This window comes from Butyricicoccus porcorum, assembly GCF_002157465.1.
Taxonomy (GTDB): domain Bacteria; phylum Bacillota; class Clostridia; order Oscillospirales; family Butyricicoccaceae; genus Butyricicoccus_A; species Butyricicoccus_A porcorum.
Window position 1 is genome coordinate 225,996 of sequence record NZ_NHOC01000004.1, and the last position, 55,213, is coordinate 281,208.

The 55,213-nt window shown below is 52.2% G+C and carries 63 protein-coding genes and 2 pseudogenes (1 of these 65 running past the window's edge); 22 read left to right on the forward strand and 43 right to left on the reverse strand.

Going from position 1 to position 55,213, the window contains the following annotated elements:
- Positions 1–13, forward strand: partial view of a D-alanyl-D-alanine carboxypeptidase family protein gene (locus CBW42_RS05485; protein ID WP_165761073.1) — the 3' portion only. The gene continues 1,583 nt to the left of window position 1, outside the view; only the last 13 of its 1,596 coding nucleotides appear in the window; its start codon lies off the left edge, out of view; the stop codon is at positions 11–13.
- Between the two features lie 87 nt (positions 14–100).
- On the opposite strand, the pseudogene CBW42_RS14960 reads toward CBW42_RS05485, so the two are convergent.
- The 4 genes and pseudogenes from CBW42_RS14960 to CBW42_RS14450 form a co-directional block, all read right to left on the reverse strand.
- Positions 101–421: pseudogene (locus CBW42_RS14960) on the reverse strand (YmaF family protein); the annotation flags it as partial.
- A 305-nt stretch (positions 422–726) separates the two neighbouring features.
- On the reverse strand, positions 727–1,383 hold the full coding sequence (locus CBW42_RS05495) for a transmembrane-type terpene cyclase (protein WP_133058268.1): 657 nt from the start codon (positions 1,381–1,383) through the stop codon (positions 727–729).
- Positions 1,384–1,404: 21 nt separating this feature from the next.
- Positions 1,405–2,262, reverse strand: a complete 858-nt coding sequence (locus CBW42_RS05500) for a hypothetical protein (protein ID WP_087018551.1) — start codon at positions 2,260–2,262, stop codon at positions 1,405–1,407.
- Positions 2,183–2,482: a hypothetical protein gene (locus CBW42_RS14450; RefSeq protein ID WP_133058269.1), complete on the reverse strand. Its 300-nt coding sequence runs from the start codon at positions 2,480–2,482 to the stop codon at positions 2,183–2,185. Before CBW42_RS14450 ends, CBW42_RS05500 begins: the two co-directional genes overlap by 80 nt.
- Positions 2,483–2,603: 121 nt before the next feature.
- On the opposite strand from CBW42_RS14450, the gene CBW42_RS05505 reads away from it, so the two are divergent.
- Complete coding sequence (locus CBW42_RS05505) at positions 2,604–3,194, forward strand: TetR/AcrR family transcriptional regulator (protein WP_165761074.1); 591 nt, start codon at positions 2,604–2,606, stop codon at positions 3,192–3,194.
- A 68-nt stretch (positions 3,195–3,262) separates the two neighbouring features.
- On the opposite strand, the gene CBW42_RS05510 is transcribed toward CBW42_RS05505, so the two are convergent.
- The 4 genes from CBW42_RS05510 to fba all read right to left on the reverse strand — a co-directional run bounded on the left by CBW42_RS05510 (position 3,263) and on the right by fba (position 8,615).
- Positions 3,263–3,991, reverse strand: a complete 729-nt coding sequence (locus tag CBW42_RS05510; RefSeq protein ID WP_087018555.1) for an amino acid ABC transporter ATP-binding protein — start codon at positions 3,989–3,991, stop codon at positions 3,263–3,265.
- Positions 3,978–6,200: an ABC transporter permease subunit gene (locus CBW42_RS15240; protein ID WP_087018557.1), complete on the reverse strand. Its 2,223-nt coding sequence runs from the start codon at positions 6,198–6,200 to the stop codon at positions 3,978–3,980. The genes CBW42_RS05510 and CBW42_RS15240 overlap by 14 nt, the downstream gene beginning before the upstream one ends.
- A 95-nt stretch (positions 6,201–6,295) precedes the next feature.
- Complete coding sequence (locus CBW42_RS05520; protein ID WP_087018559.1) at positions 6,296–7,363, reverse strand: branched-chain amino acid aminotransferase; 1,068 nt, start codon at positions 7,361–7,363, stop codon at positions 6,296–6,298.
- Positions 7,364–7,646: 283 nt separating this feature from the next.
- Positions 7,647–8,615, reverse strand: coding sequence for a class II fructose-1,6-bisphosphate aldolase (fba, locus tag CBW42_RS05525; RefSeq protein WP_087018561.1), 969 nt, complete (start codon positions 8,613–8,615; stop codon positions 7,647–7,649).
- A gap of 296 nt (positions 8,616–8,911) precedes the next feature.
- On the opposite strand from fba, the gene CBW42_RS05530 reads away from it, so the two are divergent.
- The 6 genes from CBW42_RS05530 to CBW42_RS05545 all read left to right on the forward strand — a co-directional run bounded on the left by CBW42_RS05530 (position 8,912) and on the right by CBW42_RS05545 (position 13,034).
- Positions 8,912–10,147, forward strand: a complete 1,236-nt coding sequence (locus CBW42_RS05530) for a 6-phosphofructokinase (RefSeq protein ID WP_087018563.1) — start codon at positions 8,912–8,914, stop codon at positions 10,145–10,147.
- 163 nt (positions 10,148–10,310) lie between these two features.
- Positions 10,311–10,760, forward strand: a complete 450-nt coding sequence (locus tag CBW42_RS05535; protein WP_087018565.1) for a LytTR family DNA-binding domain-containing protein — start codon at positions 10,311–10,313, stop codon at positions 10,758–10,760.
- A 3-nt stretch (positions 10,761–10,763) separates the two neighbouring features.
- Entirely contained in the window at positions 10,764–11,165 is a 402-nt protein-coding gene (locus CBW42_RS05540; RefSeq protein WP_087018567.1) for a DUF3021 family protein, read from the forward strand.
- A 60-nt stretch (positions 11,166–11,225) separates the two neighbouring features.
- Entirely contained in the window at positions 11,226–11,372 is a 147-nt protein-coding gene (locus CBW42_RS14975) for a hypothetical protein (protein ID WP_242969803.1), read from the forward strand.
- Positions 11,373–11,386: 14 nt separating this feature from the next.
- Positions 11,387–11,473, forward strand: coding sequence for a stage V sporulation protein SpoVM (gene spoVM, locus CBW42_RS15340; RefSeq protein WP_108721046.1), 87 nt, complete (start codon positions 11,387–11,389; stop codon positions 11,471–11,473).
- Between the two features lie 175 nt (positions 11,474–11,648).
- Complete coding sequence (locus CBW42_RS05545; protein WP_087018569.1) at positions 11,649–13,034, forward strand: MATE family efflux transporter; 1,386 nt, start codon at positions 11,649–11,651, stop codon at positions 13,032–13,034.
- 51 nt (positions 13,035–13,085) lie between these two features.
- On the opposite strand, the gene CBW42_RS05550 is transcribed toward CBW42_RS05545, so the two are convergent.
- Positions 13,086–13,784, reverse strand: a complete 699-nt coding sequence (locus tag CBW42_RS05550; RefSeq protein WP_087018571.1) for an HAD family hydrolase — start codon at positions 13,782–13,784, stop codon at positions 13,086–13,088.
- A gap of 124 nt (positions 13,785–13,908) precedes the next feature.
- On the opposite strand from CBW42_RS05550, the gene CBW42_RS05555 reads away from it, so the two are divergent.
- The 3 genes from CBW42_RS05555 to CBW42_RS05565 all read left to right on the forward strand — a co-directional run bounded on the left by CBW42_RS05555 (position 13,909) and on the right by CBW42_RS05565 (position 18,313).
- Positions 13,909–15,399 carry a DUF3794 and LysM peptidoglycan-binding domain-containing protein gene (locus tag CBW42_RS05555; RefSeq protein ID WP_087018573.1) on the forward strand — a complete coding sequence of 497 codons (1,491 nt, stop codon included), beginning with the start codon at positions 13,909–13,911 and terminating at the stop codon, positions 15,397–15,399.
- 24 nt (positions 15,400–15,423) lie between these two features.
- Positions 15,424–16,902 (forward strand): stage IV sporulation protein A, encoded by a 1,479-nt coding sequence (spoIVA, locus tag CBW42_RS05560; RefSeq protein WP_087018574.1) that lies wholly within the window; start codon positions 15,424–15,426, stop codon positions 16,900–16,902.
- A 205-nt stretch (positions 16,903–17,107) separates the two neighbouring features.
- Positions 17,108–18,313 (forward strand): cofactor-independent phosphoglycerate mutase, encoded by a 1,206-nt coding sequence (locus CBW42_RS05565; protein ID WP_087018576.1) that lies wholly within the window; start codon positions 17,108–17,110, stop codon positions 18,311–18,313.
- Positions 18,314–18,413: 100 nt separating this feature from the next.
- On the opposite strand, the gene tagD is transcribed toward CBW42_RS05565, so the two are convergent.
- The 5 genes from tagD to CBW42_RS05590 all read right to left on the reverse strand — a co-directional run bounded on the left by tagD (position 18,414) and on the right by CBW42_RS05590 (position 21,239).
- Positions 18,414–18,812 (reverse strand): glycerol-3-phosphate cytidylyltransferase, encoded by a 399-nt coding sequence (tagD, locus tag CBW42_RS05570; RefSeq protein WP_087018578.1) that lies wholly within the window; start codon positions 18,810–18,812, stop codon positions 18,414–18,416.
- 162 nt (positions 18,813–18,974) lie between these two features.
- Positions 18,975–19,745 carry a cysteine peptidase family C39 domain-containing protein gene (locus tag CBW42_RS05575; RefSeq protein WP_087018580.1) on the reverse strand — a complete coding sequence of 257 codons (771 nt, stop codon included), beginning with the start codon at positions 19,743–19,745 and terminating at the stop codon, positions 18,975–18,977.
- Entirely contained in the window at positions 19,742–20,032 is a 291-nt protein-coding gene (locus CBW42_RS05580; protein ID WP_087018582.1) for a phage holin, read from the reverse strand. The genes CBW42_RS05575 and CBW42_RS05580 overlap by 4 nt, the downstream gene beginning before the upstream one ends.
- 12 nt (positions 20,033–20,044) lie before the next feature.
- On the reverse strand, positions 20,045–20,317 hold the full coding sequence (locus CBW42_RS05585; RefSeq protein WP_087018584.1) for a hypothetical protein: 273 nt from the start codon (positions 20,315–20,317) through the stop codon (positions 20,045–20,047).
- 118 nt (positions 20,318–20,435) lie between these two features.
- Positions 20,436–21,239, reverse strand: a complete 804-nt coding sequence (locus CBW42_RS05590; RefSeq protein WP_087018586.1) for an amidohydrolase family protein — start codon at positions 21,237–21,239, stop codon at positions 20,436–20,438.
- Between the two features lie 206 nt (positions 21,240–21,445).
- On the opposite strand from CBW42_RS05590, the gene CBW42_RS05595 reads away from it, so the two are divergent.
- Entirely contained in the window at positions 21,446–22,144 is a 699-nt protein-coding gene (locus CBW42_RS05595) for a Crp/Fnr family transcriptional regulator (RefSeq protein ID WP_087018588.1), read from the forward strand.
- A gap of 532 nt (positions 22,145–22,676) precedes the next feature.
- Here CBW42_RS05595 and CBW42_RS05600 read toward each other — a convergent pair.
- Positions 22,677–22,880, reverse strand: a complete 204-nt coding sequence (locus CBW42_RS05600; RefSeq protein WP_087018589.1) for a helix-turn-helix transcriptional regulator — start codon at positions 22,878–22,880, stop codon at positions 22,677–22,679.
- 229 nt (positions 22,881–23,109) lie between these two features.
- Positions 23,110–23,652 (reverse strand): hydrolase, encoded by a 543-nt coding sequence (locus CBW42_RS05605; RefSeq protein WP_087018590.1) that lies wholly within the window; start codon positions 23,650–23,652, stop codon positions 23,110–23,112.
- Positions 23,653–23,946: 294 nt separating this feature from the next.
- Here CBW42_RS05605 and CBW42_RS05610 point away from each other — a divergent pair, with 294 nt between their 5' ends.
- A complete protein-coding gene (locus CBW42_RS05610; RefSeq protein WP_165761075.1) occupies positions 23,947–24,393 on the forward strand; it encodes a MarR family winged helix-turn-helix transcriptional regulator in 447 nt (148 codons plus the stop codon).
- Between the two features lie 41 nt (positions 24,394–24,434).
- On the opposite strand, the gene CBW42_RS05615 is transcribed toward CBW42_RS05610, so the two are convergent.
- Positions 24,435–25,169, reverse strand: a complete 735-nt coding sequence (locus CBW42_RS05615) for a polysaccharide deacetylase family protein (protein WP_242969804.1) — start codon at positions 25,167–25,169, stop codon at positions 24,435–24,437.
- A 527-nt stretch (positions 25,170–25,696) separates the two neighbouring features.
- On the opposite strand from CBW42_RS05615, the gene CBW42_RS05620 reads away from it, so the two are divergent.
- The 4 genes from CBW42_RS05620 to CBW42_RS05635 all read left to right on the forward strand — a co-directional run bounded on the left by CBW42_RS05620 (position 25,697) and on the right by CBW42_RS05635 (position 30,939).
- Positions 25,697–27,433: a solute:sodium symporter family transporter gene (locus CBW42_RS05620; RefSeq protein WP_087018596.1), complete on the forward strand. Its 1,737-nt coding sequence runs from the start codon at positions 25,697–25,699 to the stop codon at positions 27,431–27,433.
- Positions 27,434–27,596: 163 nt separating this feature from the next.
- The gene (locus CBW42_RS05625) at positions 27,597–28,622 is read left to right on the forward strand and encodes a LacI family DNA-binding transcriptional regulator (protein WP_087018598.1); all 1,026 of its coding nucleotides are present in this window, start codon (positions 27,597–27,599) and stop codon (positions 28,620–28,622) included.
- 363 nt (positions 28,623–28,985) lie between these two features.
- Positions 28,986–30,002 carry a Gfo/Idh/MocA family protein gene (locus CBW42_RS05630; protein WP_087018600.1) on the forward strand — a complete coding sequence of 339 codons (1,017 nt, stop codon included), beginning with the start codon at positions 28,986–28,988 and terminating at the stop codon, positions 30,000–30,002.
- 46 nt (positions 30,003–30,048) lie between these two features.
- A complete protein-coding gene (locus CBW42_RS05635) occupies positions 30,049–30,939 on the forward strand; it encodes a sugar phosphate isomerase/epimerase family protein (protein ID WP_087018602.1) in 891 nt (296 codons plus the stop codon).
- Between the two features lie 137 nt (positions 30,940–31,076).
- On the opposite strand, the gene CBW42_RS05640 is transcribed toward CBW42_RS05635, so the two are convergent.
- The 8 genes from CBW42_RS05640 to CBW42_RS05675 all read right to left on the reverse strand — a co-directional run bounded on the left by CBW42_RS05640 (position 31,077) and on the right by CBW42_RS05675 (position 36,224).
- Positions 31,077–31,292, reverse strand: coding sequence for a hypothetical protein (locus tag CBW42_RS05640; protein WP_087018604.1), 216 nt, complete (start codon positions 31,290–31,292; stop codon positions 31,077–31,079).
- A 72-nt stretch (positions 31,293–31,364) separates the two neighbouring features.
- The gene (locus CBW42_RS05645) at positions 31,365–31,616 is read right to left on the reverse strand and encodes a hypothetical protein (protein ID WP_087018606.1); all 252 of its coding nucleotides are present in this window, start codon (positions 31,614–31,616) and stop codon (positions 31,365–31,367) included.
- Complete coding sequence (locus CBW42_RS05650) at positions 31,613–32,062, reverse strand: GatB/YqeY domain-containing protein (protein WP_087018608.1); 450 nt, start codon at positions 32,060–32,062, stop codon at positions 31,613–31,615. The genes CBW42_RS05645 and CBW42_RS05650 overlap by 4 nt, the downstream gene beginning before the upstream one ends.
- A 70-nt stretch (positions 32,063–32,132) precedes the next feature.
- Positions 32,133–32,837, reverse strand: coding sequence for an RNA polymerase sigma factor (locus tag CBW42_RS05655; protein WP_087018611.1), 705 nt, complete (start codon positions 32,835–32,837; stop codon positions 32,133–32,135).
- A gap of 187 nt (positions 32,838–33,024) precedes the next feature.
- Entirely contained in the window at positions 33,025–33,564 is a 540-nt protein-coding gene (locus CBW42_RS05660; protein ID WP_087018613.1) for a CD1247 N-terminal domain-containing protein, read from the reverse strand.
- Positions 33,565–33,629: 65 nt separating this feature from the next.
- Positions 33,630–34,190: an elongation factor P gene (gene efp / locus CBW42_RS05665; RefSeq protein WP_087018614.1), complete on the reverse strand. Its 561-nt coding sequence runs from the start codon at positions 34,188–34,190 to the stop codon at positions 33,630–33,632.
- 87 nt (positions 34,191–34,277) lie between these two features.
- Entirely contained in the window at positions 34,278–35,339 is a 1,062-nt protein-coding gene (locus CBW42_RS05670; RefSeq protein ID WP_087018616.1) for a M24 family metallopeptidase, read from the reverse strand.
- Between the two features lie 3 nt (positions 35,340–35,342).
- Positions 35,343–36,224 (reverse strand): TIM barrel protein, encoded by an 882-nt coding sequence (locus tag CBW42_RS05675; RefSeq protein WP_087018618.1) that lies wholly within the window; start codon positions 36,222–36,224, stop codon positions 35,343–35,345.
- Positions 36,225–36,330: 106 nt separating this feature from the next.
- On the opposite strand from CBW42_RS05675, the gene CBW42_RS05680 reads away from it, so the two are divergent.
- Positions 36,331–37,101, forward strand: coding sequence for a glycoside hydrolase family 18 protein (locus CBW42_RS05680; RefSeq protein ID WP_087018621.1), 771 nt, complete (start codon positions 36,331–36,333; stop codon positions 37,099–37,101).
- Positions 37,102–37,137: 36 nt separating this feature from the next.
- On the opposite strand, the gene CBW42_RS05685 is transcribed toward CBW42_RS05680, so the two are convergent.
- The 10 genes from CBW42_RS05685 to polA form a co-directional block, all read right to left on the reverse strand.
- A complete protein-coding gene (locus tag CBW42_RS05685) occupies positions 37,138–37,644 on the reverse strand; it encodes a hypothetical protein (RefSeq protein ID WP_087018623.1) in 507 nt (168 codons plus the stop codon).
- A 246-nt stretch (positions 37,645–37,890) separates the two neighbouring features.
- Positions 37,891–38,205, reverse strand: coding sequence for a DUF2614 family zinc ribbon-containing protein (locus CBW42_RS05690; RefSeq protein WP_087018625.1), 315 nt, complete (start codon positions 38,203–38,205; stop codon positions 37,891–37,893).
- A 98-nt stretch (positions 38,206–38,303) separates the two neighbouring features.
- Entirely contained in the window at positions 38,304–38,447 is a 144-nt protein-coding gene (locus tag CBW42_RS14635; protein WP_165761076.1) for a hypothetical protein, read from the reverse strand.
- Positions 38,448–38,583: 136 nt separating this feature from the next.
- On the reverse strand, positions 38,584–39,237 hold the full coding sequence (locus tag CBW42_RS05695) for a redox-sensing transcriptional repressor Rex (RefSeq protein WP_087018627.1): 654 nt from the start codon (positions 39,235–39,237) through the stop codon (positions 38,584–38,586).
- Positions 39,238–39,265: 28 nt separating this feature from the next.
- A complete protein-coding gene (locus CBW42_RS05700) occupies positions 39,266–40,474 on the reverse strand; it encodes an NADP-dependent isocitrate dehydrogenase (protein WP_087018629.1) in 1,209 nt (402 codons plus the stop codon).
- Between the two features lie 320 nt (positions 40,475–40,794).
- Positions 40,795–41,847 carry a tRNA (adenosine(37)-N6)-threonylcarbamoyltransferase complex transferase subunit TsaD gene (gene tsaD, locus CBW42_RS05705; protein ID WP_087018631.1) on the reverse strand — a complete coding sequence of 351 codons (1,053 nt, stop codon included), beginning with the start codon at positions 41,845–41,847 and terminating at the stop codon, positions 40,795–40,797.
- Between the two features lie 16 nt (positions 41,848–41,863).
- Positions 41,864–42,190, reverse strand: a complete 327-nt coding sequence (locus CBW42_RS05710; protein ID WP_242969805.1) for a hypothetical protein — start codon at positions 42,188–42,190, stop codon at positions 41,864–41,866.
- A gap of 2 nt (positions 42,191–42,192) precedes the next feature.
- Entirely contained in the window at positions 42,193–42,642 is a 450-nt protein-coding gene (rimI, locus tag CBW42_RS05715; RefSeq protein ID WP_087018633.1) for a ribosomal protein S18-alanine N-acetyltransferase, read from the reverse strand.
- A complete protein-coding gene (locus CBW42_RS05720) occupies positions 42,639–43,010 on the reverse strand; it encodes an arsenate reductase/protein-tyrosine-phosphatase family protein (protein ID WP_165761077.1) in 372 nt (123 codons plus the stop codon). The genes rimI and CBW42_RS05720 overlap by 4 nt, the downstream gene beginning before the upstream one ends.
- Positions 43,011–43,012: 2 nt before the next feature.
- Entirely contained in the window at positions 43,013–45,646 is a 2,634-nt protein-coding gene (polA, locus tag CBW42_RS05725; RefSeq protein WP_087018636.1) for a DNA polymerase I, read from the reverse strand.
- A 238-nt stretch (positions 45,647–45,884) separates the two neighbouring features.
- Here polA and CBW42_RS05730 point away from each other — a divergent pair, with 238 nt between their 5' ends.
- Positions 45,885–47,771: an LTA synthase family protein gene (locus tag CBW42_RS05730; RefSeq protein WP_087018638.1), complete on the forward strand. Its 1,887-nt coding sequence runs from the start codon at positions 45,885–45,887 to the stop codon at positions 47,769–47,771.
- Positions 47,772–47,881: 110 nt separating this feature from the next.
- Here the strand turns inward: CBW42_RS05730 and spo0A are convergent, their stop codons facing one another.
- A complete protein-coding gene (spo0A, locus tag CBW42_RS05735) occupies positions 47,882–48,658 on the reverse strand; it encodes a sporulation transcription factor Spo0A (RefSeq protein ID WP_087018640.1) in 777 nt (258 codons plus the stop codon).
- Positions 48,659–48,982: 324 nt separating this feature from the next.
- Between spo0A and CBW42_RS05740 the strand changes: the two genes are divergently transcribed.
- Positions 48,983–49,495, forward strand: coding sequence for a type I restriction endonuclease subunit R, EcoR124 family (locus tag CBW42_RS05740; protein ID WP_407922953.1), 513 nt, complete (start codon positions 48,983–48,985; stop codon positions 49,493–49,495).
- Positions 49,496–49,591: 96 nt separating this feature from the next.
- Entirely contained in the window at positions 49,592–49,990 is a 399-nt protein-coding gene (locus CBW42_RS05745; protein WP_087018644.1) for a hypothetical protein, read from the forward strand.
- 84 nt (positions 49,991–50,074) lie between these two features.
- Here the strand turns inward: CBW42_RS05745 and CBW42_RS15345 are convergent, their stop codons facing one another.
- The 5 genes and pseudogenes from CBW42_RS15345 to spoIVB form a co-directional block, all read right to left on the reverse strand.
- Entirely contained in the window at positions 50,075–50,308 is a 234-nt protein-coding gene (locus CBW42_RS15345) for a SpoIVB peptidase S55 domain-containing protein (protein WP_108721047.1), read from the reverse strand.
- Positions 50,309–50,364: 56 nt separating this feature from the next.
- Positions 50,365–50,895, reverse strand: a complete 531-nt coding sequence (locus CBW42_RS05750) for a GNAT family N-acetyltransferase (protein ID WP_087018646.1) — start codon at positions 50,893–50,895, stop codon at positions 50,365–50,367.
- 135 nt (positions 50,896–51,030) lie between these two features.
- Positions 51,031–51,147: pseudogene (locus tag CBW42_RS05755) on the reverse strand (SpoIVB peptidase S55 domain-containing protein); the annotation flags it as partial.
- Between the two features lie 109 nt (positions 51,148–51,256).
- Positions 51,257–51,532: a cupin domain-containing protein gene (locus CBW42_RS05760; protein WP_242969806.1), complete on the reverse strand. Its 276-nt coding sequence runs from the start codon at positions 51,530–51,532 to the stop codon at positions 51,257–51,259.
- 139 nt (positions 51,533–51,671) lie between these two features.
- Positions 51,672–52,679: a SpoIVB peptidase gene (spoIVB, locus tag CBW42_RS05765; protein WP_087018650.1), complete on the reverse strand. Its 1,008-nt coding sequence runs from the start codon at positions 52,677–52,679 to the stop codon at positions 51,672–51,674.
- Positions 52,680–52,924: 245 nt separating this feature from the next.
- Here spoIVB and CBW42_RS05770 point away from each other — a divergent pair, with 245 nt between their 5' ends.
- Entirely contained in the window at positions 52,925–53,332 is a 408-nt protein-coding gene (locus tag CBW42_RS05770; RefSeq protein WP_108721048.1) for an SLOG family protein, read from the forward strand.
- 134 nt (positions 53,333–53,466) lie between these two features.
- Here the strand turns inward: CBW42_RS05770 and CBW42_RS14640 are convergent, their stop codons facing one another.
- Both CBW42_RS14640 and CBW42_RS05775 read right to left on the reverse strand, forming a co-directional pair.
- On the reverse strand, positions 53,467–53,610 hold the full coding sequence (locus tag CBW42_RS14640; RefSeq protein ID WP_165761079.1) for a hypothetical protein: 144 nt from the start codon (positions 53,608–53,610) through the stop codon (positions 53,467–53,469).
- A gap of 780 nt (positions 53,611–54,390) precedes the next feature.
- Positions 54,391–54,615 carry a hypothetical protein gene (locus CBW42_RS05775; RefSeq protein WP_087018652.1) on the reverse strand — a complete coding sequence of 75 codons (225 nt, stop codon included), beginning with the start codon at positions 54,613–54,615 and terminating at the stop codon, positions 54,391–54,393.
- Positions 54,616–55,213 lie beyond the last annotated feature (598 nt).

The following is a 55,213-nucleotide window of genomic DNA, read 5'->3' on the forward strand; positions in this document are numbered from 1 at the left end:
AAACCGCAGATAATGTACAACAGTCCGGCTTTGCCCGGACTGTTTTTATATTGCAAGACAGAAACAGGCAGCCCGCAGGCTGCCTGTCATACTGTCGCGTTTATTTGTCAATCGGCGAATCGATGAGCGACGCAACACGGAAGCAATGTCTGTGTCCGTCTTCCTCTTCGGTTCTTGCTTCGGCAAAATGGACATGACGGCCGCCGCCGACAAAGACAGCGCCGCCGGTGCGGCCCTTGAACTCGTGGAAATGTCCATCAGCAAAGTCCGTGTGGAAGCAAATTTCATGCACATGGTCATTGCCGCCGATCGGGATGGCTTCACCACTTACGGTCGCAAAGCGATGGTTGTGGGCGTCATTGCAGCAGCCAAAGATCTGCGTGCTGCCCTGAACTTCATGAACATGTTTCTGTCTGCGTCTGCGGTCACGGTCACAGTCGCGATCCCGATCACGCTTCCGATCACAATCGCAGTCGCGGTCACGATCTCGGTCACGGTCACAATCACAGTCGCGATCACGGTCACGGTCACGATCGCGGTCGCACGGTTTCTGCTCCTGACACTCCGGCCCGCCGGCGCGTGCCATAATGGTCTCGAAATCCATAAGAATGCTCTCCTGTCTGCATAATCTGGGGGGCGCGTTTGCCGTCCCTGTATCATTCTATGCCTGTTTCCGCCCCATCGTGACACGGGGAAAGGGCGCAGCCGGTGGGCTGCGCCCTTACTTTATGCACACGCATTGCTCTCTGCGGTGCTCTGTTCTTTTTTCTTTACGCCATGCAGGCAGAAAATATAGATCACATCGAAGACAAAGCAGATCACACCAGTGACCAAAATAAAGCGGTTGCCCTCTATTGTGCCATAAATTGTCGGCGTCAGCGTGCCGATGCATTTGCTCACGGCAATCGTCATGGTCTGGCCTCTGGACGATTTGCGGCGGTTCAGCATGTACAAATAAGCCACACTCATGGCGATGTTCTGCAAATATGCGGAATATTTCTCACCCGCTACATCCCCAAACTCGGCAATAAAAAGCAGTTGCAGCACAATGCAGCAGGCCAGCACCAGCACCGGCCATGGGATAAACGACTTTTTCCCCAGCTCACCCTGCGCTTCTTCCCTGCCATATTTGAAGTATGTAATGACAATGAAAATATCCAGCAAAAACCAAACTGTATTTGCGATGGCCTGCGCACTGACTGTTGCGCGAACAAACAGATCCGTATAGGCATATATGCCCTCCCACGCGATGTTCAGTCCGAGGGCAAACAGCGGCATGCAGTAAGTTTTCTGTTTGAAGCCGGTGCGGATGGAATCCACATATACCAGCGACCAGCATACACCGCTGGCGACAATCAGCAAATTTATTATCAGTGATCTCATGATTTTCCCATCTTTCCGGAATCAGACCTGCGCATCCAGACCAAAATACATCAGCTCCCACAGAGCCGGCGCATCCACATGCTCTACAACTGCTCCGTTTTCCAGCCGTTCCACAACAGCAGTCCCAGAAAACCGGGTATAGGTGGGATCCAAACCCTGCTGCATCATGGCGACACGGACAGCCTCCTGCTTAATCATGACATCCTGCTCCAGCATCTCCTCCATCCGGTAAGTAATGCGGTAATGCTGCCTGCCGTCGTCATAGTCATAGATCAGTGTTTTGAAATAGTGCTTGCCGGTCACCTCATCAAAAGCAAGGTCTGTTTCCTCATATACAGGCTGCACATTGGTATCACTGATGATCTCCCCGCCTTTCGCCAGCATGAACACTGGAGTATGCGCATAGCCGTACTGCGGGCCCGCAGTGATATAGCTGCTGATAATCTGATAATCACCGACCTTGCAACGCCCCCAATACCAATGGTGCATCAGGACAAACATGCCGATATTTCCCCAGTTGTGGTCATGATAACCGGTGCCTGTGTAGCTTTCCTCATTTCCATCCCGGACAATGGAAACCTGTACGCTGCCCTCCGGCACGGCGGGAATCCATGCGAAATAATCCGACTCGCCGAAGAAAATATGGCCGGTACCGGTGCGCCATGCAGGTACGTTGCCATGCAGCTTTACATCGGCGCGTACCTGTTCGGATTCGTAGTGAATCTGATAGTCGTGCAGATCGCCCTCAAACAGGCACTGACCGATTCGGACACAGCAGTGATCTTTGGCAAAGCTGAAATCACCCTCTGCCGGGTCGAGGCGATCCCTGATTTCCGTGCCATCGGGCAGCGTAAGATTCAGCGTGGCATAGGGGGGCAAACCCGCCGTTCTGGTTGTCCATCGGCGATATCGTATAAAAGACGATAACCAGATTTCCGCCGCCCTCCAGCTTGGAATCAAAATACCACCATTCGTATTCCCCCTGTGCACCACTGGTGCGCAGGCTATCCTCCCATACTTCGGGAGTTCCAGGCTTCATACCCAGCATTTTGTACTGCTCCGGCTGCGCATGCAGCTCTACGGGAATCGTGTTGTTCATAAAATTCGCTCCTTTCTCCGTCGCCTTGACATATGTCAAAGATTATGATAGCATTTTATTCGCAAGTTAGATATTTGTCAACGTTTTGAGCGCAACTTATACATTGGGAGGTGCAATGTCCATGTATCAGGGAAACAACCCCACCGCGCTGCAATCCCAGCACTGGATTGCAGACAGTCTCCTCATGCTGATGCAGGAGAAGCCGTATGCGCAGATCACCATTCAAAACATCTGCAAGCGCGCGGATCTGTCGCGCCAGACCTTTTACAACATGTTTGACTCCAAGGAGGAGGTGCTGCGCTTCTGCCTGCGCGAGCAATATGAGCAGCAGCTGCATCGCTTCAGCAGCAAGCCGATGATTTCTCTGCACGAGACGGTGGAGGTTTTTGCCAGCGTACTGGACGGAAACCGGACTTTATTGCAATCCATGCTGGACAATCAGCTGGGTGGCATCATTGCGGATGAAATCGCCAAATGCGTATCGCTGTTTGCAGATCGGTTTGTCAGCCACAAAGACCAAAACCTGCCTTACAGCGAAGCGCTGCTCAGCGGCGCGTTGGCACATCTGCTGCTGTGCTGGTTCCAGCAGCAACATCCCATTTCGATTCAGGCACTTACAGAGCTGCTCTCTGCGTTTCTGTCAGGACAGCTGTATCTTTTTGAACCCGATCAGAACGATCCGGTGCCTTCCGGCAGTGAACCGCGGAGATAACAGACAAATATTTGCACGCGAAAAGGGCGCAGCCGACTGGCTGCGCCCTTCTGTTTGTATCCAAGAATTTACTTGTTGGAAACTGCGCTGAGGAATGCTTTGGTGCGCTCCTGCTGCGGGTTATCGAAGATTTGCTCCGGCGTGCCTTCCTCGGTGATAACACCATCCGACATAAACAGCACACGGTCCGCTACGTCGCGGGCAAAGCCCATCTCATGTGTCACGACAACCATCGTCATGCCGTCCTTTGCGAGCGCCTTCATAACATCCAGAACCTCACCGACCATTTCCGGGTCGAGTGCACTGGTTGGCTCGTCGAACAGGATGGCCTTCGGGTTCATCGCCAGCGAACGCGCAATGGCGACACGCTGCTTCTGGCCGCCGGACAGCTGTGCCGGATAAACATCCGCCTTCTCAGCCAGGCCGACGCGCGTGAGCAGCTCCATCGCCTTTTTCTCGGCCTCTGCTTCGCTCATCAGCTTCTGCTTGACCGGTGCAAGCGTCAGATTCTGCATAACCGTCAGATGGTTAAACAGATTGAAATGCTGGAACACCATGCTCAGCTTCTGGCGGATTTTATTGATATCATTGGAACGATCCGTGACATCCTGGCCGTCGAAAATAATCTGGCCGCCTGTCGGCTCTTCCAGACGGTTGAGGCAGCGCAGGAAGGTACTCTTGCCCGAACCGGACGGGCCAATGACAACAACGCATTCACCCGGCTTGATGTGACAGTCAATTTTTTTGAGAACCTGCAAATCGCCAAAGCTCTTCTTTAAATCCTTAACGATTATCACTTTGACGCAGCCTCCTTTCAATGACAGCGAGAATCTTGGTCATAATCTTGACGATGATATAATATACAATTGCAACTGCAATCAGCGGCAGGAATGCCTGATAGGTGCGCGATACAATGAAGTCGCCCGCCTTGGTCAGGTCAACAATTGCGACATAACCGACAATAGAGGTCTCCTTGACCAGCGTAATCATTTCATTTCCGAGTGCCGGAATGACGTTCTTGATTGCCTGCGGCAGGATAATATAACGCATGGTTTCGCCATAGGTGAAGCCGAGCGAACGGCCACCTTCCATCTGTCCAACATCCACGGCAAGAATACCGGCACGAATATTCTCCGCGACATAAGCACCGCTGTTGATGCCAAACGACAGGATCGCCGCGACATAGGCATGCTGACTGCGGAAAATAACCATGAACATAATCAGCAGCTGAACCATGGCCGGTGTGCCGCGGATAATGTCGATGTAGGCGCCCGCAATGCGGGACCATACGGTCTTGCGCTTTTTGCGCGTTTCCGTCAGTTTCATCAGTGCGAGGATAAAGCCGAGCGCAATGCCCAGAATACCGGCACAGATCGAAATGCCGATCGTCACGCCGAGGCCCTTGGCCATCAGCTGATAGCCATTGGTGTCGACAAATACATACTTGAGGTTATTCAGAAATTCCTGAATCACATTGTCGGAGGTTTCTTTTTCGGTTCCCGTGTTGCCCTCAATGTACTCGGCAACCAGCTTGTCAAACGTGCCGTCTTCCTTGATTTTTGCCAGGCCGCTGTTGATCTTTTCCAACAGCTCCGTGTCTCCCTTGCTGACGGCGATTGCGTATTCCTCGGTAGACGTGTCGTCCTCAATCAGCTTGAGCTTGTCGCTGTTGCTGGCAACGAAATTTTCCGCCGGGTTCTTGTCGATGACAACCGCATCGACGCCGCCGTTGTTCAACGAAACAATGGCGTCTGTGCCCTTCTTAAAGCGCTTGACCTCCGTGTTTTCGTCGGTGATAACGTCATTATCCTCGCCCGGTGTGCACAGCAGGTCACCGGTCGTGCCTTCCTGAACCGCAATCTTTTTGCCGTTCAGATCTGCCAGACTCTTGATGCCGCTGTCCTTTGCAACAACGATGCACTGTGTTGCGGTGTAGTAGCTGTCAGAGAAATCGACCGACTGCTTGCGTTCATCCGTCACGGTCATGCCTGCAATGACCGCATCCAGACTGCCTGTGGACAGCGATGCAATCAGCGACTTGAATTCCATATTGGTGATCTTGACATCAAAGCCCTCGGCCTCACCAATTGCCTTGATGACTGCCATGTCAAAGCCGTCCGGTTCGCCGTCATCGCCGATATATTCAAACGGCGGGAATTCTGCGTTGGTACCGACATTGACAACCTGCTTTTCACCGTCATCCGCAGGCGTTTCCTCTTCGGTTTCGCCGCCGATGTATTCCGCTACCAGCTTGTCAAATGTGCCGTCTTCCTTGATCTTCTTCAGGCCGCTGTTGATCTTTTCCAACAGCTCAGAATTGCCCTTGCCGACAGCGATGGCATATTCCTCTGTAGAGGTCTCATCCTCGATCAGCTTGAGCTTGCCTTCGTTGTTGGCAACAAAGGTTTCTGCCGGGTTTTTGTCAATGACAACTGCATCGACGCCGCCATTGTTCAGCGTGACAACAGCATCCGTGCCCTTCTTAAAACGCTTGACCTCCGTGCTTGCGTCCGTGATAACATCGTTGTCCTCTGCCGGCGTGCACAGCAGGTCACCGGTTGTGCCTTCCTGAACCGCAATCTTCTTGCCATTCAGGTCTGCCAGACTCTTGATGTCGCTGTCTGCCGGAACGACTATACACTGCTTCGCGGTGTAATAGCTGTCGGAAAAGTCCACTGACTGCTTGCGCTCGTCCGTGACTGTCATGCCCGCAATGACCGCATCCAGACTTCCCGTGGACAGCGACGCAATCAGTGACTTGAATTCCATATTGGTGATCTTAACTTCAAAGCCCTCGGCTTCACCGATCGCTTTGATGACCGCCATATCGAATCCATCCGGTTGGCCGTCGTTGCCGATGTACTCAAACGGCGGGAATTCTGCGTTGGTGCCGACGGTGATGACGTCTGTTGCCTGCGCCGGCTTGGTAACGGGAAAGAACATACCGCCCAATACTGCCAGACAGGCCAGACACATCGCCAGCACACGTTTTGTGCTCTTTTTCATGTGTTTGTCCCTTCTTTCAATTTTTTTACAAAAAAGAGGATGAGGCCTACGAAAGACACTCGCGGTCTCATCCTCTATTTTACAGATGAATCAGTTTATTCAACCGGAACAGTCCAGCCCATCTCATCCTTCAGAGTGCCCCACTGAATACCGGTCAATGTATCGTACAGCTTGTGCGTTACCGGGCCGATCTCACCGTTGTTGATGTAAGCGACCTGATCCTCAAAGCGCAGCTCGCCAACCGGGGAGATGACCGCAGCCGTACCGGTGCCGAATACTTCTTCCAGCTTGCCTTCTTCGGAAGCCTTCATGACGTCTGCAATCGGCAGACGCTCTTCGGAAACGGTGTAGCCCCAATGCTTGAGCAGGTCGATGCAGGAACGGCGGGTGACGCCCGGCAGAACGGTGCCGACACACGGAGCGGTGTAAATCGTGCCGTCGATCTTGAAGAAGCAGTTCATGGAGCCAACTTCCTCGACATACTTATGCTCTACGCCGTCCAGCCACAGAGTCTGCTCATAGCCGAGGTCATGTGCCTTGACCTGAGAGATCAGGGATGCCGCATAGTTGCCGCCGCACTTGGTAAAGCCAGTGCCGCCCGGGCATGCACGGGTGTATTCGTCCTCGACGAAGATCTTAACCGGATTGATGCCGGTAGAATAATATGCACCAACCGGGGAGCAGATGATAATGAACTGATGCGTCTTGGAGGTGCGGACACCCAGATGCGGCTCCGTTGCGATGACAAACGGACGGATATACAGCGAGGTACCCGGCTCGGACGGAACCCAATCCTCCTCGACCTTGACCAGCGTCTTGACTGCCTGGACGAAGTCCTCGACCGGCAGGGTCGGCAGGCACATACGCTTGTTGGTGTTAATCATGCGTTCTGCGTTGCAGTCCGGGCGGAACAGCTGGACGCTGCCATCCGGCTTGCGGTACGCCTTCAGACCCTCGAACGACTCCATTGCGTAATGGAGAACCATGGCAGCCGGATCAATGGAAAGCGGCTGATACGGCACAATGCGCGCGTCATGCCAGCCGATGCCCTCCGTGTGGTCGATAACCAGCATATTATCGGTGTAGAAAACGCCGAAGCCCAGATGTTTGGAATCCGGTTTAGCCTTCTTTTCTGTTGCCGGAGTAATCTTAATGTTAAGCATGTTATATTTCACTCTTTTCCCGCCATACAGCGAATTTCATTAAAATAATATGTATAAGAGTATTTTATATAACTTGCCTGCACATTGCAAGAGCCTTGCGGGATTTTTTTGCCGGGAACGCAATTTTTTGACTGATTTGCTGTTGCCATCCTGCATTTTCGCATGATTCTATGCATTTTTTCTTCTGCATGGGCTGAATGATTCGTTTTTTGGAGCACCGGCATAAAAAAGAACCGCATCCGAACGGATGCGGTTCCTGTTGGTTTCAAAAAGGAAAGATCGATTAAGCCTTGCCGTCGCAGCCCAGAACGTTGACGATCTTATGAGCAACCATGTCCTTAACAGCCTGGCGAGCCGGCTTCAGGTACTGGCGCGGATCGAAGTGATCCGGATGCTCTGCGAAGTGCTTGCGGATCGAAGCGGTGATAGCCAGACGGATATCAGAGTCGATGTTGATCTTGCAGACTGCCAGCTTAGCAGCTTCACGCAGCTGCTCTTCCGGAATGCCGATTGCATCCGGCATAGCGCCGCCGTAGGTGTTGACCAGCTTTACGAACTCCTGCGGAACGGAAGAAGAACCGTGCAGAACGATCGGGAAGCCCGGCAGACGCTTGATGCACTCTTCCAGAACGTCGAAGCGCAGCGGAGGCGGAACGAGAACGCCGTCCTCATTGCGGGTGCACTGAGCCGGAGTGAACTTGTAAGCGCCGTGGGAGGTGCCGATTGCGATCGCCAGGGAGTCACAGCCGGTGCGGGAAACGAATTCCTCAACCTCTTCCGGATGGGTGTAGCTTTCCTGACCAGCTTCAACAACGACCTCATCCTCAACGCCAGCCAGGGTGCCCAGTTCAGCCTCGACAACAACGCCGTGGTCATGTGCGTACTCTACGACCTTCTTGGTCAGAGCAATGTTCTCCTCGAACGGCTTGGAGGAAGCGTCGATCATAACGGAGGTAAAGCCGCCGTCGATGCAGGACTTACAAACCTCGAAGGAATCGCCGTGGTCCAGATGCAGAGCGATCGGGATATTCGGGTTCTCGATAACAGCAGCCTCAACCATCTTTACCAGATAGGTGTGGTTAGCGTAAGCGCGAGCGCCCTTGGAAACCTGCAGAATAACCGGAGCATTCAGCTCGCCAGCAGCCTCAGTGATGCCCTGGACGATTTCCATGTTGTTTACATTGAAAGCGCCGACAGCGTAGCCGCCGTCATAAGCCTTCTTGAACATTTCAGTAGTAGTTACGAGTGGCATTATTCATCTTCCTTTCAGAATTTAATCCGCACACATCCTGTTTACAGGCATGCGGGTCCCGTATGTGATTATTTTACCAGTCTTTCGGTATAAAATCAAGTCGATTATGTAATTTCCGCAAATTTTATCCAGCTTCCGTCCACAATTTGTGCATTTGGAAAAAGAATTGATTTTCTGTCAAAAATATGGTATATTCAATTTAACATCGGAAAGTGCGGCATAATGAAACGTTTTTGGTAACTATTTTCTGTTTCCGCCGCACATCTTTCGTCACATTATTAGGAGGTTTTTTGATTATGAGTGAGCTGAAGGGCGCAATGATCATCGGTCAGTCCGGTGGTCCTACTTCTGTCATCAATGCCAGCGCATATGGCGCAATCAAGGCTGGTCTGGATTCTGATTCCATCACCACCGTTTATGGCGCTGCAAACGGTATCGTCGGCGTTCTGAACGATAAGCTGTATGTTATGGATAAGGAAGATCCGGCTGAGCTGGAGCTTCTGAAGTACACCCCGTCTTCCGCACTGGGCTCCTGCCGTTACAAGATCGCTGATCCGGATGTCGATGACACCGATTACAAGCGCATCCTGGAAATCTTCAAGAAGTACGACGTCCGTTACTTCTTCTACAACGGCGGCAACGACTCCATGGATACCTGCAACAAGATTTCCAAGTATATGAAGAAGGTCGGCTATGACTGCCGCGTCATGGGCATCCCGAAGACCATCGACAACGACCTGTTCGGCACCGACCATTGCCCGGGCTTCGCTTCCGCTGCGAAGTACATCGCAACTTCCATCACCGAAGTTTACCAGGATTCCCACGTATATGACAAGGGCCAGGTTTCCATCATCGAGATCATGGGCCGTCATGCTGGCTGGCTCGCCGGCGCTGCTTCCCTGGCTGCTGTAACCGGTTACGCTGCTGATCTGGTTTACCTGCCGGAGGTTGACTTCAACATGGACGAGTTCCTGGAAGACGTTTCCGCTCTGTGGGAGAAGAACCACAACGTAATCGTTGCCGTTTCCGAGGGTATTCATTACGCTGACGGCTCCTTCGTATCCGAAGCAAAGACCTCCGCTACCGACGGCTTCGGCCATGCGCAGCTGGGCGGCCTTGCTGCTATGCTGGCGGATGTTGTCAAGGAAAAGCTGGGCGTCAAGGTTCGCGGCATCGAGCTGTCCCTGCTTCAGCGCTGCGCTGCTCACTGCGCTTCCCAGACCGACATCGACGAATCCTTCCTCGCTGGCCAGACCGCGGTTAACTCCGCTGTTGCAGGCGAGACCGACAAGATGGTTGCATTCGAGTGCTCCCGTGAGGGCGGCTACTCCTGCACCACCAAGCTGCTGAACCTCTCCGACGTAGCAAACTACGAGAAGAAGGTTCCGGTTGAGTGGATCAACGAGCGTGGCAACAACGTATCTCAGGCGTTCATCGACTACGCTCTGCCGCTGATTCAGGGCGAGACCAAGATGCCGAAGGAAAACGGCCTGCCGCGTTTCGCAAAGCTGGCTAAGATTGTCGCTGAGTAATCAGGATATTCCTTTTTGTATACCGGCGGATGTCATCCGACATCCGCCGGTTTTTCATGCTCCTTTTTCAACCGGTCACCGCATGCAGTAAACCGCTTATCCGAAACCACGCGACAGCGCCGCGCCCGTCTGCTATACTGTTTTCAGAAGGAGGGGATCTCTCATGAAGCTGACACTTGAACCGCAGGAAACCACCGAACTGGAGGTCATCATCCGCGGCGATCTGAACGATCCGCAGGTCTCGCAGATCATCGCCGCACTGAATGCCGTGCGCGCCATCTCCCGCCTGTTCCTGTACCGCGAAGGCAAAGCGTATCTGTGCCCCGTTGACGATATCCTGTATTTTGAAGCATCGGGCGGAAAAATTTTCGCCCACACTGCACGCGACATGCTGGAAACACAGTACAAGCTATATGAGCTGGCAGACATGCTGCGCGGCAGCGGATTTATCCAAATCAACAAAAGCGTGATCGTCAATGCGCACCGCGTGCTGTCGGTTGAGCCGGAATTTTCCGGCAACTACACAGCCGTGCTGAAAGACCATAACATCCGTCTTACCATTTCCCGCAAGTATTTTAAGGCTTTCCGCGATTATGTAATAAAGGAGCTGTGACCTATGAAATCAAACAATCTCTTCAATGTCCTGATGTATACCGCAGTCGGCATTGCCATCGGTGCTGTCGTCTGTACGCTCTCCCTTCTGGCCGTTCACGGCATGACTGATGTGCTCCGCGAGCTGACTGTCTGGCTGATCGCTTCCGCTGTCCTCGGCCTGGTCTCAATGGTATATGAGAGCGAACATTTCACCGACCTGACTGCGACGCTGATTCATGCGCCGGTCACGCTGGCAGTCGCGCTGATTGCCGGCTGGATTCTGGATTACGGTGACGGTTCCATACTGCTGCTGCTCACGCGCATGGTGCCCGCCATCATCGTGCTTTACGCACTGATCCATCTGTTCCTGTTTGTTATGCGCCGCTGTATCGTGCGTGTACTCAACAGCCATCTGAAAAAATAATTTTTGCGGACAGACACCACGCTGCCTCTCCCTGCCTATACTGCATGCAGGGGTGAGGCAATGGCTTGCTGCTGGAAAACCTTCGGGCTGACGGCGGCGGCGTTCGGGCTCGGCTTGCTGCTCGCCACGCTGCTCCCGCCCTGTATTCTCGTTCCGGTTGCGTCGATCCTGCTGATCGCGGTCGGCGTTGTCATCCATCTGCGCTGAAAGGAGTCCGCTTTATGAAAATCGTCGTTATCCGAAGTCCCAGGCTGCTCGCCGGTATCCTCCGCGGTATCTTCGGCATCAAAAAGGCTCCAACCGCGTGATAGGCAGCAATTTTCACAATTTTCGACGCCACATATGGCAGTTTTTTGTCTTGACTTTTCTCCGCTCTGTTTGCTACAATAGGCTCACCGAGTAGCGAAGAGCGTAAATCCAGGCATGCTGGATTTACGCTCTTTTTTGCTGTTCTGAATCTTTCGTTTTTCAGTGAGGTTTTATATGCAACAGGATCAGACTATGAACAAGATGGGCACGGCGAAAATCAACCGTCTGATGCTCACGATGGGTCTGCCCATCATCCTTTCCATGATGCTCCAGGCATTGTACAACATTGTCGACAGCGCGTTTGTTTCCAATATGGCAGCAGGTGGCGAAACCGCGCTGACCGCGCTGACTCTTGCCTTCCCGGTACAGGTGCTGATGGTCGCAGTCGGTGTCGGTACCGGTGTCGGTGCAAATGCGCTGCTGTCGCGTTCGCTCGGCGAGGGCAATGAGGAAAAAGTCAACCGCGTTTCCGGCAATGCCATCTTTCTCTCCGCAGTCATGTACGTGATCTTCCTGCTGTTCGGATTATTTGGCGTGCGCATTTACGTGCAGTCCCAAACCACAAACCCGGTCATCATCGATATGACTGTCGATTACCTGCGCATCTGTTGCTGTATTTCTTTTGGCATCCTGTTTTTCAACTGCTTTGAAAAACTGTTGCAGGCGACCGGCAAGACGACTTATTCCACTGCAGCACAGATTGCAGGTGCCATCACCAACATTGTGCTCGACCCGATTATGATCTATGGCCTGCTCGGCTGCCCGGAAATGGGTGTGCGCGGTGCGGCATTTGCCACCGTTGTCGGCCAGATTGTTTCGTTCCTCGTCGCGCTGATTTCACACATCGCAGTCAACAAGGAGATTTCCAACGGACTGCGCTATATGAAGCCGGATAAGCACATCATCGGCCGGATTTATTCCATCGGCCTGCCGGCGATCATCGCACAGGCACTGATGTCGATCATGACCTACGGCCTGAACATCATCTTTGGCACGATCAATGAAAATGTTGTCACCGCCTATGGCCTGTACTACAAAATCCAGCAGTTCATCCTGTTCGCTGCATTCGGCCTGCGCGATGCCATCACGCCGATTGTTTCGTTCAACTATGGCATGCACAGCAAAAAACGCATCAACGCCGGCATCAAGTACGGCATGCTGTATACGCTCATCATCATGCTTGTCGGCCTGATTTTCCTTGAGCTGTTTGCCAGCCCGCTTTCCCACATATTCGGGCTCTCGGGTGAAACCGAAGCGCTGTGCATCAGCGCCATGCACATTGTCTCGCTCAGCTTCCTGTTCGCAGGAGCAAACATTGCGTTCCAGGGCATCTTCCAGTCGCTCCAGAGCGGCGGGGAATCGCTGATTGTCTCGGTCTGCCGCCAGCTGTTGTTTGTGCTTCCGGTTGCCTGGATTTTTACCCATATCGCCATCTCAAATCCCGACCTGACCTCGCTGGTCTGGTTTACCTTCGTCATCGCGGAGGGAATTTCCGCCATCATCTCGTGCGTGTTCATGCGCCGCATTTATCGCAATAAAATCGCCGGTATCACAGAGTAAAAAACAGGGCTGACAACTTTTGAACTGTCAGCCCTGTTCATTTTTCCGGTTCTATTCTGCCTCGCTGTGAAAGGCATGTATGATATTGCACAGCTGTTCATACAGGTCATGATATTCACTGATGACGCAATCCACCTGATCTCCGATCCAGATGTCACCGCTGCTGTCCGGATCAATTACGACAATATAACCAATCCCTGCGCCGTGCGCTGCATAGGCACCGGCCAGCGCATCCTCCACAACAACACACTGTTCCGGTGGAAAGCCCAGCTCCTGCGCCGCGATGCGGTAAATATCCGGCGCGGGTTTGCCCGGAAACCTGCGGTCGCTGCAAACGACAGTTTCCCGGTTAAACCATGTCGCAAGGCCCAGGTGTTCAAAATAAAAATCCATGCTGCGCGGGTTGGACGACGTCGCAATGGTAAACAGAATGCCGTTTTTCTTCAACAGGTCAAGCACTTGGGTGATGCCGTCCGCAAGATGGAATATCTCCGGATGCGCCAGACACAGCTGTTTGTATTTTTCGCGTTTGCGCGCAACCAATTCCCCCATCTGCGCTTCGCCTACGTCGCCCCAGAAGTATTCCACCGTTTCCCTGCTTGGGCGACCGTTGGTACAGTGCAGGAATTCCTCCTCTGACAGCCCGTGCCCCAATGTTTCCTCCGCGAGGTCATTCCATGCGCGGAACTGTATCTGTGTATCAAACAGCATCGTGCCGTTAAAATCAAAAATGACCGCGAAGTCAACCATGGTTTACACACCCTTTCGTGTTACATTGTACCACACCGTTTTCCCGCGGGCAATCCCATTTTTCCGGCATAACTGTCCGCTCTGTGCCATAGAACTATACAAACACCGATAAGGAGGACGTTCTATGGATTTAACCAAAAGCAGTGTCGCCCTGAGCCGCCTGATTCTGGACGCCTGGAATAATTACGAAGAAACCACCGATGCCATCGTTCCGGACACGTTCCCGGATATTGCACGCATTGCTGCTGTGTATGGCAGCCCGCAGCTCAAGGACGATGCTCCGCAATCCGGGCGCGTCCTCATCTCCGGCGCCGTGCGTATGACTGTATTATATGTGCCGGAGGGCGGCGGTGCGCTGCGCCGGCTGGATATTCCAATCAGCTTTGCACATATTGAAGAAGCCGCGGGGATCAATGAGGACAGCCGCCTGTTTGTAACCTGCCGTGTTGTCGCCGCAGATGCACATGTCATGAATTCACGCAAGCTGTCGGCAACCGCCACCCTGTCCATCTGCTGCCGGGTGTTCGCCCCCGACACCGCACAGCTCACCGATGGCTTTGCCGAAACGGACAACGGTCTGGAACTGCTGACCACAACGCATACGGTCACTGTACCGTCCAGTGTCCTGCGCCGCGAATTCACACTAATGGAAGATGTCAACCTGCCGGATCACGAGCGTTTCCGCGAAATGTTTGCCCCGCGCGCAGAAATGCGCCTGTCCGACTGCCGCCTGATGAACGGAAAAGCCGTATTAAAGGGTGATGTCGCGCTGCACATGCTGGCGATGACGACAGATGACACGCTGGAAAACATCGACTGCGTCGTTCCGTTTACACAGATTTTTGAAGCGGACGGCATGACGGACAATCAGCAGATCAGCGTGAGCTTTTCGGTGCGGCATCTGGATGCGGAGCTGCGCGATGACGGTCTGGTCGGCGTCGGACTTGGCGTCTGCGTGCTGCTGACCGCATTTGAAACGCATACGCTTCATGTGATCGCCGATGTCTATCATCTCGAGCACCCTGTACATGTAGAAACCCGTCCCATCACGCTGCCTGCCTGCCATCCGCTCGCAGAGCTGGGGTGTGAAGCGACGGAAACCGTGCCGGTCGGCATGAAAATCGCACAGATTGCCGATGTCACCGCAACACTCGACACGCTGCTTCACGATGCATCGCGCACGATGCTGCGCATGATGGCGTGTATTGTCTATCGTTCGGATGACGGTGAATATTATTCCGTGCACCGTGCCATCCACATGCCGCTCAGCCTGCCGGACGGCACCCAGTCAGTGCGTCTGAATGGCATGCAGTGCCGTGCCTCTGCCACGATCAGCGGAGAGGATTCGGTTGTGCTGTCGCTCAGCGGACGGTGCAGTCTGCTGTGTGATGAGCCGCTGCAATGGAACGACCTGTCCGCACTGTCCATCGATGAAACTGCACAGCCCGCCGCTTCCCCTGTCTCGGTGATCCTGCGGTATGTGGATACAGAAGAACGGCTGTGGGATATCGCCAAGCATTACCGCACAACCGTAGACGCCATCCGGCAGGCCAACCAGCTGGATACCGACCGCCTGAGCGCACGCGCACAAATGCTGCTTATCCCTGTGCGGTGACGCCGCAGGCATATGGAGGTGCATATGGAACATCAAAAGCTATATGAAGACATCAGCCGCCGTACCGGCGGCACCATCTATATCGGTGTTGTCGGGCCTGTGCGGACGGGAAAATCCACTCTCATCAAGCGGTTTATGGAAACGCTCGTCCTGCCCGGCATTGAAAATGTATACCGCCGCGAACGCGCAAAGGATGAGCTGCCGCAGTCCGGTTCCGGGCGCACCATTATGACAGCAGAGCCAAAATTTGTACCGGAAGAAGCGGCGGAAATTGCACTGGACGGTGACGGTACCTGCAAGGTGCGTCTGGTGGACTGTGTTGGCTATCTGGTGGACGGCGCACTGGGACACACCGAAGAGGATGCACCGCGCATGGTCTCCACACCATGGAGCGACCAGCCGATGCCGATGGCGGAAGCTGCCGAGCTGGGCACGCGCAAGGTCATTGCCGACCATTCCACCATCGGTCTCGTCGTGACGACCGACGGCACAGTGACGGACATCCCGCGCGAAAACTATCTCGAGGCGGAAGACCGTGTTATCCGCGAGCTGCTCGGCCTGCACAAGCCATTTCTGGTACTGGTCAACTCTGTCCAGCCGCAGGGTCCGGCAGCACAGGAAATCTGCCGCCAGATCGCGGATACCTACGATGTGACGGCACTCGCGGTTGACTGCCTGAATATGGACGCCGACCGCATGGCAAATGTCCTCAAGTCCGTATTGTATGAATTCCCCGTCCGCGAGGTCGGCATTGTGCTGCCTCCTTGGGTGGGAACGCTGCCCGCCGGGCACCGCGTCAAGGAGGCAGTGTACAGCGGCATCCGCAGTCAGGCGGCGCACATCGGACGCATGCGCGATATGAAGGCGTGCGCGGCGGCACTGGCGCAGACGGAATATGTCTCCGATGCACAGGTGCAGTCGATGGACCTCGGCACGGGTTCCGTGCAGCTGGTAATGCGCATTCCACAATCTGTCTTTTACCAGATTGCCGGAGAGCAGTCCGGGCTGACCATTCGGGGCGAAGCAGATCTCATCCCACTGTTGACAAAACTCGCAAAAATTCAGAAGGAATATGAACGCTTTGACGGTGCGCTGGCACAGGTGCGCCAGACCGGCTACGGTATTGTCATGCCGACCATCGATGAGCTCAAGCTGGATGAGCCGGAGATTGTCAAGCAGGGCGGCCGGTATGGCGTCCGGCTGACCGCCTCTGCTCCATCGATTCACATGATCCGCGCGGATATTCAAACAGAAGTCTCCCCGATTGTCGGCACGGAAAAACAGTCGGAAGACCTTGTGCAATACCTGATGTCTGAATTTAACGGTGATCCGGCGCGCATCTGGCAGACCAATATTTTTGGCAAATCGCTCAACGAACTGGTCAGCGAAGGCATGAATACCAAGCTCACGCGCATGCCGGATGATGCACGCAGCAAGCTCCAGGAAACGCTGGAGCGCATCATCAACGAAGGCTCCGGCGGCCTGATCTGTATTATCCTGTGACTTCTCTTTTTCGGACAGCGTTTGCCTGGTGCGCTGTCCGTTTTTCTTTTTCGCGTTCATTTGTGCGCGGTACACGGACAATCCATCTGTTCATCCCCCACCGGCGCACAAATCCAAAAAAGTTGCAAAATCGTGCATTTTTGCTGGACAAAGGCGCTGTTTTGTATCATAATATGGTAAGAACTTGTTGTGAAGGAGAAACCCGATGAAATATATTATTGTACTCGGCGACGGCATGGCCGACGAGCCGATCGACATGTTGGGCGGCAAGACGCCGCTGGAATATGCTTCTACCCCGACGCTGGATGCCCTCGCACCGCAGTCGGAAATTGCACTCGTACATACCATCCCGGACGGCATGAAGCCGGGCAGTGATACAGCAAATCTCGCGGTCATGGGATACAATCCGCGCAAATATTATTCCGGACGCTCCCCGCTGGAGGCGCTGAGCATCGGTGTCGACATGAAGCCGACTGACATCGCTCTGCGCACTAACATTGTCACACTGTCTGAGGAAGAAGGCGTCCCGTTTGAACAGCGCACGATTCTCGACCACAGCTCCGGAGAAATCTCCACAGAAGATGCCGCCGTCCTGATCGATGCAGTAAAGGCTGAATTTGAGAATGATACCTATCGGTTTTATGTCGGCACGAGCTACCGCCATCTGTTGATCTGGGATCACGGTGAGGTCATCGAGCTGGCACAGCCGCATGACCATCTGGGTGAAGTCATCGCGCCGTATCTGCCGTCCGACCCGGTGCTGCGCGACATGATGATTCGCAGCTATGACATTCTGAACAATCATCCCATCAACATCGAACGCGCAAAAAAGGGTCTGAACAAGGCGAACTGTCTGTGGTTCTGGGGCGCCGGCACGCGCCCCGCGCTGTCCTCATTTGAGGAAAAAACCGGCAAATCCGGCGTCATGATCTCCGCTGTCGATCTGCTCAAGGGCATTGCGGTCGGCGCAGGCATGGATGTCATCGAAGTGGAAGGCTCAACCGGTTCGCTGAACACCAACTATGAGGGCAAGGCGATGGCAGCGGTAAACGCCCTGCTCAACGGCAAGGATTTCGCCTATATCCATGTCGAAGCACCGGATGAAATGGGTCATCAGGGCAATGTTGACCACAAGGTACAGTCGATTGAAAACCTTGACAGCCGTGTGATCCGCGTCGTCATTGACGAGATGAACAAAGCCGGAGAGGATTTCCGCCTGCTCGTCATGCCGGATCATCCGACCCCGATCCGCTGCCGCACACATACCAGCGATTCCATTCCATACCTGCTGTACGACAGCACCAAACCGGTCGCAGGCGACTGCACGCTGTACAACGAAGCACAGGCAAAGGCAACCGGCAAGCTGATTGAGCACGGCTATGAGCTGATTGACCGACTGCTGGCGGAGTAAACCGGGAATAAAAACTCCTTCAGAGAAGGGAGCTGTCACCCCAGCGACCGATTGATAGAAATATAAATGCAGAAAAAAGCAGCCTCGCGGCTGCTTTTTCTCACTTCTTTACATTTAATTCACTCTTGATCTTGGTCGTGGAAATCTCCGGCGTGCGCGGCAGATAGACGACCTCACAGCCCTCGTCTTTCAGGAAATCAAACTTGCCCTCCCAGTCATCGCCGATGACGAACGTGTCGACATGATATTCATGTACGTCGAATTTCTTCTGATCCCAGCTTTCCTCCGGAATAACCAGATCGACATAACGGATCGCTTCCACCAGCTGTTTGCGCTCCTCATAGGAGAAATAGCACTTTTTCTGTTTTTCGTTCCAGTTAAATTCATCCGTCGATACCGCAACAATCAGATAATCACCCAGCGCCTTCGCGCGGCGCAGCAGGTTGATATGTCCATAGTGGAGCAGATCAAAGGTACCGTAGGTAATCACTCGTTTCATAATTCCAGATTCCTTTCAACAGCGGAACGCTGTATGATAGCATATATAATATCATATATTATAACACGACTGCACAGGCTGTTACAATGCTTTCCTGATTTTTCCCCAGACAGACAAGTGTCCCCTCCGGCTTTTTCGCCAAAGGGGACGTCTTTTTTTCTGTCAGACAGATAACAGACCTGCTTTGTCCAGAATCGTAAATGCACGGCACAAATCTTCACTCAGATTCAGTCCGGTTCCGGTTCCGGCAATCGCACCCTTGTCCACGAGTTTTTTTACCGCCTCGCGGTAATAGTCGGGTATGTCATCCAGTGTCTTAAAATATCGCATGAGATCCTCCTCTTCCTGTTCATTCGGTTTCCTGTCCGTCACAATCTCGCGGGAAATCAGATAATAACTCGGACTGCGGTCAATGGTTGCCTTGCCGCACTGGGTCAGGCTGGTCTTGACCACGCCCTTTTGTACCACACTGACATAATTGCGGCGGATGGACGATGCGGTATATTTTCCGCTGTACCAATAGCTGTCCAGCACAGTAATCGTCTGTCCGGATGCCGCTGCTGCCGTCACAAAATGCCCACTTGTAGAAAACAGCTTGTATGCTGTGCCCGCATGCAGGATTGCTGCGCCTCCTGCTTTCAGATGCGTGAGCAGCTCGGCATTTTTGCTGGTCGTACTGTATGCAAAATGGTATTTGGACGCCGCTGCCCGCAGCAGCGGTGTCATCAGCGTACCTCCTTCAACGCGCGCGCCCGCCGCGACTGCAATGCTGCACATCGTCGGAATGCTGATATCCGCAATGCCGAGTACCTGTAAGGCATTGCACAGACTCGCCGGGCCACAGGCAGAGGAGTAAATCGTTCCCTGTCCATACCGGATGGATTTATATTTCTCTTCTGTCTGGAATTTTACTGCGTAACCGATGGTTCTCACCCTTTCGATTCATTGTCCGATTGTCCGTCTTTCTTTTCCTGTTCCAGCCTCGCCTTGCGCCATTCGTCTGCTTCACAGGCAATGCAGGTGAAGCTGTTGTTTTTCCACCATGCCACCAGAGAAGCTCCGATTGTCCAGCACAGCGAAACCAGCTGGTAAATATCGTTATCCGTGAACGCAATGGTTTCGTGTCCTGCAATGGCAAGGATCTGGTTCAACAGCGCAAGCGCCAGTACAATGGTCCGCGCAATGGTATCGGAACCAATGGTATGACCCGGATTGCTCATTTCATCGCCTCCTTACAGTATCATAGATATGAGTGCGCCACAGACTGCGATACCTACCGCACTCAAAATTGCCATGATGATGTTCAATTTCGTCGAAATAACTGCAAATTCAACATTTCCGCGCTCCAGCCGTTCATCGTGCTTGGTAAGCTGCACGGTATGCTGCTGTGTCACCTTTTCCAGCTCTTTGACAGCATGGCAGGGACATTTTTCATTTTGTTCCGTCATCGTTCCATCACTTTCCGGTGTCTGCGCCTTCCCGCGCTTTCCCTTTCGATAATACACGCCGGTTTCCCGTTGTCCACGTTAATAAATTATCTGGCTGTGGAAAGCATAAAAAATCCGCCCCACAGGAAGAATAACCTGCGGAACGGATATGCTCTCATCTATTGCAATTACAAGATTACAATGAATAAACCTGCTTTGCAGTCTCATAAAACACCTTATCATGCCAGCATTCAGGAACAAGCCGCGCGATAAAGGCAATATACTGCTCCAGATTGACCAGCGGCCAATCCGTGCCGTACATCAGCTTTTCATATCCCCCTGCATAGCCCATCCACGTGCGCAGCAGAGAAAAGTACCCTTCATTTTCCTGAAACAACGTATCCATATCCACACGCCCTTCCAACAGGCCGGACAGATCGGCAAATACATTCTCGTTTTTCTCCATCACGGCAGCGGCATCCGTCAGCCACGGATTTCCAAAATGGCACAGTACAAACCGCGTCTGCGGGAACTGCGCTGCGGCCTCATCTACCGTCAGCGGATGGGCATATTTCAACAGCCCCATACCGCCTGCTGTCGCACCCGTATGGATGGCGACCGGCTTGTCATACTGTGCGGCCAGTTCATACAGCGGCGCATACCGCCGATCCCCAACATATCGGTGTCTGTAGCCGGGATACAGTTTGATGCCGACGCAGTCCGGACGGCGCAAATGCTGTTCTACCAGCTCGGCAAGCCGCTGTTCGTCCAGCTGTTCCCAACCGCTGTCCAGTCCCACACAATAGTGCAAAAAACCCGGACAGACCGGTATATCTTCGTCAGGCGCCCGGTTTCCCATAACCACCGCATATTCAATCCCCAACCGGCTGAATTCTGCCTGTAAATGCTCCTCGGTATATCTGTGTCCAGCCTGCTCCGCCAGCATGCGAAAGCTCTCTATTCCCGGACAAAAGTGAATATGTGCATCGATAATTTTCATAACCAGCCTCCGGTTTGTCGGTTTCTGTCATCATACTGCATGTATATGCCTTCGGTCAAGCGCCTGCCGCGGGCTTTCCAAAAAATTGGTCGGACATTTTCATCATATGATCTCCAAAATTGTAAAAATCTGGTTGACGTTATGCCGAAATAGGTCTATAATTTTGGTATCATGTAAGAAACTGACTGCAAAGGGGGAGGCATTTTATGGCATTAAATGTGAAGCAGGAAAAACGCCTGCTGAGCTCTGCCCTGTTTGCCGGCTGTGATACGCAAAGCTATCGTCCGCTGGTACAGACGCTCTCCCCCATCAGCATTCTGAAGGGACAGCGCATCGGTTCACCTCCTCACCATGCTTCGGCGCTGGGCTTCCTGCTGGATGGCTGTCTGGATTTATGTAACTTAAACGGCGTGCTGTTCTACACCCTGGAGGCTGGAGATTTTTTTGAAATCGAACCGATGTTTTCCCAGATCCAGACCATCCTCCCGTGGCATCTGCGCGCACGCACCAATACTGTCGTGACGTTTCTTGATAAAAACATCATGCTCTCGCAATTTGAAGAGGATCCCGCATTTGCGCGCAATTACATACATATCCGCGCGGACTATACACAGAATCTGACGCGCCAGCTCGACCACTTTACCGCAGCCTCTCCGGGAGTTGCGTTGGCGCTCTATCTTCTCGGAAACCATACCCAGCACATCCTCAAGCTGCCGGATGGGCTGGCCGGACTCGCCCGCAGACTGAACATCAGCCGTGCAACGCTGTACCGCGCGCTCGCCGACCTGGAACGCCGGCAGTTGGTGTCACACCATGAAAAAACCGTCCGCATTCTCGACCATGACGGGCTTTTCGCTTTTGCCTACAGCCAATCTCAACCGCAGGACAGCTTACCCGCCGAGTAAACAGATATTTCGATACAGAAAGAAAGCGCAGATCATTCGATCTGCGCTGCGTTTTTATATCCAGAGCTGAGCCTGCAAACTGTTTCCACCAAAAGAGTAATGTGAAGATGATTGAAGATGTGTATAGAGGAATAGAGTTTGCTTTTCATGATACGAAGGTCTCTTTTACTGTAATGTGACGGTTCAGTAAAAAGAGCTGCGAAAACAGCCTGCCGCTCATGCTCAAGATTAACAAAAAGATAAAAAAGGCGTCGCAGAAGACCTTCTGCAACGCCCTTGTTAGCATGGTTAAAGTATATCGCAATTACATCGGAATGTCAATCGGTATCACCAATTTTTTACTTGTGTTTTTTCACAATTTACGCCCGATTTCCAGTGCTTTTCTTTGTTTTTCGATATTTTACGTACTTTTTAGTTCTTTATACGTATATCATACTTCTCATCCGTTATTTTATACTTATTTAATATTATTCAGGTGTGAAAAAGCCGGAGCGGATTGCTCCGCTCCGGCAAACATACACGTTTTCCTCGCTTACTTGGAATCCGCCGGCGTTTCATAAAAACGAACCCAGTCAAAATCCAACGCTTCAGCAATACGCATTGCGGTACCGACCGGAAGGCGATAATCGCCCAGCTCGATGCGGGTATAATAGCTGCGGGCAATATGAGCTTTCTGCGCAGTAACCTCCTGCGTCAGGCCCTTACTTTTTCTCAGTTCAACTAACCAGTCACGCATAATATTCACCTCAGAAAAGAAATATAATAAGCTATCATTTTTAAAACATCTCTTGTTTTTTACGGTGTCATTATATCACCATTTTTGCAACTTGTATATGTATTTTATGACGGATTTCAGGTGAATTTGCGATGTTTTGCTGGCATGATGTTACAAATCAGATAAGGTATCCAAAAAATTGCTGAGAAGCTCTGTTTTCTTTCTGCGTATTTTTGTGCAGAATGTCAAATCACTTGACAAGCTTGGAAATGGTCTTAAATTCCGGGCCGGAAGCCTTGCGCAGAAGTTCAAACAGAACCGCCTCCGCAGTCGTCAGCAGAATGCCCTCCTGCTCTGCGCGGCGCAGGCCGATTTCCATGTCATGTGCAAAGCGGGAGCCGAGGCAGTCCTCAACCAGAACGACTGTTTTTCCCATTGCAACCAGATCCATTGCAGACTGGAGCACACAAATATGCGCCTCTGCGCCACAGATCAGGATGGTGCTGCACTCCGTCGCCTCGATTGCGGTGCGGATAGCATCGTCATCCAGGCAGCTGAATGTTGTCTTCGGCAGAACCGGAGCAATCCCCAGTACTTCCTTGATCTCCGGAACGGTAGAGCCGAGCCCCTTCGGGTACTGCTCGGAAACGACAACCGGAATATCAAGCGCATGCAGACCCTGAAGCAGCATACGGGTGCGCGGAATAAAGGCATCCTTATTGTGCATCGCCGGCATCAGCTTTTCCTGATAATCGATAACCAGAACGGCGGTATCTTCTCTGTTCAGTTTCATAATTCAATTCTCCTTTTACAAGTAGTATGGTAGCTATATTATACCACAATCCTGTAAAAATAATATACGTATGCCATGAATTTTTCTCACTTCTGGTTCAGCCTCATGACCAGACAGCAGGCGTCTGCTCCCCCCGTTTTGTCTTTCTTCCGATCTTCCTCCGGTCTTCGGCGGAACGGTTTGATGAGGTTCCTGACTTGTTGTCAAAGATTTGACAAATTTCTTTATTTCCTCTATACTAAGGGTACAAAATATCACATTTCCCCTTATCCAACGAAATTAGGAGGGACTCATATGTCCACAGATACTGCTCCGCATCTGCCACTTATCAAGCTGCATACAGCCGACCATCTGACCTATCTGCGCGCAAACCATCTGTTAAAGCAGCACGGCATCACCATTCAGCAGGCGTTAATCATCCAATATCTCGCCTGGCATGCCGGACACAGCATCAATCAGAAAAACATTGAGCTCTATCTGGGTATCAGCAATCCCTCCGTTACCAGTCTGATGAAGACCATGGTCGCTAAAAACCTCATCCGGCGCCTGCCTGACCGCTCCGATGCGCGCAGCTATCTGCTCTGCCTGACTCCGCATGGTCAACAGCTGCAGGAAAGTATCTGTAAAGCATTTGAGCAGCTTTCCTTCGAGGTCAATGCCGGTCTGACCGAAGAGGAACAAGAACAGTTGAATCTTCTGCTCGACAAAATTACACACAATCTGTCAGCGGTTCTCCGCTGAGTCATCCACGATTCCCTCCCCGCCTTTCGGCGGGGAATTTTTTATGTCCCCGAACCAAGGTCTGTCGTGTTGGGTATCTGTCTACCAGTGTGATCCATCGTGTATCCATCCGTATAAATCAGCTCAGAGACCGGCACAAATGAGAAGCCCTTTTCTACCAGACCATCAATGACATCCGGCAAAGCCGCCGGTGTATTTTTCGCCGCATTGTGAAACAGGATAATCGAACCATTTCGTGCATTTTTCACGACGCGGCTGACAATCTCAGACGGTGCAGGATCCTTCCAATCCAATGAATCAACATCCCACTGAATGGTATACATGTCAATCGAGCGCATGGTGGAAACGACTGAGTCGTTGTAATCGCCATATGGCGGACGGAACAAGGTCGGACATTTCCCTGTAATTTTCTCAATCTTCTCATTGCAGCTTTTCACCTCCTGAATCATGGCATCGGGTGACAGCTGTGTCATATGCGGATGGGTAGACGAATGGTTCATAACCTCATGCCCGGCATCAGACAGCTGTTTCACCGACTCCGGATATTTCTCCACCCACTCGCCGACAACGAAAAACGTCGCCCGAATGTCGTGCTCCCCCAGAATTTCAATCAGCTGTTCCGTATCTTCGTTTCCCCAGGCCGCATCAAATGTCAGCGAACATACCTTTTCCTGACGCTCCACACTGTAGATCGGAAGGTCGCGTTTTGTTGCAGATACCAAAACCGCGCCTGCCGCGCCCCAAATCGCGTGCACGGTCACGCAAATTCCCGCCACTACAGCGGCTCCAATTGCCAGTTTCTTTCCTGATATAACAGTAAAATAGTGCATCTTACCCACCTCTGTGAAGCATACGCCTGACATTTGTCCATTATTCCAAAATACAGCCTGGCCAGTTTTTTGTGAAGCTGCAACAATTTTCCGGTTCAATATCTGTTCAAAAAATGTTCAAAAAATACTTGCATTTCTCTCATAATTGTGTTAAATTCTTTTACAGGATACATAACGCACAAAAATCGACAGTTAAATCTGGACATAATTGTACATACCACTGTAAATTATGCACAAATTTGACCTTGATTTTTCTACATGCATCACAGCTCCTGAACACGCTGCCGGCGCATGCAGACCGCGGTTCCTGACCCGCAGCCTGCGCTTCCTGAACGCTCTGACAGCACATGTGTGCATGTAGAAATGCCGCGTGCATCCGAACTGTACCTTCATAATTTTAGACGGGCATAAAACTTCGCAATTTCCCCTGTGTCGTTTTATGCAATACAACAACAAAAGGGAGAGTTTTACACATGAATTGGAGCACAACACAACTCATCTGGATTGCTGCCACATTTCTGTTGTTTACAGTAATGGTAGCAGTCATCTCCTCCTGGAAAACCAGAGGAGATAACCTCGAAACCGCAGAGGGCTACTTCCTTGCCAGCCGTTCGCTGCCGGGCTTCGTCATCGCAGGTTCCCTGCTGCTGACCAACCTGTCCGCAGAGCAGCTGGTCGGTCTGAATGGCCAGAGCTGGAAGACCAACATGGGCGCCATCGCCTGGGAAGTTGGTTCCATGTTCACTCTGCTCGTACTCGCATTTTTCTTCCTGCCGAACTACCTGAAGATCGGCACGACCACCATCCCGTCGATGATGGAGACCTGCTATGACAAGAGCACGAAGACCATGTTCTCCGCAATCATTGTCATCATGTACTCTATCCTGAACCTGCCGGTTATTCTGTACTCCGGTGCAGTCGTATTTGAGAACATCTTCGATGTATCCGGCATGTTCGGTATCACCAAGTTTACAGCTATTGCGGTTCTCTGTGTCATCATCGGTGTCGTCGGCGGCTGTTACGCGATCTTCGGCGGTCTGAAAGCCGTCGCGGTATCGGACACCATCAACGGCGTTGGCCTGCTGATCGGCGGCCTCATGATCCCGTTCCTCGGTCTTGCGCTTCTGGCAAAGGAGACCGGCGGCAGCGGCATGATGGACGGTATCCGCTATCTGCTGGACAACGAAGCCGAGTTCCACAAGCTGAATGCAGTGAACGCATGGGATTCCGCACAGCCGCAGGTTCCGTGGCCGCTCATCATCACCGGTATGTTCTTCTCCAACATTTACTGGTGGTGCTGCAACCAGTCGTTCGTTCAGCGTTCGCTGGCCGCTAAGAACCTCGCAGAAGGCCAGAAGGGTGCCATTTACTGTGGCTTCCTGAAGTGCCTTGGCCCGCTGTACCTCGTTCTTCCGGGCATTATCGCATTCTACCTGCCGAGCATTCAGGAGCAGATGCAGAGCATCGCGGGCAATCCGGGCGTATCCCTGATGGACCAGGCATACCCGATGCTGGTCGTCAAGTGCGTTCCGTGGCCTGTCATGGGCTTCTTCGCAGCTGTCATGTTCGGCGCAATTCTTTCTTCTTTCAACTCCGTACTGAACTCCGCTTCCACCATGTTCACCCTCGACCTGTACCGCTCTGTCTTCAAGCCGTCCGCTTCTGACATTGAGTGCGTAAAGGTTGGCAAGATCTACGGCACCATCGCCGGTATCGTAGCGATCTGCGTTGCGCCGTTCGTTTCCTTCACCGGCAACGGCATCACCACGCTGCTTAACTCGCTGGCAAACTTCATTTCCATGCCAGTTGCGTGGACGATCCTCGGCGCAATCGTATTCAAGAATATTCCGAAGTGGGCGCCGAAGCTGATTACAGTCATCGACGTCGTATTCTACGGTGCATTCCTGCTGATTAAACCGGTTTATCCGACGAACCCGACGGAAGAGATTCATTATCTGTATGCCATTGCAATCCTGTTCTTCGTTGACTGGATCGTCATGTGGGCATGCAACAAGTTCGCTCCGCGCAAGGAAGCACTCATCCTGAAGGATGTTGGTGCGGTCGACATGACCCCGTGGAAGTACCGCAAGGTTGTTGCCGTTATCGGCATCATTCTTGCCATTGCAATCTACCTCCTGCTTTCGCCTCTCGGTATCGCAGCTTCCGGCGAACCGACCAGCTGGCTGGGCGTCTGGGGTATCGCATCGTAATCTGACTTTCGCGCAGTATCTACGAACACAGGAAGGCTCCGGCAATTTGCCGGAGCCTTCTTTTCCCCCTTTTGCGTGCAGTGTGCGTTTGTTTTAAAAAATGTGCATGCTGCACGCATCTATGGTATAATAAAGCCAGACAAAAAAAGAGGTGTTTCTCAATATGGCTGTTACACTCAAACAGATTGCAGAGCTCGCAGGCGTATCGCGCGGCACAGTAGACCGCGCACTGTACAACCGCGGGCGCATCAATCCCGAAGTTGCCGAGCGAATCCGCACAATTGCCAAGGAGCTGGGATACCAGCCGAATCGCGCGGGCAAGGCGCTGGCAATGGCAAAGCATCCGATTAAAATCGGCGTCATCGCACAGGCGACGGAAACGCCGTTTATGCATCTGCTGCTGTCCGGCGTAGAGGACGCACGCAAAGAGGTTTCCAATTTCGGCGCAGAGGTGCTCATCCGCTCCATGATTGGCCTGGACGCAGCACATCAGCTCCGGCTGATTGATGAGCTGGTCGCAGAAAACATCAACGGCCTCGCCATTACTCCGGCGAACGATGACCGCATGCGCAGCCGCATCAACGAGCTGATTGACAGTGGTATTCCTGTCGTGACATTTAACGCCGATATCGACGGGACGCGGCGGCTGTGCTTCGTCGGTCAGGACAGTGAGCTGGCCGGGCGCGCCTGCGCGTCGCTGATGAGCGCCATCATCGGCAACAAAGGTCTGGTTCTCCCCATCTCCGGACACCAGTCCAACCATTCGCATACGCTTCGCATCAACGGCTTTTGTTCTGAAATGGAGCGCTGCTTCCCACAGGTCGAGATTCTGCCGCCGGCTTTCTGTCAGGATGATGATGCGCTGACACAGCAGCTGACGGAACAGATACTGCGCGAACATCCCGATCTCTCTGCTATTTATGTGGCTGCGGGCGGACAGTCCGGCGTCTGCCGTGGTCTGGCACGGCTGGGCTATACCGGCAGTGTACGTGTCATCTGTTACGATCTGATTCCCAACAATATCAAAAATCTGATTGACAGTCGTATAGACTTCTTAATCGACCAGGATGCCCATACCCAGGGGTATCAGCCCATTATGATCCTTTTTGACTATCTGTTTGCCGGTACAGTGCCGGAAAACAAGTACTTTTTCACTGATATCGCCATAAAAAATAAATACAATGTCTGACTGTATCCGCCCTGTTTTCCAGCCGCAATCGGAAAACAGAGCGGATTTTTTTGCACCTCCAGCTCCCATGCACGGTAAAATTTTCGTCAAAATATTATCATCGCGTTCACGTGAACGCGTTTAAAAGAATATTTTTACATCACAAAAAAAGTTCGGTTTTTCTTGATTTTTTTGATTTTTACCTCTTTTCGCGTGCAAAATAGTCCAAAAAACCGCAGTTGTCTGGTATTTGTGTACAAATAAAATGTCTTTTTATCAAAAATATGCATTGATTTGCACAACAGATTGCGTTATACTAGGTGCACAACAACAAATGAAACCTGCTTGGAACGGTTTCACACTTATGATTTGGAGGTTTTTGACATGGATGAACTGAGAATTGCCCTGATCGGCTGCGGTATGATCGGCCAGCAGCACATTGACCGCATTCAGAACAGAATTAAGAACGCAAAGGTTGTCGCTGTATGCGACGTCTTCGAGGCTGGCGCTAAGAAGGGCGCTGAAATCGCTGGCGAAGGCACTAAGGTTTACACCGATTCCGCTGCTGCAATCAACGATCCTGACGTTAATGCAGTAGTTGTTACCACTCCGGGCGCTTTCCACAAGGATCCGGTTCTGCAGGCAATCGCCGCTGGCAAGCCGGTATTCACCGAGAAGCCGCTGACCAACACCGCTGCAGAGTGCAAGGAAATCGTTGACGCTGAGATGGCAAGCGGCAAGCACCTCGTACAGGTTGGCTTCATGCGTCGTTATGACCGTGGCTACAAGCAGGTCAAGGAACTGATCGATGAAGGCAAGTTCGGTGCTCCGATGGTTCTGAAGTGCACCCATCGTGCAGACGGCGTTGACCCGAGCTACACCACCGCTATGGCTGTTACCGATACCGCAATCCATGAGATCGACGTTCTGCCGTGGCTGATCGACGACGAGTGGGATGAGGTTCAGTGCATCATGCCGAAGACCTCTTCCAAGGCTCATGAAGGCCTGAAGGATCCGCAGATCATGATTATGAAGACCAAGACCGGTATCGTTACCGTTCTGGAAGTCAACGTAAACTGCGGCTTCGGCTACGACATCAACTGTGAGGTTGTCTGCGAGAACGGCGTTATCAACCTGCCGTGCCCGTCCTTCCCGACCGTACGCTATGCAAACAACGTTTCCACCAAGATCGAAGACAACTGGATTCTCCGCTTCATGGATTCCTACGACGTTGAGATTCAGGACTGGGTTGACCACGCACTGAAGGGTGAGACCGGCGGTTCCTCTGCTTGGGACGGCTATGTTGCTTCCATCACTGCTGACGCTCTGGTTAAGTCTCAGACTTCCGGCGTAGCTGAGAAGGTCGTTACCGGCGGCACCCCGGACTTCTACAAGAAGTAATTGTTTCGTTTCATACATATCGTAATCAGATAAGGAGAATATCATCATGCTTAAGATGGGTTTTAACGAAGGCTGCACTTGGGATGGCAACCGCGGCTGTGCTGACCAGTCCCTGATGGCTGATCTGAAGGCTTGTGTAAAGTATGGCATCAAGGGTATCGATATCCGCTTTGACTGCCTGAATAAGTACCTCGAAGAAGGCGGCACGCTGGAAGAGCTGAACGCTTTCATGAAGGAAAATGACATCGTTCCGCTGTCCTACAATGCGCTGTGCTTCTTCAACATGAAGTCCACGCAGGAAGAGAAGGACGCTGTTATGGCGGAACTGGATGACATCATCGCGAAGTGTGCAGCAATCGACTGCCACATGGTCGTTGTTGTTCCGTCCTGCGATCTGGCAGAGAGAGGCATCGAAGCTACCCGTCAGGAAATCCGCGACGAGGCTGTTGCTGTCCTGAAGGAAATGATTAAGAAGTGCGAGCCGACCGGCCTGAAGCTGTCCCTCGAGTTCTGCGGCGCTCCGACCATGTCCATCAACACCTTCGACGACGCTTACGAAATCGTAAAGCTGGTTGACTCCCCGCTGATGGGCGTTACCCTCGACCAGTACCACTTCAATGGCATGCGTTCCGACTGGTCCAAGCTGGAGAAGGCTGATGGCAAGAAGATCTTCGTATGGCATCTGAACGACACGGAGGACGTTCCGGCTGGCGCTGGTTACAACACCGACGCAAAGCGCCTGTGGCCGTCTGATCCGCGCGGCTGCTTGGATCACAAGCGTTTCGCTGACACCCTGAAGGATATCGGCTATGACTTTGAGAACGGCTTCATCACCATGGAAGTATTCCGTCCGGATTACTACGAACTGAGCACCGACGAGTGCATCAGAATTGCTGCTGAAGAGACTGCAAAGCATATCCAGAGATACTGCAAATAAGATTTCCGGTCAAAAACCATTCAGACTGAGCTTTGTTTCAGTCGCAGGGCCGCAGGACATTGTCCTGCGGCCCTTTTCTGTTGGCTCTTTAGCAAAAAAAACACCGGCAGACCCGTCTGCCGGTGTTTGTGTTCCATTCAGCTGCCCTGCGCGAGATAGTCGTCAATCAACTCGGGAAAATGCAGCAGCGACGCCTGCCCGGTATTCATGCGCAGTACAAATGCCTGCGCGGAATCGCCGTCCAGTGTCAGTCCGCCAGCCTGTGCAGCTGTTCTCCCGTTTTCCACAGCCAGCACGCCATACCATATGCGCTGCTGGCTGTCCCTCTGTTCTGTGCGGATATAATGAAGCATATTTGGTTCCCCTCCGGAATTTCTATGCTCCAGTGTACCACAGACACAGCGGATAACCTGTCGGTTTGTGCCTCAGTCCTCAATGATTTCGTCGACATAGGGCGTGAGCTTTGCGATCAATCCTCTGGTGTCGCGCTTCGTGTCCTGCAACAGCTCTGCGTCATCAATCAGATTGACCCACACGGCATACCGCCCGTCATCGTGAAGCGTGACCTCCAGCTCCGGCCAGAGCGAATACTGCTTCGGTGTATAGCGGTCATCGCCCTCGAACAGAATACGTGCGGCAGGCACAATGTGCTTGCCCATAAAGATCAGGCGCTTCATCCCTTGAGCATCTCCCCGACAATCTGATTGACCAGCTTGCCGTCCGCCTTGCCCTTGACCTGCGGCATCAGGTGCTTCATCACCGGGCCCTTATCGCGCGGGGTCGGCACGGTAATCTGGAGCTGATCGAGTACGGACTGTACCAGCGCGCGAATCTGCTCCTCACCCATTTCCTCCGGAGCAAATTCCTTATAAATATCCAGCTTGAACTGGCACTCGCTGCGGATGTCCTCACGGTCAGCCGGAGCAGCGTCCATCGTCTCACGGGTCTGCTTGATTTCCTTTTTGATAATCGCATCCTCTTCTGCTTCGGTCAGATCTTCCCGCTTGTCCTTTGCCTTCGCCTTGAGGGCAGAGAGCAGCAGGGACAGCGCATCCTTGCGCGCGGAATCCTTCGCCTTAAGTGCTTCCATCATTTGCTTCTGAATTTCCTTTGTCTTGGACATTTTGGTATCCTCCTGTAAAAAAATAACGGAACACAGGAAACCTCCTCCCGCGTTCCGTCCATGTGCTTCTTTATCCGAACCGCCTGGATCGGAACCATTTTTGGAAAAATCCACTTTTCTCCTGCGTGTCTTCCATCTGCGGCACAGGTTCCTCCATCTGTACAGACGGCTCCGCTTCGCGGTATTCTGCGCCAGTCTGCACGCAGGTCAGAACCTGTTCCAGCTCTGTTGCCGCCGCATCTGCCTGTACATGCCGCATCTCTTCCAACACGGCAATCAGCCATGCCGTATTGCAGGTTTTCGTGCAGCCGACCTGCTTCATATGTGCTGCAATGGTCTGGCGTGCGCGCCGCATGGCGCGCTTGATCTCGATATCCGGCTGGGACAAAATCTCCGCCGCCTGCGGCGCGGAGCAGCCATCTCCACAGAGCAGCAGCAGCGCCGTACGCTCCTGCCGCGGCAAGCCGGAAATCACGCGGTATGCTTCCGCGCTGTCACCCGACAGCGCAGGAATGTTGCGCCCGATATCCTCCGGCTGCCGGAGCAGCTCGTCGAACGCAATGCGTCCAATCCAGACGCGCAGGTCACTCGGGGAACGCAGCGAGGAGACCTCATTCCATGCACGGCGATAAATCTGCGTCACGGCGGTTCCGATATACGGACAGCCAAGTACGGCGGCCATCATCCAGATATTCGGCGCAGTGTGCTCGAACAGGCAGGTAAGGCCTTCGGTTTCGCCGCGGTGCGCGAGGGCAATGGCATCCGCCAACGTCATGCAGTTCTCCTCCTTTCGTTATCCCAAGAATATAATCATACACCTTTTCACATAGATTTTCCATATGTGGTTTTACCAATTTTTCTGCACAGTTTTTGGTATTTCCCGTGCCTGCGCCGTGCAGAAAGGGTAAAAAATCGCATGGCCACACAGGCAGCCATGCGATCTGTTTCAGACTTGCGAACGGTCAGTCATCATCCGTGTCGTCATCCTCGTCGAGGTCGTCCTCTGCATCCGGCTCTTCGTCGGAATCGAATTCAATCTCCGGGAAATCATCTGCCGGGATATCGTCCTCCGGAATATCGCCCTCCGGGATATCATCCAGCGAAAAATCCCCATCCAGCGCGGACATATCGAATTCCAGTTCCTCGCCGCAGGCCGGGCACGCAATGCTTCCCTGGCTGAGTGCAGCCTCATCGACATAAATTTCCTCGCCGCAGCTCGGGCAGACAACCTCGAACAGCTCACTGTCCGGATCATATGCCATGTCGTCGGGTTCGACGTCCTCTTCGTCATAGGAATCATCATCGTCATAGATATCCTCAATCATGGCGTCAATGACTTCCTGCAATGCTTCGTTTTCTTCCTCCAGGTCGGTGATGGACAGCGCCATATCCTCCAGCAGATCGATGATCTCTTTGAAAAGACGGCCCTCTTTTTTATCCACATTGACTTCAAAGCCTTCAAACAGGCCGCGCACATACGCGACGCGCTCGGTAACAGTCATGGTTCCATTCCTCCTTATCTGGCAAACGCCGGATGCTCAGGTTCCCGGCTCACAAAAAGGACAAATCAGCCCTTTGCGCGCTCGAGGTACTCGCCGGTACGGGTGTCGATCTTGATCTTCTCGCCCTGGTCGATGAACAGCGGAACCTTTACGGTTGCGCCGGTCTCAACGACAGCCGGCTTCAGGGTGTTGGTAGCCGTGTTGCCCTTGAAGCCCGGATCGGTCTCGGTGATTTCGAGCTCAACGAACATCGGCGGCTCAACAGCAAATACATTGCCCTTGTAAGACAGGATCTTGCACATCATTTCTTCCTTGACAAAGCGGAAGTCATCGCCCAGGATATCCTTGCCGATCGGCTCCTGCTCATAGGTTTCCATATCCATGAAGTAGTACAGATCGCCGTCGTTGTACAGGTACTGCATGTCCTTGCGCTCAACGAATGCTTCGTCGTACTTATCATTCGGGTTGAAGGAACGCTCGGTAACAGCACCGGTCATGACGTTCTTCATCTTGGTACGGACGAAAGCTGCGCCCTTACCCGGCTTTACGTGCTGGAAACTAACTACCTGGTAAACCTGTCCATCCATTTCAAAGGTTACACCGTTACGAAATTCGCCTGCGGTCATAAATAAAGTCCTCCATATAAAAGAATAAAATGTCTTTTTATTAAATCTCTTATTATTCTACCCTATTGTACGTACTTTTGCAAGCACTTAGCCGCAAATTACCAGTTCTTTCGGCGCATTTGTCAGGTTGCGGCAGCCATCTGGCGTGATGCACAGCATGTCTTCAATGCGCACACCGAATTTTCCGGGCAGGTAGATACCCGGCTCGGCAGAGATAATATTGCCCGCCTCGAGGGGATTGGTGTTGTTCGGCGCGGCGACAGGTGTTTCATGAATGTCAATGCCGATGCCATGACCAAAGCTGTGACCAAAGTATGGGCCATAGCCCGCCTGCACGATGACATCACGCGCCGCCTTGTCCACATCGCGCCCACTGACGCCCGGCTTAGCTGCGGCAATGCCTGCGCGCTGTGCCTCGAGCACAATGTCATACACCTTGCGCATTTCATCGGTCACATGCCCAACCGCGACTGTGCGTGTCATATCCGAGCAATATCCCTCGACGGTGCAGCCAAAGTCCATTGTCACGAAATCGCCCGCCTCAATTTTCTTATCAGACGGCACGCCGTGCGGCATGGACGATTTGGTACCGGAGACGACAATCGGCTCAAACGACATCGCTTCTCCGCCGTAATCGAGCATGCGATAGGTCAGCAGCGCCGCGATATGCTTCTCCGTCACACCCGGACGGATGTCATTCAGAACCTCCTCCAGTGCGCGCTCCGCAATGCGCTGTGCGGCAACACAGCAGTCGATTTCCTGCTGGCATTTGACCTCGCGCAGTCTGCTGAGCAGCGTACCCATCGGTCTCAGCTTCGCAGCCAGCGCACGCTCCCATTGCGCATGGTCGGCACAGGTCATAAACCCCTCTTCAAAGGCAAGCGTGTGCACATCGTCCTGTGCACAGACGGCATTGACCATCCGCGCATAGGAGCCTTTTACCTGCTCAACGACAAAGCCTTCGCCAATGCGTTTTTTTGCCGCTTCGATATAACGGAAATCTGTAAACAGATAACCGCCCTTTTGGTCAATCAGGCACACGCCCGCCGAGGACGGAAAACCGGTCGCATACCGGCGGTTCTGCGGACTGGTAATCAGCACCGCATCGACGTCCGCCTCACGCAGTGCAGTTTGAATTTGTTTCAGCATAAGTCATACCTTCTTGTCTATTGCAGAAAATTGTTTCATATACTCTTGATAACAGCGCATCATTGCCGCGGCATCCTCCGCCTGCGTACCCGCCGATTCACAGATAAATCGGGGCGTATAGCCGCGTGCAGCGGTCTCCTGCGCGACCGCGTCGAATTTCGGGCCATACACGGTGTCGGAAAAGGTCAGATGGCGCACCTCGCCGCCCTTCCCATATTCAATCTTGGAAAAGTGGCTGTGGAATACGCGCGCACGTTCCATACCGATGGTGTTTTCCATCAGGTCAAACAGTGCCGCTACATCCTCACGGGTACACATGCCGCCGTGCGTGCGCGCATTAAGATGGCCGAAGTCGATACACGGCAGCAGCCGGTCATCGAGTGCCACCAGCTCCATGATCTCCTCTGCTGTGCCGATGACATTGATTTTGCCCATTGTTTCCAGACAAATGGTGACATCGTCATAACCTGCCGCATCGCGCTGTTCGAGAATGCGGCGCACGTTATCACGGCTGTTTTCCATTGCCTGCGCGCGGCTGCGCTTGCCCACACCGCCCGTATGCACAACAATGCGGTCTGCACCCATATCATGTGCCGCGCGGCAGCTCTCCAGCACATAGCGCGCATTCTTCTCGCGCTGTACGTCATCATCCGTCGAGAGATTGATAAAATACGGTGCATGCAGCGACAACGTAATGCCGTTATCACGGGCTGCCTGACCGATTTTCTGTGCGGTCTCCGTGCCGACGCGCACGCCGCGCCCGCACTGGTATTCATACGCTGTCAGCCCCATCTGCGCGAGCCACGCCGGTGCATCCGCAGTCGCGCGAAAACCTGCCGCGGCAAATGACTCCGCATTGCCCGCGGGTCCGAATACTGCTTCCATTTCATGCCTTCTTTCATCTTTGGGAACCATTTTGACTGTAAAAATGCAGCCTTACTTAGTGTACTTGATTTTTCACTGAAATGCAACGTGATCGGAGGAAAACAGCATGGAGAACCGAACAAACTGGATCATTGCCGCCGCCGGAATCGATGCTGTGCGCACGCGGGAGGCAGGGCTGACCTGTCTGCACCTGTGCACGCAGCTCTCTCTGGAGGGGCGTTTTGTCCCGCTGGCTCATCCCGCCAGTGCCCGTGGAGATTTTCTCGGCATTACAGACAGCGGCGGCGTGCCGCGCGGCTGTGATCTGTTTGCCGCCGAAGCGATCTCCGCCGCGCAGGAGCGCGGCTGCGCCGGCATCATGGCGGATTTTGAGCGCCCGCTGTTGCAGGAGCTGACCGCCGCACTGGACCGTGAAGCCCACCGCGCCGGGCTGCCGCTGCTCATCCCACTGCCGCTCGCGGAATATGCACCAAACGCCTGCGCCATCGCGGACACAGCGATTTCCGGCGGCAGTCTCGAGGGGCGTTTTTCTGAGCTGCTCCGACGCTTCGGGCGCGGGCGCATCGCCGCACAGCTGGTTTGCTCGTGTGCGGATTTTCCCCTCCCCTGTGCCAATCCGAACGGCACGCCACTGTCGCCTGAGGAATTTCAAAAGCTGCTGCACCGCACCGGTTCCACAGTTTTTTTCTCCCGCGAGCTGTGCGCAAAATATTTCACCTATTCCGACGGAGACCATGCACATTTCGTCCTGTTCGACGACGCGGATACGCTGCGCACCAAGGCGCGCCTGCTGCGCGGCCTGGGCGTCTCCCGCCTGCTGGCGGTATATCCCGACGCCTGTCGCATGGGGCTTCTGACCCCTGTACAAAAAAGATGACCGCAGGTCGTGTTACCTGCGGTCTGAGGAAAAAGATCAGTGATTGTTGGGGAACAGCTTTCCGAACAGCCAGTGCGTGAACGGCGCTGCCGCAAACATGTTCCAGAAAAACGCCATCGGGAAATTTTTCAGGAATGTGCCGACCCAAATGGCGGGCAGCTGAACAATCGGCGCACCGCCGAGAATGAGATTGAACAGAATGGATGCAACCATGCTCATGGTCGGGCACATCACAGCGACCGTACCTGCCTGCCGCATCAGCTGACAGAAATACGGGTTGTCTGTCTCCGGATTGCAGTGGCGTGCCATAAACCGGGCGCCCAGTCGATTGCCCCACAGATTGGAAAACAGAAAGACGAACACGCCCATGTACAGCGCTTCCTTAAACGCCTCCCAGAACACGATGTCGGTCATGTTGCTGAATCCGCCCGCCGACAGGTTAAAGCCCATCTTGATAGCGATGTTGTAGACCTCCATGCCGTATGCCATCGCATACGACATAATCAGCCCGAAAATGATGCCCTGTGTCTTTGTCTTCGGCATATGTATCTCCTCCTGCGCACAATGCGCAATATAATGTGAATCCCCGCCTTGCATGCAAAGAAAAAAGCGCATAATATCCGAACTCGGATATTACACGCTTTGCGATAACCAAATACATCTTTGTGCTACACGGTATCTTTATTTTCGCACATGCTGTGGCAAAAAGTCAAGGAACATTTTTTGCAGGAGTACAAAAAAATGCGGTACAGCCGAAGCCATACCGCATTTTCCGTTTTCAGAAGTACCTTACCAGACCTGATTTCCCTTGCTGTCCATAAACGAACGTTTGCAGTACCGGCATTCGAGCACCGGGCCGATCAGCGGCAGCGGCTTATGGCAGTTCGGGCAGCGCCATTTGACCATGTTGATGGCATAAAATACAACCACACAGAGAATGGCAGCATAGCCCAGACGGTTTGCAATCAGGTTGTTTGCATCCTGCGTTGCAAAACAGATCACGCATGAGATGACGATCATGGCAATTCCTGCCATCAGCACATAAAATGCGATGCGGTGCCACTTGCGGTACGGTTTTTCTTCACGGAACGGCGTTTTTGCCATATATGATCTCTCCTGTTACTTTTTTCTTTTTATTTTAACACATTCCCCCACGGGATGCAACGCCATGCGCTGCCATCCGCGTGAAAAACGGAAATCTCTTAGCAGCAGTCACAGGAATTGCCGCCATTGCAGCCGCCATTGCCGCCCCAGCCGAACGAACCGCCGCCGCAGCAGAAGATCAGGATCAGGATGATAATCCAGCAGCAGTCAAAACCGCCGAAGCCACACGAATTGTTGCACATAACAAATTCCTCCTGTTTCATAATTTCATTCTCATAGTATTGGGTGGACAGGCCGGAGGTGCAGGCAAAGCGAAGTTTTTTCCAAAAAGATCAGCCCGCCCCGCCAAAGCGGAACGGGCTGTATCTGTTTCCCGTGTTATTCGCCGAACTCAAACGGATCCGTCGCCTTCATGTGATAACACAGCTTCATCAGTGAATCGGAAAAATGCACATTTTCCACCGGAACGCCGAGATGATCCTGACGCAGCGACACATTGGAGAAATTCCAGATGCCGCGCACACCACAGCGCACCAGGCGCTCGGAGACCAACTGTGCCTGGTCGGCCGGAACGCACAGCACCGCGATATCCGGACGCTCACGCTCACAGAACAGCTCCAGGTCATGCAGCGCATGCACCGGAATGCCGCGGAAATCGCGGCCAATGACCTCCGCAGCTGTGTCAAATGCTGCAATTGGGCGGACGCCGCAGAAAGAAAAGTCAAAATTGCGAAGCAGGGCGCGGCCGAGATTGCCCACCCCCAGCAGGATGGCGCGCTGACTGCCGGCGACGCCGAGAATGCGTTCCAGCTCGACAATCAGCTTGTCCACACTGTATCCGTAGCCCTGCTGACCGAAGCCACCGAAGCAGCTCAGATCCTGCCGGATCTGCGACGCAGTCAAATCCATCTGCGCTGCCAGATCCTTGGACGAAATTCGTCCGACTCCTTCATTTGCCAGCTGGCGAAGTGTGCGGTAATAGCGCGGCAGACGGCTTATGACTGCCTTGGATACATGCTTTGCGTTTTCCACGGATAATCCTCCTGAGTTCCTTTCTTAATCAAAGGGAGGCTTCCAGAGTTTCACGAACAGCCTTGATGAAGCCTTCCGTATTGAGTGGGGTAACATCCTCGAGCGTGGTAATCAGCGCGAGGTCTTTTGTCATCTTACCAGATTCTACGGTGTCAATGCAAGCCTTTTCGAGCTTGTCAGCAAATGCAGACAATTCCGGCAGGCCGTCCAGCTCGCCGCGCTTGCGCAGTGCGCCCGTCCAGGCAAAGATGGTTGCGATGGAATTGGTCGAGGTTTCCTCGCCCTTCAGGTGCTTGTAATAATGGCGCTGTACGGTGCCATGCGCTGCCTCATATTCATAGACGCCCTTCGGGGAAACCAGAACAGAGGTCATCATGGACAGGGAGCCGTATGCAGTTGCGAGCATGTCGCTCATGACGTCGCCGTCGTAGTTCTTGCACGCCCAGATGTAGCCGCCGTTGGAGCGAATGACGCGGGCAACGGCATCGTCGATCAGAGTGTAGAAATATTCCAGACCGAGCTCCTCGAACTTCTCCTTGTACTCGGTGTCATAGATTTCCTGGAAGATGTCCTTAAACGTGTGGTCATACTTCTTGGAAATGGTGTCCTTGGTTGCAAACCACAGATTCTGCTTTGTATCAACTGCAAAGTTGAAACAGCTTCTCGCAAAGCTCTCGATGGAGGAGGTCAGGTTGTGCATGCCCTGTACAATGCCGGAGCCTGCAAAGTTGTGTACCAGCTCGCGGGTCTCGCTGCCATCTTCAGCGGTATAAACCAGCTCAACTTTGCCCGGGCCCGGAATCTTCATCTCAGAGCCCTTGTATACGTCGCCGTAAGCATGACGTGCAATCGTAATCGGCTTAACCCAGTTCTTAACATACGGTTCAATGCCCTTGACCAGAATCGGCGCACGGAACACAGTGCCGTCGAGGATGGCGCGGATGGTGCCGTTCGGGCTCTTCCACATCTCCTTCAGGTTATACTCGTCCATGCGTGCCGCATTCGGCGTGATGGTTGCACACTTGACGGCAACGCCGTACTTCTTGGTGGCCTCCGCAGAGTCGACCGTAACCTGATCGTTGGTCTTATTGCGGTATTCCAGACCCAGATCGTAATACTCAGTCTTCAGGTCGATAAACGGACAGAGCAGCTCGTCCTTAATCATCTTCCAGATGACACGGGTCATTTCGTCGCCGTCCATCTCGACGAGCGGTGTAGTCATTTTAATCTTTTCCATGACGGATTATTCCTCCTGTCTGTATCGGAGCGGCGCAGAAGAGCATTTTCCCCTGTCTGCCGCCTGTTCGGGTGGGATACGGTATGCGATGTACTTTCCTGTATTGCTGCCCGTTCCGCCCATACTGACGGTGCTGCCATTTCCTGGAGAAAATTTTTTCTCTTTGTGCATGCCAAATTGGGAAATCCTGCAAATCTGCCCGTATGCCACAAAAGTGGAGCATCTCTGCTTATCCGGTCACACACGGCAGCTGAACAGAATCAGAAAAGCTGGTAGAATTTGAAAACCATTTCTATATTACACCTTTTTTGGCAGATTTTCTACCTTTTGGCGCGTTTTTTTGCAATTCCGTGCTTTTGACAGATTTTTTCCGAAATTTCTGCCGTGGCAAAGGCATTTTGCCAAATCGTTCCTGTATTTCCTGCAAGAAATTCATAGTACGCCTGCGCGCCGATCATAGCGGCGTTATCCCCGCACAGGCTGAGCGGCGGCATATAGACAGGCACACCGAAGCCTGCCGCCATCGCTTCCAGGTCTGCGCGTAGACGGGAATTGGCCGCAACACCACCCGCTGCGACCAGCGTGTGCACACCGGTCTGCTCTGCCGCGAGCTTCAGGCGCGGCACCAGCGTATCGCTGACCGCCGCCGAAAACGAAGCTGCAAGGTCATGCACCCGGATCTCCTCCCCCTTCTGCTCCGCATTGTGCGCGAGGTTGATAACCGCTGTCTTGAGGCCGGAGAACGAGAAGTCCAGCGGCGCGCCGTCGACATGCGAGCGCGGCAGGACATATGCCTTGTCGTCGCCGCCCTGCGCAAGCTTATCAATCTTCGGGCCGCCGGGATAGCCGACGCCGAGCACGCGCGCCACCTTGTCAAACGCTTCGCCCGCCGCATCGTCGCGCGTGCCGCCCAGGATTTCCATGTCGGTGTAATCGCGCACCAGCACGATCATCGATGAGCCGCCGGAGGCCGACAGACACAGGAACGGCGGCTCCAGCTCCGGGAACGCCAACAGATTCGCCGCGATGTGTCCGCGGATGTGGTGCACCGGAATGAATGGCTTGCCGAGCGACCACGCCAGCGATTTTGCATAGTTTGCGCCGACCAGCAGTGCGCCGATCAGGCCGGGCGTACAGGTTGCCGCAATCGCATCGACATCGGCAAATTCCATACCCGCCTCGCGCACCGCCGCCTGTGCCACTGCGCTGATCGCTTCGACATGCCCACGGCTCGCAATTTCCGGCACGACACCGCCATACAGCGCATGCTCGTCCGCCTGTGAGTGAATAATATTGGAACAGATTTTCCTGCCGTCCTCGATGACCGCCGCCGCAGTCTCGTCGCAGGACGACTCAATTGCTAAAATTTTCATATGCTCTTTACCCAGTTTATTTCTTTTTGTATTTCTGCTCAATGCGTATATAAACAGCAATGAGCACAATGGTTTCAAACACCACGCCGAGCACGGACAGCAGAATCAGCGCCGACGGCTGCGGGATCAGCATCGGAATGCCGAGCACGCAGAACACAGCTGCATACGCCAGCCACAGCACACCGACTGCACGGTTATATGCCTTCACGTTCTCCATCTGCGGTGTCTCCGCATTCGCCCAGAAGCCGACCTGCTTCTTTGTAAAAAAGCACCGGATGCCGATGCCGAAAAACAACAGCCCGCACGCAAGCCAGACCAGGAAACCGATGTTCCATGCGTTCACACTCATCCTTCTTTCAACTGTGCCGTCATGAGCAGTGCGTCCTCCGTCGGATGAGAATAAAACCTGCGGCGCGTGCCGACCGGCACAAAGCCGCAGGCAGTATACAGCGCAATGGCAGGCGCATTGGACGCGCGCACTTCGAGCGTCACAAATGTCAGGTCAGCTGACCGCGCGAGCAGTGCCTGTACGAGTCTGCGCCCGATGCCGCGCCGCCGGAAGGCGGGTGCAACCGCAACATTGGCAATGTAGCCCTCGTCGAGAACGGTGTGGCAGCCGATATAGCCCGCCACCGTGCCGCTCTCATCCACCGCTGTCAGGAAACGCGCACAGATGTTGTCCAATTCCTCACGCAGTCCGTCCTCCGTCCATGGGTCAGCAAAACATGCGCGTTCGATTTCCGCAATTGCGCCGACATGCTCCGCCGCAAATGGGACGATACAAATCTCGCTCATGGAAGTTCCTCCACCTGTGCACGGATCTCGTCCGCACACCGCGCATATGCCTCGTTTCCCATGCCGAACGGGTCTTCGATGTCCGCCATCGCATGGATTTTATGTGCCTGCTGCGGGTGTTCCTCCGCCAGATGGCGGGCAATCGCCGCCGTGACACACCACACGTCGTCCGCCTTTTCCAGCATGGCGGCAGACAGCTGCCGCGACCGGTGTGCCCCGATCAGCGGCGGACAGACGGCTTTACACAGCGCCGCGCCCTCGTCGGCATACACGCCTGCACTGTACGCCGGTTTCCCACAGGCGCGCTGATACAGCGCAGCTGCCAGCGGCGCGCGGCAGATGTCATTGATATCGACAAACAAAACCATGCTTACCCCTTTGCCGCGTACCAGTCCCGGCCCCATGCGGCATCCGCACGCAGCGGTGCGGCAAGGGCACAAGCCGCTTCCATTTCCTCTTTGAGCAGCTTTGCCGCGATCTCGATCTCATCCTCCGGTGTTTCGAGGATCAATTCGTCGTGCACCTGCAAAATCAGGCGGCTGCGCAGCTGTTCCTTTTTCAGTCTGCGATATACGCGCACCATGGCAATCTTGATGATGTCCGCCGCCGTGCCCTGAATCGGCGTATTGAGCGCAGCGCGCTCGCCGAAGGAACGGATGTTAAAATTTTTGGATTTCAGCTCAGGCAGATAGCGCCGGCGCCCGAACATCGAGCAAACATAGCCGTCTTCCTTTGCCTGCTGCTTGATGCGCTCCATGTAATCGCGCACGCCGTGATAGACGGCCAGATAATTGTCAATGTATTCGCCTGCCTGCTTGACGGAAACGCCGATGTCATTCGCCAGCGAAAATGCGGAAATACCGTAGACAATACCGAAATTGACCGCTTTGGATGAGCGGCGCATCGACGGCGTGACCTCGTCCAGCGGCACATGAAATACCTGCGACGCGGTGACAGCATGAATGTCCATGCCGGAATGGAACGCATCGATCATTGTTTTATCGTCCGCAATATGCGCCAGCACACGCAGTTCGATCTGCGAATAGTCCGCATCGACCAGCACACAGCCATCTTTTGCAGCAAACATATGCCGCAATTCGCTGCCCAGTTCCTGCCGGACGGGAATGTTCTGCAAATTCGGATTGACCGAGCTGAGCCGTCCGGTCGCAGTCACCATCTGCTGGAACGTGGAATGGATGCGTCCATCGTCCGCGATGACCTTGAGCAGCCCGTCCACATAGGTCGAACGCAGCTTTGTCAGCTGGCGGTATTCGATGACCATGCCGACAATCGGATGATAGCCCTGCAATGCTTCGAGCACATCGATGTTTGTCGAATAGCCGTTCTTGGTTTTCTTGATAACCGGAAGTCCCAGCTCGTCGAACAAAATTGTTCCGAGGGTTTTGGTCGAATTGATGTTAAACTCGCGCCCGGCCTGCTCATAGATCTGTGTAGTTAGCTCGTCAATGCGGGTGGTCAGCGTTTCGCCGAATGTGCGCAGCGCATCCGCATCTGCCTGAAAGCCGTCATGCTGCATGGAGGCGAGTACGATTTCCAGCGGCAGCTCGATGTCATAATACAGCTCATGCATGCCCTCTTCATCAATTTTCGGACGGATGATTTCTTCCAGCTGTGCAACAGCAGCAGCATGCGCACACAGTGTCTGTCCCGCTGTCTCCGCCCCGCCGAGCGGGGAAAACGCATCATCTGCCTCGTAATCAGACGCAGGCGGCAGCTCGCGGCTGAGATAGCCGAGTGCGGTCTTTTCCAGTCCATAGCCGTTTTCCGTCGGATTGAGCAGGTACGCGCCGAGCGCCGTATCAAAAGCAAAATCTGCCGCCTCAATGCCCTCTTCGAGCAGGGCAGTCAGATATGGTTTTCCGTCGTGCACAATCAGCGGATACGCACCGGAAAACAGCTGCTCCAGCAATGCATGCCACGCCTGTGTCCCGACCTGGTCGGCGCTCAGCAAATACGCAGTATCATCCACCAACACGCACAGCGCAGAGAGCGACTGCGGCGCAGTCAGCACGATGCGGTCTTTTCCCTCAATGGCGGCGAGCAGCTGCTCCCCGCTCTCTGCCGCAACGCAGGTGATACTCTTTTCCGGTGCGGCTTGCTGTACCGCCTCCGGCGCGTGCAGGTTCAGGCGTGTGATGAAATTCTTAAATTCCAATCTCGTGAACAGGTTGTACAGCGCTTCCTCATCCATCTGCATGGGCGGCAGGTCAGCGACGTTGGTCTCCAGCGGCACATCGCGCACAATCGTGACCAGATGCAGGCTCTGCTCTGCACTCTCCCTGCCCTCGAGCAGACGCGTGCGCTGACCCTTTTTGATAAACGGATCGTCGATGTTGTCATACACCGCCTGCACCGTGCCGAATTTCTGAATCAGGCCCATCGCGGTCTTTTCACCGATGCCGGGCACGCCCGGGATGTTATCAGACGTATCTCCCATCAGCGCTTTGAGGTCAATCATATGAATAGGGTCAAAGCCGTACTGCTCACGGAATACCTCGGTCGTGTATTCCGTTGTCGTGGTCTGTCCCCGGCGCGTGACCGCGAGCAGCACCGTGGTGCCGCCGCCGATGAGCTGGAGGGAATCCTTATCGCCCGTGACCAGCATGCAGGTATCCCCGCGCTCGTTCGCCTGTCGGCTCAGCGTGCCGAGCAGGTCATCCGCTTCAAAGCCCGGCTTTTCCATGCGCGGGATCCCCATTGCGTCGAGCACCTCGCGGATGAGCGGCAGCTGCTGTGCCAGCTCGTCCGGCATACCCTTTCGCGTGCCCTTATAGGCTTCATATTCTTTATGGCGGAATGTTTTTTCCCTGACATCAAAGCAGACGACGATGCGATCCGGTGCATGCTCGCCCTGTAGCTTCAACATCGTCGCCACAAAGCCGTACACCGCATTGGTAAACAGCCCCTCATGGTTGTTCATCAGGCGCACGCCGTAAAACGCACGGTTCAGCATGCTGTTGCCGTCAATTACCATCAGCTTCATTCTTCGCCCTCCTTACACATCTTGTATTTGGAAACAGATTTATTATAGCATGCCCGCCATATGGATTGCCAGTCATGACGGGAACAAATAAGACGGAATTCCTGCCCAATCGGCGCAGACTTTTGGCACAGCGCACGCAGTTCGGGAAATATATTGTTTATATGTTCCAAATTGACGCATTGTTTTGCGCTTGATATAATAGTTTTATCCGAATCTGTAAGAGAGAGGAAGTTGTTCCATGCGCCTGCTCCACATCCTGCGCCGCTTTGGCAGCTCCGCTGCGGCGGCGTTTTTGATTCCCTGGCTGTCATTTTTTCTGCCGGAATTGTTTATCTACACCTATACCGATACCTCTGCTTTTTCCCTCGCGTTCTCAGCAGTGTGGGCAGGAATCCTGGCCGGATTTTTGTTCCTGCTGCCGCGCCTGCCCGCGCGTATTTTATTCGTCCTGCTGTATTACCCGGCTGCAACACTCGCTATCTTACAGGCGGGCTATTTTGAACTTTTCGGCAAATTCATGTGGCTGACCTATCTCGTCTATCTGCGCGACGGCGCAGAATTCGCAGGCTCCGTTTTTGATTATCTTCCCGCCGGTTTTGTCCCGGCTGCAGTGCTGTTGCTTCTGTGGGGCGCAGCTGCCTGCCGCCTGCGGCCGAACACCACAGCCAGCCGTGCCAAAGTGCTCGCAGTGTGCTTCTGTGCTGTCACCGCAGCTGCCGCACTGCCGTACCTGCTGAATGCCGCCTGTGCGGGAGATGAGCTAGAGCGTGGGCTGGGAACCGATTACTATGCCGGAAAATCGCTGCGCCGTGCGTATGACCTGATGTATGACGCGCACAAGGTCTACACAATGTGCGGGCTGTACCATTCCGCCGGACGCGATATCTGGGTTCACCTGCTCGAGCCGCAGCTGCCCGGCAACAAATCAGAAGAAAACCAGAAGCTCGCGCGCATCGAGTCATATTTTGCCCAACGCGAATCCGCTACAGAAAACGAAATGACCGGAACACTGGCGGGCAAAAATGTCATTCTCGTGCTGATGGAAAGTGCAGATGACTGGACCATCCGCGAGGATACCACGCCGACCCTCTGCCGTCTGATGCGCGAAGGCATCAACTTCACCAACCTGTACACACCGCTGTACGGCAGCGTGCGCACGTTCAACACGGAATTTACCGTCAACACCGGCGTGTTCTCCCCGACCGACGGCAGTCTGACCTTTACCTACTGCGGCAATGACTATTCTGAAAGCCTGCCCAACACCTTCCGCGCCGCGGGCTATTCCGCAAATGCATTTCATTACAATTCTCCGAGCTTTTACAGCCGGGGCGTCATGGACCCCGCGATGGGGTATGAAACCTACATCTGCTATGCCGATTACGCAGAGCACAGCAACCAGTTTTCCAGTGAGCTGTATGAAGATACGTTTGTGCTGACCAATCCCGACCTGCGCGCACAGCTGCTGCCGGACAAGCCGTTTTTTAACTTCGTGATCTCGCGCAACGCACATATGCCGTATTCTTCCGATGACTCGGTCAGCAAATACGCCATGGAACAGTATCCGCAGTATGCCGACGCGGACGAGTGTGAAGAAGTTGGCTACTACCTCGCAAAAATGAAGCTGCTGGACAACTTTTTTTCACAGCTGCTGGCCGAGCTGGAACGCGCCGGCCAGCTGGAAAACACGGTTATCGTCGGCGTTACTGACCACTATTCCTACTCGATGAAGGATCAGGAGCGCGTGCGTGCATTGTCAGATGTACCGGTCGACCTCATGGTGGAAAAGACGCCGTTTTTCATCTGGTCGACTGACCTCCAACCGATGACAGTGGACAAGACGCTCAACACAAGCGATATCGCACCCACACTGCTCAATCTGTTCGGCCTGTCCTCGGGTACATACTACATCGGACACGATGCCTTTGATCCCAATTACGCCGGTTATGCCATTTTCAGTGACGGCAGCTGGATTGACGGCAATGTTGTCTATCAGGACGGTGAAATCATCCATGAATTTTCCGATGGCGCAGCGGCGAGGACAGATATTGCAACCATGAATCAGACTGCACAGGATTTTATCGAAATCAATAACCTGATTTTGGAAACTGATTACTATTCCAAATAAAAAATACACCACAGACCGCAGCTTGCGCGCAGTCTCTGGTGTAAAAAAAGAAAAAACTGTGATGCAGGGCGTACCCGGAGGATGGTATTGCCCTGAATTTTTTGAAACAATCAGCTGATTTTCAGCTCCAGCCGCAGGCGATCCGCAACCATAGAAATAAATTCGCTGTTGGTCGGTTTTCCTTTTGTGCCAGAAACCGTAAAGCCGAAATATTCCTGAAGCGTATCGACATCTCCGCGATCCCAGGCGACTTCAATCGCATGCCGGATGGCGCGCTCCACGCGGGAGGATGTTGTTTTGAATTTTTTTGCCACAGTCGGATATAATATCTTTGTGATCGCATTGATGGCTTCCATATCGTGAATCGTCATAATAATGGCTTCACGCAGATACTGATATCCTTTGATGTGTGCCGGTACACCAATCTGGTGAATGATATTGGTCACGCGCATTTCAATTTCCAAATCCTCATCCGGCATACGCACTGCCGGTGTACGCGAAAAATTGCGCTGTCCGCCATAGCGGCTGACCCGCTGTGCGAGCGCCTGCAAATCCACCGGCTTGCGCAGATAAAAGCTGACGCCGAGCGCATTGCATTCCGCTGTCATCTCCTGCGAGGCAAAGCCGCTCAGGACAAAAATAACCGGCATTTTGGCCGGTGCAGCGTCATTCAGCTCGTGCAGGACGGTCAGTCCATCCGTGCCCGGCAGCATCGGGTCGAGCAGCAGCACATCCGGCATACTATCCAGTATGTGCTGTGCCAATCCTTTTCCCTCTGCGAATGAACCAACTATTTCCACGCGATTGTCCCGTGTCAATGTTTCGTCGAGCAATTTGCGAAACTCTGTATCTTCGTCGGCAATCAGCACCCGAATTCTGTTCTCCATGATGTCATTCCCTGCCTTCCAGCATATCCGTAATTATTTGCCGCATTTACGACGGTTTTAGATTACCATATTTTCCGAATTAAGACAATGAATTTTACCCATTTATTCATAAAAATCGTACGACGACATTCCTGCTTTTACACCCGGTAAATCCAGTATTTTTTTGTCAATCCGATAATCTTATGCTCGAATTATGTGATTTTCTGTCAAATTTCCCCGGAAACAGGAACATTTTTTTCGACAGAAAATCCAATTTATAAACATAGAAAGCAAGCAAAAAGAAAAGCCCACCATTAGGCGGTGCAACTTAGGGATTTTAATTCCTTGAAAAAGATTCGGCATAGTTTGGTATTTTACCGGGCTATGCCGATTTTTCATTTGCCGGGGTATATCCTCATGCTCGTGAAGAAGTATCACGATACCCATTGCGAGGATAAGGAAGTCCTTATCACCATCAAAAAGGCTATCGATGCCAGCCCTGAGCTGCGTAGCAAGAAGGCGCTTATTGAAACCTTCATCGCAGGTATCAATGATGTTGAAGATGTCATGACCGAATGGCATGATTTCGTTGCAGAACAGCGTGAACAGGATCTGGTTGCCATCATCAAGGAAGAAAAGCTGAAAGAGGCTGAAACCCGTAAGTTCCTCGACAACTCCTTCCGAGAAGGTGAAATCAAGATTGTCGGTACAGACATTGAGAAAATCCTTCCTCCAGTCAGTCGTTTCGGTGGCGGTAACAGAGCAAAGAAAAAAGAAGGTGTAATCAGCAAGCTGAAAGCTTTCTTTGAGAAATACTTCGGTATTGGTGGTTCTGTTAAGTTCTCCGATGAACCGTAAGAGAAAAAGGTTATTACATACGATTTTGCTCCACAGGCACCGCTTATGGTTGCGGATGGAAAAACTCCGTATGGTGCAAAAAAGGAGGATTAAAGAATGGATTTTGATGCGTTAAAAAACTTATCAGCATCTTTCAAACCTATTGACATATCACGTATTGCTATGCCTGAACCGATATATCCTAAAATTGAAATGCCTGAACTTCCAATTATAGATCCGGAAGATACTATAATGGGTGATATTAAAAGGAAAATCGAGGAGCAAAATAATCTTACAACTCAGCAGATAAATATACTTGTTGAACAGAATAAACTGCTGGCTGATAATTATAATAAATTAAAGGAAATGTATGATGCTCAGGCGGAGTCATACAAAGCTGCTCAAGAGGATTTGAAAAGCAGTAGAAGATACAATACTATCATGATGATTATCGCAGCTGTCGCTATGATTGCTGCGATTACAGGCCCAATAGTAACGATACTCGTAAGTCAATAATAACGAAAATGACCACAACAGAGGCGATTGCCAATGCTGTGGTCATTCTTTTTGCTCCGCTTGAGGGCTGTCAGCACTCATATTTTACTTGTTCTGTAAAATCCCTGTGTTGAACGCCCTTTGGGCGAGCCTTTCCGTTTCCTCTCTTATCCTGCTGCTTCGAGCATTTTTCAATCGAGCTGTCAAACCTCGCGCCGGGTTGTTCACCAGCACATGTTTCACCGCGCCGACCAGCTTCCCATTTCGTATTGTTGGCAAGTTGCTCACGAGTGATTGTAATTCAGGGAACCATTTTGCAGACGCAAAACAGCCATGCACCGAAGTGCATGACTGCTATGTAAACAACTCTGGTTATATGCTGAGGAAACTGGAATTTATGCGAATGCATGATTCATGATTCTGTTTTGCAGATAATCATAAAAGGCATCATACTCCACTTGTGAAATCGGCATAGGGTTACTCATGACGACCAGCTCATGCCCTTTATTTCCCTTATGGTACGGAGGGTGAACATGCGGATACGGATTCCCAACAAATCCGCATCGCTCATAAAACGCCTTTCTTCTGATGGATATCGCATCAATCGGGGGATCGATTTCAAGTATGAGCGTCTTCTGCTTTTCCTTTAAAAGCGAGAGCACCCTCTGCCCATATTGCTTGTTTCGCATTTCCGGCAGAATGCAGAAATGCTCGATGTAGACATTGTCTAATCTCTCCCAATACAAAACAATCCCTACAAAAATGTCCGCATCGTAAATCAGGTCGAAATGATAGTCATCATCACGCAAAATCTCAGCCTGAGAAAAAGCCTCTCTCTGTTCATGAAGTGGGAAACTAATTTGATACAGCTCTAAAGCTCGGTTATACATGGAATGCAATGGATTGGTAATTCGTTCAAGATGCATAGTTGCTGCCCTCCCAAATTCTGATTTATCTGCACCAAGTATAACATATAACTTTCATTCTGCAAAGAAATTGTTGTCCCTACGATCAATCACACATCCCGCAATTGTCAATAGGGACAACAAGATCCAGCGCTGCTACAATGATTCAGCCGCTGCTAACATATTTTCTATAAAGATTCCATATCCTCTCGTCAGGTTGTTCACCAGCACATATGTTATCGCGCCGACCAGCTTCCCATCCTGCAAAATCGGACACCTCCTACGAGTGAACGTTCGTTATTCAGCCTGGTGAAGCAACAAATTGACATTTATCGTTCTATAACGATTGTGAGCAAAACCAAATCATCCGTTCCCGTATTGATCATACTGTGTTCCGATCCTTTTTGCAAATATGGCAGGTACCAGCACGCAAAATTTCCTCTTGACCATCACAGATGGCTTTTCCGTTTCCCGACAATACGTAATTTATATCATCACTGGTTTCATGCTTATGCAATCCGATGGATCCACCTGCGTGAATAGAACACGGAATTATTTTTCCTTGCTCGTCCATATACATTTTCGCTGTCATCGTTCCTGTTCCGTTATTCATTCCTGGCACAGTTATTTCTTTCATTTTAGCAAAATCAACCAACATAGTGATTCCTCCAAATACCGATTTATCTGCACCAAGTATACCATACAGCTTTCATCTTGCAAAGAAAAAGGTTGCCCCTATTATCAATCACATCTCCCGCAATTATCAATAGGGACAACAAGATAAAGGCTATAATTATTTATTCAGCCGCGTCCAGCATATTTTCTATAAAGATTCCATAACCTCTTGCCGGGTTGTTCACCAGCACATGTGTCACCGCACCGACCAGCTTCCCATCCTGCAAGATCGGGCTGCCGCTCATGCCAGGTACGATCCCGCCAGTTTTTTCCAGCAACTCCGGGTCTGTGACACGAATGGTCAGCGAACGCCCATCCACGGTGTTCGTTGCCACCTTCTCAATCACAATTTCATAATACTCTGGTGTCTTTCCTGACACACACAACAGAATTTCCGCCTTTCCGGTATAAATTTCCTCTTTCTCTGCCGTATCCACAGCATAAGCGGCAGAATACAGCGAGCTGTCCGTCAGTGTGCCAAAAATGCCGCACGCCGTATTTTCGTTCAGCTGACCAATCTCCCGGGAAAATTCATACGTGCCGACCAGCTCGCCCGGTGTACCTGCTTCACCCGCGACAACACCGATCACACTCGCAGGTACAATAGAACCAGTTTCCAACGGCATCAGCGCACCGCTGTCAATATCGCTGACCGGATGACCGAGCGCACCAAATTCACCGCTCTCCGGATCCACATACGTCAGCGTGCCAATACCTGCCATGCTGTCACGCACAAGAATCCCAATTTGATACGTTCCAGTGGTCTTGCTTTTGACCGGTTGGACTGACACGGAAATATCAGTATCTCCGCGCAGTCCGGTAAACCGAATTGGGTTACCTCTGCTCTGCTTCACAATTTCCGCAAGCTGGCTGCTGGACGAAAGGGTTTCCCCGTTTGCCGCTTGTAAAATGTCGCCTGCCTCCAGTCCGGCCTGTTGACCAGGGCAGATCTCCCCAGCCGGACTGTCTACTGTCGTCATAGCTGACACGACGACGCCCGCCGCTGTCATGCGCACGCCGACCGGTACGCCCAGCGGAACCAGTTTCTGCGACGCCGCCTGTGCGCTCGGTGACAAAGCACAAACCAACAGCAGTGCCGCACACCATTGCTTTGCCAATGTTTTCCGCATTGCATCCTCTCCCTTCCTCTTTTATCGTGACCGCAATGCGGCAATCACATTCGTGCGTTTGTCTGGGTCTATGGGCAGAGTCTGCACGGCATGTCCGCCGCTGTCCTCTGACGGAAATGTCTGTCGGCTCCTCCATGCATGCAGGAAGCAGATGACAGATGCGGCATTTCCGTGTATAATAAACATCACAGAATAGACATCTATGACGAAACAGGAAAACACAGGAGAAAAAGGGAGAGTTTGACATGAGGGTAGCGATTGTAGGCTCACGGTCTATCACGATGGATTGTTATTCGGACATATTGCAGTACATCCCGCGCGGAGCAAGCGAAATTGTCTCCGGCGGTGCTGAAGGTGCAGATGAACTTGCACAGAAATATGCACAGCGTGCCCATCTTCCCTTAAAAATTTTCCATCCGAATTATGCGCGTTTTCGCAAGTCTGCACCGCTCCAACGCAACATTGAACTCATCCGGTACAGTGATTATGTTCTTGTCCTGTGGGATGGCAAATCGCGCGGAACCGCACATGTCATCGATAACTGTATTCGAGAGTATACCCCGGTTCATGTACTGATTATCCGCGACGGCAAACTGGTGCAGACGCTGTTCGGACAGAAAGACGGATATCTATTATCCCCTTCCAGAGAATAATCCCATCTGCCACGCACCTGACAACAGGATTCTGCCCATCAGACAGTCCGTCCGTACCAGCATAAATAAAATCAATAAACAGGATTTATCCAAAAATCTGCCCCGCAAATCCAACTCATGGCTGCGGGGCTTTGCTATTGCTTCCCATTTGGTTTCTTTGGAATTTTCATCTGCTGCGCCGCCTTGTCTGTTCTGCCAGCGACAACGCAGCATGCATATACAATCAACACGCTGACAATTGCAGCGGTCGCCAGAACGGCGCGGATTATTTGAATCATACTGCCTCCTTATACTCCGCCAGCGTATCGTACGCCCATTGACCGATGCTGTGCACACGCCAGTCAGCACGCGCTTCCGCAAGCAAACAATTCATATTTACACACTTTGCTGTTCTCCATTTTCAGCCGCTCCCGAACACCTGCAACATTTTGACTCAGACTGCGATGAATATTGCCCTGAATTTTCCTTCTTCCCATCTGCATGATAGTTTTTGTGTCCTGCATCCATGATATGCACGCATCTTTGCTTTGTTGTTTATAATAACGAATTTATATTTTTTGTAAACAGTAAATTTATACTTCCCCTGTGTATTGTGTGGAACAATCGGCGTTTTTTCCGCAGCTGGTGTTATACAAACCCACTCGTCATAGACAGATCCAAAGAAAATCTCCCTCCTGTCACCCGCTGAAATGCAGGTAACAGGAGGGAGATATGGTATAAATCTGTTTTAAGATGCTAAGAAAGCTGCAAAACCAGCAACTTACTTGTTCATAGCAGCAGCTACGTCAACTGCAACAGCAACGGAAGCGCCAACTATCGGATTGTTGCCCATAAGAAACAATTTATACTCAGAATATCAAATCTGAACTTACTATCCCTTATTGTATGGTAATTTTGCCTTTTTCCCCGATGAAAATAAACTTGTTTGAGCCATTCATATTTTCTTGTATTTTACAGTGCTTTGCTCGTATGTGGACGTATTGTGGACGCGATATGGGTTAAGCTGTCAGTCTCTTTATATATAATAACATACGCTCGGCTACTAATGGGCGCATTTTTTATGTCTTTCCTTTGTGTCTGTCTATGTAATTGAATACAGCAGCCTTTATCCCATCATCCGGTAACTGATCCAGCGCATAGTCCCTATAGCTGCCCACATAGTATTCATGATATCGTTTCTTTTTCAGCTCCCGCCAGATTTCCGGGCGATATTTACGCTGGTAAACAACATAAGTAATAAAATTTTTGTATGGCTTTTCGCGTACAACATAGTAGCTCTTCATTTTTGTCACCTGCCTTTGCTCCACCAGATTATGCTTTATGTATTCGTGGGTATTAAAAAAAGTAGATAGACTTGCAATCAGCGAGCCAATACATTCACCAAGAACAAGCCTATCCATTAAAAAGGAAAGAGAAGAAAAATATGAAACGGTAATTTATGTAAGTAAAACCGGAAGCAAAACGGAAAGCCAAACCGAACATAAAAACCGGACACATCTTTTGTATTCATAAACAGGCGGAATGTCCGCACAATATATAAAGTTGATCCTGCGCTGATTTGTTTCTTGTAATTTACAAGGGCTTTGGCTTTCATCCCTTATTATTTAATGATATACATGCAAATTCATTCACATTTTGTGACATTTCCAAGTATACATATCAAAAAAAGTATGCTGTCTAATTCTTAAAAAAATAAGTTTAATTTTAAATCTTCAAACTTTCTCAGTCATTTCCTCCACATTTTGAAGTATTTTTGTCATTTTTCGGTCTATTTCTTCGATTTTTGCAATGATATATACCGGTTTTATGCTATGTTTTTTGAACCAATATTATGATATGTTTGAATTTCAAGCACAAATTGTGGAATATTGCCATGTTGTT

What these genes read in the sequence shown, in the direction of transcription:
- CBW42_RS05495 (WP_133058268.1), bottom strand. Translation starts at nt 1,383, where the DNA reads ATGAGATCACTGATAATAAATTTGCTGATTGTCGCCAGCGGTGTATGC.
- CBW42_RS14450 (WP_133058269.1), bottom strand. Translation starts at nt 2,482, where the DNA reads ATGAACAACACGATTCCCGTAGAGCTGCATGCGCAGCCGGAGCAGTAC.
- CBW42_RS05505 (WP_165761074.1), top strand. Translation starts at nt 2,604, where the DNA reads ATGTATCAGGGAAACAACCCCACCGCGCTGCAATCCCAGCACTGGATT.
- CBW42_RS15240 (WP_087018557.1), bottom strand. Translation starts at nt 6,200, where the DNA reads ATGAAAAAGAGCACAAAACGTGTGCTGGCGATGTGTCTGGCCTGTCTG.
- CBW42_RS05520 (WP_087018559.1), bottom strand. Translation starts at nt 7,363, where the DNA reads ATGCTTAACATTAAGATTACTCCGGCAACAGAAAAGAAGGCTAAACCG.
- fba (WP_087018561.1), bottom strand. Translation starts at nt 8,615, where the DNA reads ATGCCACTCGTAACTACTACTGAAATGTTCAAGAAGGCTTATGACGGC.
- CBW42_RS05530 (WP_087018563.1), top strand. Translation starts at nt 8,912, where the DNA reads ATGAGTGAGCTGAAGGGCGCAATGATCATCGGTCAGTCCGGTGGTCCT.
- CBW42_RS05535 (WP_087018565.1), top strand. Translation starts at nt 10,311, where the DNA reads ATGAAGCTGACACTTGAACCGCAGGAAACCACCGAACTGGAGGTCATC.
- CBW42_RS05540 (WP_087018567.1), top strand. Translation starts at nt 10,764, where the DNA reads ATGAAATCAAACAATCTCTTCAATGTCCTGATGTATACCGCAGTCGGC.
- CBW42_RS14975 (WP_242969803.1), top strand. Translation starts at nt 11,226, where the DNA reads ATGGCTTGCTGCTGGAAAACCTTCGGGCTGACGGCGGCGGCGTTCGGG.
- spoVM (WP_108721046.1), top strand. Translation starts at nt 11,387, where the DNA reads ATGAAAATCGTCGTTATCCGAAGTCCCAGGCTGCTCGCCGGTATCCTC.
- CBW42_RS05545 (WP_087018569.1), top strand. Translation starts at nt 11,649, where the DNA reads ATGCAACAGGATCAGACTATGAACAAGATGGGCACGGCGAAAATCAAC.
- CBW42_RS05550 (WP_087018571.1), bottom strand. Translation starts at nt 13,784, where the DNA reads ATGGTTGACTTCGCGGTCATTTTTGATTTTAACGGCACGATGCTGTTT.
- CBW42_RS05555 (WP_087018573.1), top strand. Translation starts at nt 13,909, where the DNA reads ATGGATTTAACCAAAAGCAGTGTCGCCCTGAGCCGCCTGATTCTGGAC.
- spoIVA (WP_087018574.1), top strand. Translation starts at nt 15,424, where the DNA reads ATGGAACATCAAAAGCTATATGAAGACATCAGCCGCCGTACCGGCGGC.
- CBW42_RS05565 (WP_087018576.1), top strand. Translation starts at nt 17,108, where the DNA reads ATGAAATATATTATTGTACTCGGCGACGGCATGGCCGACGAGCCGATC.
- tagD (WP_087018578.1), bottom strand. Translation starts at nt 18,812, where the DNA reads ATGAAACGAGTGATTACCTACGGTACCTTTGATCTGCTCCACTATGGA.
- CBW42_RS05580 (WP_087018582.1), bottom strand. Translation starts at nt 20,032, where the DNA reads ATGAGCAATCCGGGTCATACCATTGGTTCCGATACCATTGCGCGGACC.
- CBW42_RS05590 (WP_087018586.1), bottom strand. Translation starts at nt 21,239, where the DNA reads ATGAAAATTATCGATGCACATATTCACTTTTGTCCGGGAATAGAGAGC.
- CBW42_RS05595 (WP_087018588.1), top strand. Translation starts at nt 21,446, where the DNA reads ATGGCATTAAATGTGAAGCAGGAAAAACGCCTGCTGAGCTCTGCCCTG.
- CBW42_RS05600 (WP_087018589.1), bottom strand. Translation starts at nt 22,880, where the DNA reads ATGCGTGACTGGTTAGTTGAACTGAGAAAAAGTAAGGGCCTGACGCAG.
- CBW42_RS05605 (WP_087018590.1), bottom strand. Translation starts at nt 23,652, where the DNA reads ATGAAACTGAACAGAGAAGATACCGCCGTTCTGGTTATCGATTATCAG.
- CBW42_RS05610 (WP_165761075.1), top strand. Translation starts at nt 23,947, where the DNA reads ATGTCCACAGATACTGCTCCGCATCTGCCACTTATCAAGCTGCATACA.
- CBW42_RS05620 (WP_087018596.1), top strand. Translation starts at nt 25,697, where the DNA reads ATGAATTGGAGCACAACACAACTCATCTGGATTGCTGCCACATTTCTG.
- CBW42_RS05625 (WP_087018598.1), top strand. Translation starts at nt 27,597, where the DNA reads ATGGCTGTTACACTCAAACAGATTGCAGAGCTCGCAGGCGTATCGCGC.
- CBW42_RS05630 (WP_087018600.1), top strand. Translation starts at nt 28,986, where the DNA reads ATGGATGAACTGAGAATTGCCCTGATCGGCTGCGGTATGATCGGCCAG.
- CBW42_RS05635 (WP_087018602.1), top strand. Translation starts at nt 30,049, where the DNA reads ATGCTTAAGATGGGTTTTAACGAAGGCTGCACTTGGGATGGCAACCGC.
- CBW42_RS05640 (WP_087018604.1), bottom strand. Translation starts at nt 31,292, where the DNA reads ATGCTTCATTATATCCGCACAGAACAGAGGGACAGCCAGCAGCGCATA.
- CBW42_RS05645 (WP_087018606.1), bottom strand. Translation starts at nt 31,616, where the DNA reads ATGAAGCGCCTGATCTTTATGGGCAAGCACATTGTGCCTGCCGCACGT.
- CBW42_RS05650 (WP_087018608.1), bottom strand. Translation starts at nt 32,062, where the DNA reads ATGTCCAAGACAAAGGAAATTCAGAAGCAAATGATGGAAGCACTTAAG.
- CBW42_RS05655 (WP_087018611.1), bottom strand. Translation starts at nt 32,837, where the DNA reads ATGACGTTGGCGGATGCCATTGCCCTCGCGCACCGCGGCGAAACCGAA.
- CBW42_RS05660 (WP_087018613.1), bottom strand. Translation starts at nt 33,564, where the DNA reads ATGACTGTTACCGAGCGCGTCGCGTATGTGCGCGGCCTGTTTGAAGGC.
- efp (WP_087018614.1), bottom strand. Translation starts at nt 34,190, where the DNA reads ATGACCGCAGGCGAATTTCGTAACGGTGTAACCTTTGAAATGGATGGA.
- CBW42_RS05670 (WP_087018616.1), bottom strand. Translation starts at nt 35,339, where the DNA reads ATGCTGAAACAAATTCAAACTGCACTGCGTGAGGCGGACGTCGATGCG.
- CBW42_RS05675 (WP_087018618.1), bottom strand. Translation starts at nt 36,224, where the DNA reads ATGGAAGCAGTATTCGGACCCGCGGGCAATGCGGAGTCATTTGCCGCG.
- CBW42_RS05680 (WP_087018621.1), top strand. Translation starts at nt 36,331, where the DNA reads ATGGAGAACCGAACAAACTGGATCATTGCCGCCGCCGGAATCGATGCT.
- CBW42_RS05685 (WP_087018623.1), bottom strand. Translation starts at nt 37,644, where the DNA reads ATGCCGAAGACAAAGACACAGGGCATCATTTTCGGGCTGATTATGTCG.
- CBW42_RS05690 (WP_087018625.1), bottom strand. Translation starts at nt 38,205, where the DNA reads ATGGCAAAAACGCCGTTCCGTGAAGAAAAACCGTACCGCAAGTGGCAC.
- CBW42_RS14635 (WP_165761076.1), bottom strand. Translation starts at nt 38,447, where the DNA reads ATGTGCAACAATTCGTGTGGCTTCGGCGGTTTTGACTGCTGCTGGATT.
- CBW42_RS05700 (WP_087018629.1), bottom strand. Translation starts at nt 40,474, where the DNA reads ATGGAAAAGATTAAAATGACTACACCGCTCGTCGAGATGGACGGCGAC.
- tsaD (WP_087018631.1), bottom strand. Translation starts at nt 41,847, where the DNA reads ATGAAAATTTTAGCAATTGAGTCGTCCTGCGACGAGACTGCGGCGGCG.
- rimI (WP_087018633.1), bottom strand. Translation starts at nt 42,642, where the DNA reads ATGAGCGAGATTTGTATCGTCCCATTTGCGGCGGAGCATGTCGGCGCA.
- CBW42_RS05720 (WP_165761077.1), bottom strand. Translation starts at nt 43,010, where the DNA reads ATGGTTTTGTTTGTCGATATCAATGACATCTGCCGCGCGCCGCTGGCA.
- polA (WP_087018636.1), bottom strand. Translation starts at nt 45,646, where the DNA reads ATGAAGCTGATGGTAATTGACGGCAACAGCATGCTGAACCGTGCGTTT.
- CBW42_RS05730 (WP_087018638.1), top strand. Translation starts at nt 45,885, where the DNA reads ATGCGCCTGCTCCACATCCTGCGCCGCTTTGGCAGCTCCGCTGCGGCG.
- spo0A (WP_087018640.1), bottom strand. Translation starts at nt 48,658, where the DNA reads ATGGAGAACAGAATTCGGGTGCTGATTGCCGACGAAGATACAGAGTTT.
- CBW42_RS05745 (WP_087018644.1), top strand. Translation starts at nt 49,592, where the DNA reads ATGGATTTTGATGCGTTAAAAAACTTATCAGCATCTTTCAAACCTATT.
- CBW42_RS05750 (WP_087018646.1), bottom strand. Translation starts at nt 50,895, where the DNA reads ATGCATCTTGAACGAATTACCAATCCATTGCATTCCATGTATAACCGA.
- CBW42_RS05760 (WP_242969806.1), bottom strand. Translation starts at nt 51,532, where the DNA reads ATGTTGGTTGATTTTGCTAAAATGAAAGAAATAACTGTGCCAGGAATG.
- spoIVB (WP_087018650.1), bottom strand. Translation starts at nt 52,679, where the DNA reads ATGCGGAAAACATTGGCAAAGCAATGGTGTGCGGCACTGCTGTTGGTT.
- CBW42_RS05770 (WP_108721048.1), top strand. Translation starts at nt 52,925, where the DNA reads ATGAGGGTAGCGATTGTAGGCTCACGGTCTATCACGATGGATTGTTAT.
- CBW42_RS14640 (WP_165761079.1), bottom strand. Translation starts at nt 53,610, where the DNA reads ATGATTCAAATAATCCGCGCCGTTCTGGCGACCGCTGCAATTGTCAGC.
- CBW42_RS05775 (WP_087018652.1), bottom strand. Translation starts at nt 54,615, where the DNA reads ATGAAGAGCTACTATGTTGTACGCGAAAAGCCATACAAAAATTTTATT.